The 42,671-nt window shown below is 67.9% G+C and carries 42 protein-coding genes and 3 pseudogenes; 10 read left to right on the top strand and 35 right to left on the bottom strand.

Annotated features, from left to right (window positions below; genetic code table 11):
* The 3 genes and pseudogenes from AB0J95_RS40220 to dxr form a co-directional block, all read right to left on the bottom strand.
* Nucleotides 1-127 (bottom strand): annotated as a pseudogene (locus AB0J95_RS40220) (4-hydroxy-3-methylbut-2-en-1-yl diphosphate synthase); the annotation flags it as partial.
* A gap of 18 nt (nucleotides 128-145) precedes the next feature.
* Nucleotides 146-1,357: a site-2 protease family protein gene (locus AB0J95_RS40215; protein WP_364770188.1), complete on the bottom strand. Its 1,212-nt coding sequence runs from the start codon at nucleotides 1,355-1,357 to the stop codon at nucleotides 146-148.
* A gap of 3 nt (nucleotides 1,358-1,360) precedes the next feature.
* A complete protein-coding gene (gene dxr, locus AB0J95_RS40210; protein ID WP_364770186.1) occupies nucleotides 1,361-2,506 on the bottom strand; it encodes a 1-deoxy-D-xylulose-5-phosphate reductoisomerase in 1,146 nt (381 codons plus the stop codon).
* A gap of 89 nt (nucleotides 2,507-2,595) precedes the next feature.
* Between dxr and AB0J95_RS40205 the strand changes: the two genes are divergently transcribed.
* A complete protein-coding gene (locus AB0J95_RS40205; protein WP_364770184.1) occupies nucleotides 2,596-2,853 on the top strand; it encodes a DUF2631 domain-containing protein in 258 nt (85 codons plus the stop codon).
* A gap of 4 nt (nucleotides 2,854-2,857) precedes the next feature.
* Here AB0J95_RS40205 and AB0J95_RS40200 read toward each other — a convergent pair whose 3' ends face one another.
* The 3 genes from AB0J95_RS40200 to AB0J95_RS40190 are packed head-to-tail and all read right to left on the bottom strand — an operon-like array spanning nucleotide 2,858 to nucleotide 5,820.
* A complete protein-coding gene (locus tag AB0J95_RS40200; protein ID WP_364770182.1) occupies nucleotides 2,858-3,496 on the bottom strand; it encodes a nucleotidyl transferase AbiEii/AbiGii toxin family protein in 639 nt (212 codons plus the stop codon).
* Complete coding sequence (locus tag AB0J95_RS40195) at nucleotides 3,474-4,016, bottom strand: helix-turn-helix transcriptional regulator (RefSeq protein ID WP_364770180.1); 543 nt, start codon at nucleotides 4,014-4,016, stop codon at nucleotides 3,474-3,476. Before AB0J95_RS40195 ends, AB0J95_RS40200 begins: the two co-directional genes overlap by 23 nt.
* Before the next feature lie 49 nt (nucleotides 4,017-4,065).
* On the bottom strand, nucleotides 4,066-5,820 hold the full coding sequence (locus AB0J95_RS40190) for a hypothetical protein (RefSeq protein WP_364770178.1): 1,755 nt from the start codon (nucleotides 5,818-5,820) through the stop codon (nucleotides 4,066-4,068).
* A gap of 144 nt (nucleotides 5,821-5,964) precedes the next feature.
* Here AB0J95_RS40190 and AB0J95_RS40185 point away from each other — a divergent pair, with 144 nt between their 5' ends.
* The gene (locus tag AB0J95_RS40185) at nucleotides 5,965-6,453 is read left to right on the top strand and encodes a carbonic anhydrase (RefSeq protein WP_364770177.1); all 489 of its coding nucleotides are present in this window, start codon (nucleotides 5,965-5,967) and stop codon (nucleotides 6,451-6,453) included.
* 42 nt (nucleotides 6,454-6,495) lie between these two features.
* On the opposite strand, the gene rlmN is transcribed toward AB0J95_RS40185, so the two are convergent.
* Nucleotides 6,496-7,602: a 23S rRNA (adenine(2503)-C(2))-methyltransferase RlmN gene (gene rlmN, locus AB0J95_RS40180; protein WP_364770175.1), complete on the bottom strand. Its 1,107-nt coding sequence runs from the start codon at nucleotides 7,600-7,602 to the stop codon at nucleotides 6,496-6,498.
* A 100-nt stretch (nucleotides 7,603-7,702) separates the two neighbouring features.
* Here rlmN and AB0J95_RS40175 point away from each other — a divergent pair.
* A pseudogene (locus tag AB0J95_RS40175) lies at nucleotides 7,703-7,874 on the top strand (glyoxalase); the annotation flags it as partial.
* 150 nt (nucleotides 7,875-8,024) lie between these two features.
* On the top strand, nucleotides 8,025-8,660 hold the full coding sequence (locus AB0J95_RS40170; RefSeq protein ID WP_364770220.1) for a peptidylprolyl isomerase: 636 nt from the start codon (nucleotides 8,025-8,027) through the stop codon (nucleotides 8,658-8,660).
* A gap of 38 nt (nucleotides 8,661-8,698) precedes the next feature.
* On the opposite strand, the gene AB0J95_RS40165 is transcribed toward AB0J95_RS40170, so the two are convergent.
* From AB0J95_RS40165 to AB0J95_RS40145, 5 genes are all read right to left on the bottom strand, one after another.
* Entirely contained in the window at nucleotides 8,699-10,081 is a 1,383-nt protein-coding gene (locus AB0J95_RS40165) for a S28 family serine protease (RefSeq protein ID WP_364770173.1), read from the bottom strand.
* Nucleotides 10,082-10,165: 84 nt separating this feature from the next.
* On the bottom strand, nucleotides 10,166-11,368 hold the full coding sequence (locus AB0J95_RS40160; protein WP_364770171.1) for an ABC transporter permease: 1,203 nt from the start codon (nucleotides 11,366-11,368) through the stop codon (nucleotides 10,166-10,168).
* Nucleotides 11,369-11,998: 630 nt separating this feature from the next.
* Nucleotides 11,999-12,664: an ABC transporter ATP-binding protein gene (locus tag AB0J95_RS40155; RefSeq protein ID WP_364770169.1), complete on the bottom strand. Its 666-nt coding sequence runs from the start codon at nucleotides 12,662-12,664 to the stop codon at nucleotides 11,999-12,001.
* Nucleotides 12,661-13,722 carry a peptidoglycan-binding domain-containing protein gene (locus tag AB0J95_RS40150; RefSeq protein WP_364770167.1) on the bottom strand — a complete coding sequence of 354 codons (1,062 nt, stop codon included), beginning with the start codon at nucleotides 13,720-13,722 and terminating at the stop codon, nucleotides 12,661-12,663. Before AB0J95_RS40150 ends, AB0J95_RS40155 begins: the two co-directional genes overlap by 4 nt.
* Nucleotides 13,719-14,222 carry a hypothetical protein gene (locus AB0J95_RS40145; RefSeq protein ID WP_364770165.1) on the bottom strand — a complete coding sequence of 168 codons (504 nt, stop codon included), beginning with the start codon at nucleotides 14,220-14,222 and terminating at the stop codon, nucleotides 13,719-13,721. Before AB0J95_RS40145 ends, AB0J95_RS40150 begins: the two co-directional genes overlap by 4 nt.
* A gap of 88 nt (nucleotides 14,223-14,310) precedes the next feature.
* Here AB0J95_RS40145 and AB0J95_RS40140 point away from each other — a divergent pair, with 88 nt between their 5' ends.
* The 3 genes from AB0J95_RS40140 (at nucleotide 14,311) to AB0J95_RS40130 (ending at nucleotide 16,789) form a co-directional block, all read left to right on the top strand.
* Nucleotides 14,311-14,967 carry a response regulator transcription factor gene (locus tag AB0J95_RS40140; protein ID WP_364770163.1) on the top strand — a complete coding sequence of 219 codons (657 nt, stop codon included), beginning with the start codon at nucleotides 14,311-14,313 and terminating at the stop codon, nucleotides 14,965-14,967.
* Nucleotides 14,964-16,154, top strand: coding sequence for an ATP-binding protein (locus AB0J95_RS40135; RefSeq protein ID WP_364770161.1), 1,191 nt, complete (start codon nucleotides 14,964-14,966; stop codon nucleotides 16,152-16,154). Before AB0J95_RS40140 ends, AB0J95_RS40135 begins: the two co-directional genes overlap by 4 nt.
* A gap of 65 nt (nucleotides 16,155-16,219) precedes the next feature.
* The gene (locus AB0J95_RS40130; protein WP_364770159.1) at nucleotides 16,220-16,789 is read left to right on the top strand and encodes a PadR family transcriptional regulator; all 570 of its coding nucleotides are present in this window, start codon (nucleotides 16,220-16,222) and stop codon (nucleotides 16,787-16,789) included.
* A 351-nt stretch (nucleotides 16,790-17,140) separates the two neighbouring features.
* On the opposite strand, the gene AB0J95_RS40125 is transcribed toward AB0J95_RS40130, so the two are convergent.
* The 3 genes from AB0J95_RS40125 to AB0J95_RS40115 form a co-directional block, all read right to left on the bottom strand.
* Nucleotides 17,141-18,202, bottom strand: coding sequence for a 3-deoxy-7-phosphoheptulonate synthase (locus AB0J95_RS40125; RefSeq protein ID WP_364770157.1), 1,062 nt, complete (start codon nucleotides 18,200-18,202; stop codon nucleotides 17,141-17,143).
* Between the two features lie 168 nt (nucleotides 18,203-18,370).
* Nucleotides 18,371-19,429, bottom strand: coding sequence for a beta-eliminating lyase-related protein (locus AB0J95_RS40120; RefSeq protein ID WP_364770155.1), 1,059 nt, complete (start codon nucleotides 19,427-19,429; stop codon nucleotides 18,371-18,373).
* Nucleotides 19,430-19,438: 9 nt separating this feature from the next.
* Complete coding sequence (locus AB0J95_RS40115; RefSeq protein ID WP_364770218.1) at nucleotides 19,439-20,143, bottom strand: class I SAM-dependent methyltransferase; 705 nt, start codon at nucleotides 20,141-20,143, stop codon at nucleotides 19,439-19,441.
* Between the two features lie 157 nt (nucleotides 20,144-20,300).
* Between AB0J95_RS40115 and AB0J95_RS40110 the strand changes: the two genes are divergently transcribed.
* Complete coding sequence (locus tag AB0J95_RS40110; protein ID WP_364770153.1) at nucleotides 20,301-21,122, top strand: VOC family protein; 822 nt, start codon at nucleotides 20,301-20,303, stop codon at nucleotides 21,120-21,122.
* Between the two features lie 4 nt (nucleotides 21,123-21,126).
* On the opposite strand, the gene AB0J95_RS40105 is transcribed toward AB0J95_RS40110, so the two are convergent.
* From AB0J95_RS40105 to rpsB, 5 genes are all read right to left on the bottom strand, one after another.
* The gene (locus AB0J95_RS40105) at nucleotides 21,127-21,981 is read right to left on the bottom strand and encodes a phosphatidate cytidylyltransferase (RefSeq protein WP_364770152.1); all 855 of its coding nucleotides are present in this window, start codon (nucleotides 21,979-21,981) and stop codon (nucleotides 21,127-21,129) included.
* A 147-nt stretch (nucleotides 21,982-22,128) separates the two neighbouring features.
* A complete protein-coding gene (gene frr / locus AB0J95_RS40100) occupies nucleotides 22,129-22,686 on the bottom strand; it encodes a ribosome recycling factor (protein ID WP_364770151.1) in 558 nt (185 codons plus the stop codon).
* A gap of 54 nt (nucleotides 22,687-22,740) precedes the next feature.
* Nucleotides 22,741-23,487, bottom strand: coding sequence for a UMP kinase (gene pyrH / locus AB0J95_RS40095; protein ID WP_364770150.1), 747 nt, complete (start codon nucleotides 23,485-23,487; stop codon nucleotides 22,741-22,743).
* A gap of 103 nt (nucleotides 23,488-23,590) precedes the next feature.
* The gene (gene tsf, locus AB0J95_RS40090) at nucleotides 23,591-24,406 is read right to left on the bottom strand and encodes a translation elongation factor Ts (RefSeq protein ID WP_364770148.1); all 816 of its coding nucleotides are present in this window, start codon (nucleotides 24,404-24,406) and stop codon (nucleotides 23,591-23,593) included.
* An 82-nt stretch (nucleotides 24,407-24,488) separates the two neighbouring features.
* Complete coding sequence (rpsB, locus tag AB0J95_RS40085) at nucleotides 24,489-25,316, bottom strand: 30S ribosomal protein S2 (protein ID WP_364770146.1); 828 nt, start codon at nucleotides 25,314-25,316, stop codon at nucleotides 24,489-24,491.
* On the opposite strand from rpsB, the gene AB0J95_RS40080 reads away from it, so the two are divergent.
* Nucleotides 25,204-26,394 carry a M23 family metallopeptidase gene (locus AB0J95_RS40080; protein ID WP_364770144.1) on the top strand — a complete coding sequence of 397 codons (1,191 nt, stop codon included), beginning with the start codon at nucleotides 25,204-25,206 and terminating at the stop codon, nucleotides 26,392-26,394. The two genes, rpsB and AB0J95_RS40080, sit on opposite strands and share 113 nt — an antisense overlap.
* Before the next feature lie 751 nt (nucleotides 26,395-27,145).
* On the opposite strand, the gene AB0J95_RS40075 is transcribed toward AB0J95_RS40080, so the two are convergent.
* From AB0J95_RS40075 to AB0J95_RS40045, 7 genes and pseudogenes are all read right to left on the bottom strand, one after another.
* Entirely contained in the window at nucleotides 27,146-27,937 is a 792-nt protein-coding gene (locus tag AB0J95_RS40075) for a FliA/WhiG family RNA polymerase sigma factor (protein ID WP_364770143.1), read from the bottom strand.
* A gap of 253 nt (nucleotides 27,938-28,190) precedes the next feature.
* Nucleotides 28,191-29,171 carry a tyrosine recombinase XerC gene (locus tag AB0J95_RS40070; RefSeq protein WP_364770141.1) on the bottom strand — a complete coding sequence of 327 codons (981 nt, stop codon included), beginning with the start codon at nucleotides 29,169-29,171 and terminating at the stop codon, nucleotides 28,191-28,193.
* Between the two features lie 364 nt (nucleotides 29,172-29,535).
* Nucleotides 29,536-30,357, bottom strand: a pseudogene (locus AB0J95_RS40065) (IS3 family transposase); the annotation flags it as partial.
* 98 nt (nucleotides 30,358-30,455) lie between these two features.
* A complete protein-coding gene (locus AB0J95_RS40060; RefSeq protein WP_364770139.1) occupies nucleotides 30,456-30,767 on the bottom strand; it encodes a transposase in 312 nt (103 codons plus the stop codon).
* A 508-nt stretch (nucleotides 30,768-31,275) separates the two neighbouring features.
* Entirely contained in the window at nucleotides 31,276-32,412 is a 1,137-nt protein-coding gene (gene dprA / locus AB0J95_RS40055) for a DNA-processing protein DprA (RefSeq protein WP_364770137.1), read from the bottom strand.
* Nucleotides 32,413-34,055: 1,643 nt separating this feature from the next.
* Nucleotides 34,056-35,567 (bottom strand): YifB family Mg chelatase-like AAA ATPase, encoded by a 1,512-nt coding sequence (locus tag AB0J95_RS40050; RefSeq protein WP_364770135.1) that lies wholly within the window; start codon nucleotides 35,565-35,567, stop codon nucleotides 34,056-34,058.
* A complete protein-coding gene (locus AB0J95_RS40045) occupies nucleotides 35,568-35,942 on the bottom strand; it encodes a YraN family protein (protein ID WP_364770133.1) in 375 nt (124 codons plus the stop codon). It lies immediately after the preceding gene.
* A gap of 208 nt (nucleotides 35,943-36,150) precedes the next feature.
* On the opposite strand from AB0J95_RS40045, the gene pcaD reads away from it, so the two are divergent.
* Nucleotides 36,151-36,927 carry a 3-oxoadipate enol-lactonase gene (gene pcaD, locus AB0J95_RS40040; protein ID WP_364770131.1) on the top strand — a complete coding sequence of 259 codons (777 nt, stop codon included), beginning with the start codon at nucleotides 36,151-36,153 and terminating at the stop codon, nucleotides 36,925-36,927.
* Nucleotides 36,928-36,974: 47 nt separating this feature from the next.
* On the opposite strand, the gene AB0J95_RS40035 is transcribed toward pcaD, so the two are convergent.
* From AB0J95_RS40035 to rpsP, 8 genes are all read right to left on the bottom strand, one after another.
* Nucleotides 36,975-37,289 carry a DUF2469 domain-containing protein gene (locus tag AB0J95_RS40035; RefSeq protein ID WP_132120614.1) on the bottom strand — a complete coding sequence of 105 codons (315 nt, stop codon included), beginning with the start codon at nucleotides 37,287-37,289 and terminating at the stop codon, nucleotides 36,975-36,977.
* Nucleotides 37,286-38,056, bottom strand: coding sequence for a ribonuclease HII (locus tag AB0J95_RS40030; RefSeq protein WP_364770216.1), 771 nt, complete (start codon nucleotides 38,054-38,056; stop codon nucleotides 37,286-37,288). Before AB0J95_RS40030 ends, AB0J95_RS40035 begins: the two co-directional genes overlap by 4 nt.
* 14 nt (nucleotides 38,057-38,070) lie before the next feature.
* On the bottom strand, nucleotides 38,071-39,051 hold the full coding sequence (gene lepB / locus AB0J95_RS40025) for a signal peptidase I (RefSeq protein ID WP_364770129.1): 981 nt from the start codon (nucleotides 39,049-39,051) through the stop codon (nucleotides 38,071-38,073).
* Nucleotides 39,052-39,084: 33 nt separating this feature from the next.
* Nucleotides 39,085-39,444, bottom strand: coding sequence for a 50S ribosomal protein L19 (gene rplS / locus AB0J95_RS40020; protein ID WP_364770214.1), 360 nt, complete (start codon nucleotides 39,442-39,444; stop codon nucleotides 39,085-39,087).
* A 145-nt stretch (nucleotides 39,445-39,589) separates the two neighbouring features.
* Nucleotides 39,590-40,351: a tRNA (guanosine(37)-N1)-methyltransferase TrmD gene (gene trmD / locus AB0J95_RS40015; protein ID WP_364770127.1), complete on the bottom strand. Its 762-nt coding sequence runs from the start codon at nucleotides 40,349-40,351 to the stop codon at nucleotides 39,590-39,592.
* 2 nt (nucleotides 40,352-40,353) lie between these two features.
* Nucleotides 40,354-40,863 carry a ribosome maturation factor RimM gene (gene rimM / locus AB0J95_RS40010; RefSeq protein WP_364770125.1) on the bottom strand — a complete coding sequence of 170 codons (510 nt, stop codon included), beginning with the start codon at nucleotides 40,861-40,863 and terminating at the stop codon, nucleotides 40,354-40,356.
* 4 nt (nucleotides 40,864-40,867) lie between these two features.
* Nucleotides 40,868-41,107 carry an RNA-binding protein gene (locus AB0J95_RS40005; protein WP_033391510.1) on the bottom strand — a complete coding sequence of 80 codons (240 nt, stop codon included), beginning with the start codon at nucleotides 41,105-41,107 and terminating at the stop codon, nucleotides 40,868-40,870.
* Nucleotides 41,104-41,544: a 30S ribosomal protein S16 gene (gene rpsP / locus AB0J95_RS40000; RefSeq protein WP_364770123.1), complete on the bottom strand. Its 441-nt coding sequence runs from the start codon at nucleotides 41,542-41,544 to the stop codon at nucleotides 41,104-41,106. The genes AB0J95_RS40005 and rpsP overlap by 4 nt, the downstream gene beginning before the upstream one ends.
* Between the last annotated feature and the right edge of the window lie 1,127 nt (nucleotides 41,545-42,671).

Genomic DNA, 42,671 nt, shown 5'->3' with positions numbered 1-42,671 from the left:
GCACCGAGACCGGGAACTCACTGCCCACACCAACCGAGCCCACCATGAGCTGACGGGTCTTTCGCCGCTCGGACAGGACGGGCGGCGGAAGCGACGGCATGCCGAGCAGCACTTCGCCGCTGGTCATGAGATCTCCTCTTGCGTTCTAGTTCAGCCTGATCGGGTTCACGATGTCGGCGGTGATCGTGAGCAACATCACCGCGCCGCCGATGAAGACGACCACCATCGTCACGGTCATCAGCTTCGAGTAGTCCACTGGGCCACCCGCGGGCTGACCACGCAGCCTGCGGATCGCGTTGCGGATCTTCTCGTAGACGATCACCGCTATGTGGCCCCCGTCCAACGGCAACAGGGGCAGCAGGTTGAACACGCCGATGAAGAAGTTCAGGCTGGCCAGCAGCAGCAGAACCACGTCCCACAGGCCACGTTCGACCGCGTCACCGCCGAGGATACTCGCGCCCACGACGCTCACCGGCGTGTCGGGGTCCCGTTGGCCGCCGCCTATGGCCTTGATAACAGCGGGGATCCGCTCCGGGAAGCGCAGCAGCCCCTCCCAGGTCTTGGCGAACATGTCGCCGGTGAACGAGGCCGCGCCGCCGATCCCGGAGACCGCGTTGTACTCGAACGTCTGTTGCTTGAGGACACCGATCGCGCCGAGGTCCTTCATCGTCGTCGTGCCGTCGGCGTTGCGCACCTTGCGCTGCACCTTCGGAATGTCCACCGTGACCGTCTGCTCGGCACCGTTACGGTCGATGGTGATCCGTTGTGGACCTTCCAGCTGCTGCACGGCCTTCACCAGGTCGGTCCATGTGGGCGTCGCCACACCGTTGACCGCGATCAGCCGGTCACCGGCCTGCAGCCCGGCGTTCCTGGCCGGCGCGGGGTCGTTCGGGCCGCACTTCGGGTTCGTGGTGTCCACATTGTCCCCGTCGTTGACCACGCACTGCTGGACGCTGTTGACGATCGGCTTGTCCAGCAGGTTCGGCAGGCCCATGGTGACGGCCATGATGTAGAGGATCAGGAAGCCCAGCAGGAAGTGCGTGATGGACCCGGCGGACATCACGATGACCCGCTTCCACGCGGGGTACTTCCACATCGCCCGGGGCTCTTCCTCCGGGGTGATCTCGTCCAGCGCGGTCATCCCGGCGATGTCGCAGAAGCCACCGCCCGGGATCGCCTTGAGGCCGTACTCGGTCTCGCCGCGCCTGAACGAGAAGATCTTCGGGCCGAAGCCGATGAAGTAGCGGCGCACCTTCATGCCGAACCACTTGGCGGTGAACATGTGCCCGGCCTCGTGCAGCGCGACCGACAGGCCGATGCCGAGGGCGAACAGCACGACCCCAACGATGAAGATCACGCTCTAGTTCCTTCCCAGACGCTCACGGGCACGCACACGGGCCCAGTCCTCGGCGGCGAGGACCTCCGCGACACTGCCCGGGGCCGCCCGCCATTGGTCCGCCTCGGCCAGTACTTGCTGCACAGTCTCCACGATGGACGTGAACTTCACGTTCGCCTCGATGAACGCGGCCACCGCCTCCTCGTTCGCGGCGTTGTAGATCGCCGGGTGGCAGCCACCCGTCTCACCGGCCTGCATGGCCAGCCGGACCGCGGGGAAGGTGTCGTTGTCCAGGGGTTCGAAGGTCCATGCGGCGGGCTCATCGAACTTCACCGGGGCCGCCGAGCCGGGCAGCCGGTCCGGCCAGCCCAGTGCCAGCGAGATGGGCAGCCGCATGTCCGGCGGGCTGGCCTGGGCCAGCGTCGAGCCGTCGGTGAAGGTCACCATCGAGTGAATGACCGACTGCGGGTGCACCACCACGTCGATCCGGCTGTAGGGGACGCCGAACAGCAGGTGCGCCTCGATGACCTCCAGGCCCTTGTTGACCAGGGTGGCGGAGTTGATCGTGATGACCGGGCCCATCTGCCAGGTCGGGTGCGCGAACGCCTGCTCGGGGGTGACATCCGCGAGGTCCTGCTTCCTGCGGCCGCGGAACGGGCCACCCGAGGCGGTGACCACGAGTTTCGCGACCTCGTCGGCTCGGCCGCCTCTGAGACACTGGGCCAGCGCGGAGTGCTCGGAGTCGACCGGGACGATCTGGCCGGGCTTGGCGGCCCGCAGCACCAGGGAGCCACCCGCGATCAGCGACTCCTTGTTGGCCAGCGCCAGCCGCGCACCCGTGTCCAGCGCCTTCAGCGTCGGTTCCAGGCCGCGGGAGCCGGTGATGCCGTTGAGGACCACGTCCGCGGGCACGGCCTCGATGAGGTCCAGCACCGCCCGGGGGCCGTCGAACACCCGGACGCCGTCGTCCAGGTCGATCCCACCAGGCACCGCGACGGCCCGGACGTCGTGGTCGCGGGCTTGCTTCTTCAGCGCCGCCGGGTCGGAGCCACCGGCGGCCAGGCCCACCACCTGGAACTTGTCCGGGTTGGCGGCGATGACGTCGAGGGCTTGCGTGCCGATCGACCCGGTAGAGCCGAGCAGCAGGACGGTGCGAGTGTGTTCAGGCATCAGCGCCATTGTCCCGGACCTCACAGGTGCGCGCGGTGGGGGTATGGGACGATTGCGGTGGAAGATCGCAGTGACGAGGAGGACCCACCGTGGCTAAGGCGGACAAGGCACCGGCGCGGGCGGCTGTCGACCCCCACGACGAGCCGTCGGCCGAGTGGGGCTGGCACGGCAGCTTCCCCAAGGGCACCCGCATCGCCGGCTGGTTCACCGCCGCCGCGATGTTCTTCATGCTGATCGGCAACCACCACGGCCGCACCGAGGACGTGTGGCTGATCGGCATCGGCGCCGGCCTGATCCTCCTGCTCGTCATCGACCAGATCCGCCGCCGCACCTCCTGGCGCCGCTAGGCCGCTAGGCCCCACCGGTCAGCTCCTCGGCCCACGCGGCGAAGAACGCCCGCACCCGTGGGACTTCGGTGTCCGCGATCGGCAGCTGGTCATCTCGGTACCGGTGCAGCGTCCTCAGCATCTGGCCCAGAACCGAGCTGTCGAATCCCAGGTCGACTTCGGCCGCGCGAGCGAGCAGGAGCTCCTTGCTGTAGCGCTGCGCCAGTTCGTACACATCAGTGAAGTCGCGCGCCCTGGCCCGGTCGAACAACGCGAGCATCTTCCGGCCGGCCAGCTCCTCCAGATCGAATGTCGGTCCGATGAAGCTGGCCACCGGCGGCCGGCTCGGCGGCGTGTCGAGCGCCAGATCGACGGTGAGGGCATCCGGCCCGGACACGGCGAGCCTGCAGAAGGACCGCCCATCACGCAGGCGTTCCACGGTCCAGCCGCGGCCTTTCGCCGCGTCCTCGAAACCGTCCCGCGCCGCCGCCACCTCCACTTGGTCCGGCCCGGCGAAGAAGTCCAGGTCCTCCGTGGACCGGTGGGTCAACGCCTGGGCGACCAGCGCAGCGCCGCCGACCAGGAGAAACCCCTTGCTGGTCGGCAGGCTGAAGAAGAGCCTGGCGACCTCGATCTGGAAGTCAGTGAGATGCGACTCCGGCATGAGATGGTCCCGCTCGGTCGGCTTCGATGATGGGGGTCCAGGCTTCCCGAATACCTCGGGGCAGGACTAAGTCCGGCCACAGGTCCACCAGCAGCGCACCGTCCACATAGGTCTGGATGTCGTCCGCCACGCCCTCGGACAGGACGATCTCGTAGACAAGCGCACGGTCCCCGCGGTCGGCCAGGTCGAATCGCTGGTCAGGGTCGGACCAGTTGAGGTGCGGCGGAAGCGTCACCGTGGCGAAGGCCACGTCGAGCGGCAGCCGGGGCAGGTGGCTCAACGTCGTGAACGGCCGCCCCCGCGGCGTGACGTGCTCGACCGCGTCGATCCGGTGCCGGTAGGTCAGGACGAGGTCGATCTCGCCGAGCAGCCGCGACGCCGTGTCGATGGTGGGCGACTTCCGGCCGTGTTCGTACGCCGACAGAGTCGTCCTGGACGTGCCCGCGCGCCGGGCGAGCTCGTCCTGGCTGATCCCGGCGGCGCGCCGGGCCTCGGCGAGCAGGTCGGCGGTCTCGCTCATCATCCCTCCAAGGTATCCGATCGGATACCTTACCCCATGACAAGGCGGTTCACCGCCGAGGGGTGAGCTGGTAGAGGATGCGGGTGCCGAACGGGGAGAGCAGCAGGTCCTGCCCGACGGCACTCATGGCCGCGACCGGATACCCGGTGGCGAACAAGCGAGTGGCGTTCGCGGCGGTGCCGTAGCCGTTGGCGAACCGGGCGCCGTCGATGTCGCTGGCGGGGTCGCGCGGGCCGGGATAGCCGCTGACGAACAGGGTGCGCTGGGCGCCGTTGCGGGTGTCGACGCGGACGACGGCGGACGCGGAGACCTGGCTGGACATGGCGTTGACCAGGAGGTCGTCGCCAGCCGCGGCGAGCTGGCGGCGGCCGAGCTCGAGCGGGGCCTCGCCGACGCCGTCGATGGTCGCCGCGACGGACCGGATCTCCATGGCGACCTTGCCACGTGAGTCGATAATGGACAGTCCGCCCTGCGGCGTGCTGGCGGCGAACCGGCCCCCGCTCAGCCCGGCCGGGCCGCTGCCCGCGGCGAGCTGCGTCGCGACCGGGAACACCGTCGCGTCAACGATTTTGCCGTCCCGGACGTTGTCGATCCGCCACACCTGCGAGTGCGCGCTGTCCATCAGGACGGGGGTCGGGCCGTCGAAGGTCAACGCGGTGAACCTGGCCGCGTTGAACGCGGCGACCGGGTCGAGCGGGCGCCCGGCGGAGTCCTTGACATGCGTGGAGTCCACATCGGACTGTGTCTTGAACACCCGCAGATCCACCGCGCGGCCGCCGTTCATCTGCACGACCCGGATCGGGCGGGCCGGACCGTCCGGTTTGGACGCGGTGGCGGGCAGCAGCCACGCCTGGTCCCCGTTCATCACGAGCGTGCCGATCGCGCCGACGGTGTCCGCGCCCTGCAGCCGTTGTTTCTCGGAGATGTCGCCGGCGACCGGGCTGTCGTTGGTGGAGAACGGCGCCAGATTGGGGTCCCAGGCCACTTCGGTGAACCCGTCGGCGCGGATCCGCACGAGCCGCAATGTCTTGCCCCACGGTTCGGCGGTGTCCTCCGCAGTGCGCGGGTTGACATCGAACGGGTACTTGCGCGCCACGAAGTACACCGTGCCGTCGTCGAGCGCGGTCATCGCCTCGATGTGCCCGACACTGCCCGACGGGCCGGGAACGGCGGCACCCGGCAGTTCGAGGGCACCGTTCCCGGCCAGCATCCGCACGGTCCCCCGTTGCTCCTCGGGCAGCGGCGGCGCCATCTTGGGCGTGCACTTGTTGTGCTCGCCGTACTTCGTCCCCACGACGCTGGCGAGCGCGGCGAGGTCCTCGTCGACGGCCTTGCGGCGGATGTCGTACGCGGTCACGTCCAGCCCGATCTGCACCTGCCGGGAGCCGCACAGGATCGCGAGCGAGACCGAGGGCGCGTTGTCGATGCCGGTCCGCAGCGGGTTGGGCAAGGGATCGCGCGCGGAGCGTTCCTTCGCGATCTGGATGGCCGCGTTCACCCGGCCGACCGCAGCGGCCTGGTCCACATCGATGCGCAACGAGGTCACGGTCTGCTTACCAGCGGAGTCGGTGGCGACGACCTCGCATTGACCACGGTCCGTGTTCAGGTCGCCGATCGGGCTGAGGTTCTCCGGAAGTGTCGCGGTCAGGTGAGCGACCGCCTCCCGCGGCAGCAGGGAGCAGATTTCCGTGCCCTGGGCCGAAACGGGGTCATTGTTGAGCGGCTGCCTGCCACTGGGTGCGGCATCAGTGCAGGACACAAGCCCCAAAAGCGCCAATCCACAGATCCCCACCCGTTTGCGCACGTCAAAATGGTGCCGTTCGACCCTCTGCGCGGCACTCGATATGTGCGCGGTGCAAGTCCCATCATCCGGACGTCATTGCGCCCGATGACCGAGGACGAATGAACTAGGGCACATACCGTGACCAATGACAGGGAGTTGACCCAGATGTCAGTCACAGACGAACTGCTCGCCAACAATGCCCGCTACGCGGAGTCATTCACCGGCCCGCTCCCCCTTCCACCCGCAAAGCACGTAGCCGTTGTCGCGTGCATGGACGCACGGATCAACGTCTACGGCGTTCTCGGCCTGAAGGAAGGCGAAGCGCACGTCATCCGCAACGCGGGCGGCGTTATCACCGAAGACGAGATCCGTTCCCTCGCGATCAGCCAGCGCCTGCTGGGAACCACGGAAATCATCCTGATCCACCACACCGACTGCGGAATGCTGACCTTCACCGACGACGAGTTCAAGAAGTCCATCCAGGCCGACACCGGCATCAAACCCGCCTGGGCCGCCGAGTCGTTCCCGGACCTCGACGAGGACGTCCGCCAGTCCATCGCCCGCATCCGCAACAGCCCCTTCATCCCGCACAAGGACTCCGTCCGCGGCTTCATCTTCGACGTCGCCACCGGCAAACTCACCGAGGTCGCTTAGCGTCCACAGAGGACGGCGCGCGGAGCCTGCGCGGCTCCGCGCTCAACCCTCGGCGGCGAGCTGACCGCAGGCGGCGGCGATCTCCCGGCCGCGGGTGTCGCGGACGGTGCAGGCGACGCCGGCGGCGTTGACCCGGCGGACGAACTCCTGCTCAACGGGCTTGGGCGAGGCGTCCCATTCCGAGCCGGGGGTGGGGTTCAGCGGGATGACGTTGACGTGCGCGAATTGACCCAGGGCGCGGTGCAGCAATTTGCCGAGAAGGTCGGCGCGCCACGGTTGGTCGTTCACGTCCCGGATCAACGCGTATTCGATGGAGACGCGGCGGCCGGTCTTTTCCGCGTACCCGCGTGCGGCGTCGAGAACCTCGGCGACCTTCCACCGCGTATTCACCGGCACGAGGGTGTCCCGCAGTTCGTCATCGGGGGTGTGCAACGAGACCGCGAGGCGAACCTGCAGGCCTTCCTCGGTGAGCTTGCGGATCGCGGGAACCAGCCCGACGGTGGAAACCGTGACCGAACGCTGGGAAATACCCAGTCCGCCCGGAGCGGGATCGCAGATCCGGTGAATCGCCTTGACCACGCGGGCGTAGTTCGCCAGCGGCTCGCCCATTCCCATGAACACGATGTTCGACAGCCGGCCGGGACCGCCGGGCAATTCGCCGTCCCGCATCGCCGCGGCGCCGTGCCGGACCTGGTCGACGATTTCCGCGGTCGACATGTTCCGCTGCAGGCCGCCCTGCCCGGTCGCGCAGAACGGGCACGCCATGCCGCAGCCCGCCTGGCTCGACACACACAATGTGGTGCGGTCGGGGTAGCGCATCAGGACGCTTTCGAACAATGTGCCGTCGTGCGCGCGCCACAGCGTCTTGCGGGTCGAGCCGTCATCGCACTGGACATGCCGCACGACGCTCAGTAGCGGCGGCAACAGCTCGTCGGCCAGCCGCCGGCGGGTCTCCGCCGGGATGTCGGTCATCGCCGAGGGGTCGGCGGTCAGCCTGGCGAAGTAGTGGTTGGACAACTGGTTGGCGCGGAACGGCTTCTCCCCGAGGGAGGCCACCGCCTCGCGGCGTTCGTCCACCGACAGATCGGCGAGATGGCGCGGCGGCAGGCCGCGCTTGGGCGCGTCGAAAACAAGCGGAAGGGAGGTCATGGCCTTACCAGTGTGACACGAACGCGAACGGGACGGCGCCACAGCCGAAACATCACATCAACCCACAGCTTGGCCGCCGTGTAAAGACGCCGGGATGTCGGTGCATACCCTCACGCCTTACCTCGCCGTGCGGGGTGCCCGCGCCGCCATGGGACTTCTACCTTGGGGTCTTCCACGTCACCCACAGTTCGGAGCCAATCGTGATGGCCGACGGCCGGACCGGACACGCCGAGCTGCTGATCGGCGACTCCGTGCTGATGGTCGCCGAGCAGTCCAGTCCTCAGTAGGTTGCGACAGCCTCTGACAAGGTGTTGTGTGGGCCGGTCACTGACTTTCCGGGAGGACGAACAGTGCTCAGACTGGTTCGCTTAGCCGTCGTGACCGGCCTGGCCGCGGGGACCGTGCTCGTCGGCGGCACCGCGATGGCCGACACACCACCCAAGACCACGCACGGCCCGTGCAAGTACACCTCGACGCCGGACGACCCGGCCGTGCGCCCGGTCGGCCTGCCGCCCGACCCGCGGCACACCCCGGATCGGGGCACGGTCCGCGTCGACGTCCGCACCAACCAGGGCAAGATCCCGCTCACCCTGGACCGGGCCAAGGCGCCCTGCACCGTGCAGAGCTTCATCCACCTGGCCCAGCACGGGTTCTACGACAGGACGATCTGCCACCGGCTGACCACGTACCCGACGCTGAAGGTGCTGCAGTGCGGCGACCCGAGCGGCACCGGCGAGGGCGGTCCCGGCTACAAGTACAAGGACGAGCTGCCGGTCGGCCTGCCGCCCGCGCCCACCGACCCGACGGGTGAGCGCAAGGTCTACGCCCGCGGCGTGCTGGCGATGGCCAATGCGGGCCCGGACACCAACGGCAGCCAGTTCTTCCTGGTGTACTCGAACTCGGCGCTGCGGCCGAACTACACGATCTTCGGCACGGTCGGCGATGTCGGCCTGTCCACACTGGACAAGGTCGCGGCCGGTGGGGTCGCTCCCCCGGGCACCACCGACGGCATGCCCGCTCTGCCGGTGGACATCAAGAAGGTCAAAGCACACTGCTGAAAGAAGTGGGGGCGCCGCCCAAGGCGCCCCCACTCTTGTCACAGGGGACGGCGTTCGAGCGGCTCGTCCGGCAACGAGGTCAACGCGGCCTTCGCCGCGGTGGCAGGCGCGGTCACGTTGGCCCACCGGCGAAGGGCCGCGGTGGCCGCGTCACGATCCGCGGGCACGAGCGCGGCGATGTTCGCGCCGTGGTTGGCGCCGGGCGCGATGTACTTGTACGAGTCATGCCGGCTCGGGAAGAACGGCTCAGCGCCCCACGGGTCGTCCGAGCCGTAGACGAACAGCATCTGGCTCGACTGGGTCCGCACCCAGAAGTCCACGTCCAGCATGGGCAACGGGTTGTGCCGCGACCGCAGCTCCGGCGGCAGGTTGGAGTTGGGCGCGTAGAACTTCGCCGTCGGGTAGTGCGTCAGCCCCTTCAGGTGGTCGAACCGCGGCGACGGCCAGCCCAGCTGGGTCGCGGCCTGGTAGTAGTACGGCACGTACGGCGTCACGCCCTGGTCGGTGTAGAAGCTCCAGTCGGTGATGTTGTTGATGAAGTCGTAGATCGCCTGCGTGGACGCCGTTTTCGCGGGTACGGACGGGCAGTCGGCGAGCTTGTTGTACTGCCAGAAGGCCCATTCGGTGTCCAGCACGGTCATCTCGAACGCGCGGTCCACGTTGCCCAGGACCTGGTTGAAGGTCCGGTTCTCCTTGGTGGCCCAAGCGGAGTACATCGCCACCAGCTCGGGCCGCCTGCGCAACGCCTCCGCCTGCAGATCCTCTAATGCCTTGCGGCACTCCGGAGTGCCGACGGTGTCGAAGAACCGGTCGTAGGCGCGGTCGGAGTCGTTGACCGGGTCGTTCGGGGCCACATACGCGACCACACCGTCGACGTCGTGCGGGTAGAACCGGCGGTGGTAGACCGAGGTCATGCCGCCCTTGCTGGCTCCCGTGGAGATCCATTTGCCCTGGTAGATCCTCTTCAGCGCCTGCACGATCCGGTGGTGGTCGGTGGCCGCCTGCCAGATGTTCAGGTCGTCCCAGTCGGGGTTCGCGGGCCGCGACGGGGTGAAGAACCGCTGTTCGGTGGAGATCTGGTTGCCGTCGATGAGCGTGGTCGGCTCGGCGCGGAACGGGGTGGTCCGCATGTTGTACCCGCTGGTGTGCAACACCATGGGCCGGTCGGTGGACTTGTGCAGCAACTGGAACCGCTGCTCGAACGTGCCCGCCGACGGGTGCCGGTGGTCGACGTCCTGCTTGAAGCTCAGGATGAAGAACCGGTAGCCCGCCGGGGGTGTCGCCGACTCGGAGACGACCGTCAGCCCGGGGACCGCCTTGAGCTGGTCCAGAATGTCCCCCTGGGCCGGCGCCGCGCCGGCGACACCCGCCAACCCGACCGTCAACGCGCTGGTCAGACCGGCCACCAGGGCCCGTCTCATACCGCTGAACACACCGACTCTCCTTACGCTCGGAAGACCGCGAGTCTGGCGTATTCGTGCCACGGGCCGGTAGCTACGGAAGTGCTAAGGCGTGGCGAGCGCCTCCGTGGGTGAGAGCCTGCTGGCCCGGATCGCCGGATACAGACCGGCCACCACCCCGATCACCATCGTCGCCACGACCGCACCGCCAGATGCCCACACGGGTACCACGGAGGGCCAGTTCTGGTACGCCGCATAGGACGCGGTGACCACGACGCCGAGCACCATCCCGCCGAGCCCGCCCAACGCGGACAGCAGCAGGGACTCCGCGAGGAACTGCACGCGGACCTGGCCCCGGGTCGCGCCGAGCGACCGCCGCAGGCCGATCTCGGCACGGCGTTCCAGCACCGAGATGACCATGGTGTTGGCCACCCCGACCCCGCCGACGAGCAACGCCACCGCGCCGAGCCCGAGCAGCAGGCCGTTCAGCGTCTGGTCGGTGGCCTGCTTGGCGGCCAACGCATCCGACGGCCGGGACACCGAGACCTCGTTGGGGTGCTCGGGGTTCGCGGTCGCCGCCAGCACGTTCTGCACTGCCTCAACCGAATCCTCGCGGGCACGCGTGTACACCGTTGTGGCGTAACCGTCGAAGCCCATCTCCTTGGCCATCGGCCAGCCGACGAGGGCAGCGGTGTCCAGTTCGGACGCGAGCGGAACCTCGTCGAGCACACCCACCACCGTGAACGACTGCCCGCCCAGATAGACGCTCTGCTCCGGTCCCGCCCCACCGACACCCAGCCGTTCGGCGGCCTTGTGCCCGAGAACGACCGCCGGGTAGCGGGCATTCGCCTCGTTGAGGAACGCCCCGCTGGCAACGCTCGCGCCGACCGTGCCCATCAGGTCGGTTCTCGTTGCCAGCACGGCGATCCCACCCGATTCGGCGGTGGGGATCTTGTCGTTCCGGTAGACGTGCGCGCCGACGACCTTGCCGGTGGCCGTGGTCGACTGCACCGGGCCGATCCGGCCGATCATCGCGATGGCCTCGTCCGGCAGGTGGCTCTGCTCGCCGAACAGCGACTGCCCAGGGCCGACCGTGAGCAGGTTCGTGCCCAGCGCGGCCAGCTGACGGTCGAGGTTCTCCCGGCTGGACGTGGAAATCCCCACCACACCCACCATCGCCGCGATCCCGATCGCGATCCCCAGCGCCGACAGGAAAACCCGCAACGGCCGAGCCCGCAACCCCGCCCCACCCACCCGGACGACATCCCGGACCCGCAACCGAGCAGGCCGCAACCGCCGCCCGTTCACGACAGCCACCACCCGTCCGGCACCAGCCCCGCCTCCGCAGCGCTGAACTCAAGACCCAGCCATGGGCAAGCGGAAAGCTGATCGCCACCGCTGGCGCGAGACATCCGCACCAGCCATCGCCCAGTCTCAACCCGCCCACCAGACACAGGCCCCCGCCATCGCACGCCACACCGCGCCGCTGAGCTGGCAGCCCGGGCCTGAGCTCCGCGACGACGGCCGCGCACCCGGGAGGCACCGCCGACCCCGGCAGTCATCCCACCGATCCCGGCCATCACGCCACCAGTGTCGGCCGTCGTCACGCCGATCCCGGCCATCACCCCACTGATCCCGGCCGCCCTCCCATCAGCATCGGCCGTCGCCCCGCCGACACCCGCTGTAACTCCACCGGTCCCAGCCATCGCCCCACTGATCCCAGCCGCCGTCCCGCCGATGTCGACCGTCGCCCCACAGCCATCAGCACCAGACGCACGCCCCAGCCAATGCGCGCCACACCGCGGCCCCGCCTCGGAAACCCCGGCCTGAACTCCCCGTCGGCAGCCGCACACCCAGGACCCGCCTCCGGGCCCGGCCGTCACCCCGCGGATCCCAACCGTCGTCCCGTCACGGCGGAGCGTTCCACGCTGTGTCGAGTCAGGCATGGCTCACCTGACCGTCTCGCATGGAGACCTGCCGGGGCAGGCTCGTGGCGATGTCACGGTCGTGGGTAATGATCACGACGGTTGTTCCGGAGGTGTGCAGGGTACGAAGGAGGTTCAGGACGCCCGCGCCGGAGGTTGTGTCAAGGTTGCCGGTGGGCTCGTCAGCGAGGAGCAGGGTGGGGTTGCCGACCACTGCTCGTGCGATCGCGACGCGCTGCCTTTCACCTCCTGACATCTGATGCGGCCGGTGGTCCAGCCGGTGTTGTAGTCCAACGCGTTCCAGCGCTTCGACCGCGCGCCTTCGACGCTCCTTCAGTCCCGCGCCCGTGTACAGCAGTCCGTCCGCCACGTTGTCCACAGCGGACACCCCACCCGCCAGATGGAACTGCTGGAACACGAACCCGAGCACTGTAGCGCGCAGGGCCGACAATTCCTTGTCCGTCAGGGTGTGCACGTCGTACCCGTCGACGAACACGGTGCCCTCGCTCGGGCGGTCCAGCGTGCCGATCATGTTGAGCATGGTCGACTTGCCGGACCCCGACGGGCCAACGATCCCCACCAGCTCACCGGGTTCGATGGTCAGCGAGACATCCCGCAACGCATGCACGCCACCGGGATAGCTCTTGCTGACGCCGCGCAGCTCGACCACCGCGTTCACCGCGGCACCCCCACCACGGTGCCCTCGGCGATCCCCGCCCCACTGATCTCCACCATACCCCCGGCGAACATGCCGGTCGAAACGGGGACGTACTTCGTGCCGTTCTCCGAGACGACCTGCACACCGTAGCCACCTTCGGCGAGCGCGACCAACGCGCCGACCGGAACCGCGAACACGTTGTCCCGCTTACTGGATACCAACGTCACGTCAACCGGTGCTGCGTCGAGCTTCCCGGCCGCGTTCTGATCGGCCAGTGCGACAACGACTTGGATGGTGCTCGTCGGCGATTGCCCTTGCTGCTGGGCTGGTTTCGATGTCGCCACCGAGCCGACGGAGGTCACCGCCCCAGCCACCGCCTTACCATCGGGCAACGTCACGGTTGCCGGGATCCCTTGACTGACAAGGTGTTGCTTAGCGACGTCCAGGTCCACGGTCACCGTCCGGGTCGTGCCGGTGAACGTGAAGACCGGACCGCCCGCAGCACCACCAACCTGTCCCTTCACCTCAGAAACCCGCACATCCCCTGGCACAACAGCGATATCAGTCGGCGCGACCGAACCGGTCTCCTCACGCCCCTGCGCCTTCTGCCACTTCTTCACAGCGGTGGCAGTCGACGAGGTGAAGTCGTCATCGACGGTAAACCCGCTGTATCCCAACGCTTTCAGGTTCTCCTCAAGCTGCCGAACATCGTTACCGGACGTGCCCGACTTCAGCACACGATAGGGTGGAATCGTGCCGTACAAAGCGGGCACTGGTTTGTCGTCGACCGAGTACGCGGTCTTGCCGCGCGTGACAATGTCCCCGGCCGAAGGTAACCAAGTGAGTGTTCCCTGACCGGATCGAGTGAGTGTGCTGGGCGTGCCGTAGCCGAGCGTGCCGGAGACTTTCTCCGTACTGGTCAACGTGGTCTTCGCGACCTTGGCCGTCCCGGGTGGCCGGCCGGTGGCCGGTGGCGGCGCCGGGTCGCTCCCGCCGAACCCGAACGCCGCCACACCCCCAGCGCCGACCACGACGACCGCCGCCCCGACACCGATCGCCAGGCGGGTAGCTCGTTTCATTTGCCCGGCCGCCCTGGCACCTTGTCCTTGCAGGCCTCCATCGCCTTCTGCACGGCCGGGCTGCCGCGGTCGAGGTCCGCCATCGCGCCCAGGCCCAGCATCGGGCTGCTGGGATCCGGGTCAGGCACGTTCACCCCGTTGTCCCGCATGCACTTCGTGAACTCCCGCAGCTGGTCGACCAGCTTCGGGTCCAGTTTGGACAGATCGCCGCCGCCGGGCAGGTGCTGCTTGCAGGCGTCCATCGCCTTCTGGAACGCCGGGCTGTTGCGGTCGATCGAGTCCGCGCCGGCGCCGGGCCCGCCGTCCGGGTCGGGGTCCGGCATGTTCACGCCGTTCTCACGCATGCATTTGGCGAACGAGGCCATGTCCCCCTGAGCAGCGGCCGACGACGGTGCCGCCGAACCAGAGCTTCCGTTCGCGGAGGCCACGCCGTCCGCGGGTTTGCCGGTTCCGCAACCGGCCAGCGCCAGCACGACGCTGAGAGCCAACAGGATTCGCATGGGACACAGTCGAGCAGGAGCGCGATAACCTCCCCATAACCTCGGTTGTTTACGAGCGCGTTATGGCCTCGTCCTTGATGATGGTGACGTGCGAGTACTTGTGGTCGAGGACGAGCCGATCCTCGCGGACGCGATCGCGGAGTGGCTGCGCCGGGAGGCGTTCGCCGTCGACGTGGCGCTGGACGGCGACTCAGCGCTGGAACGGTTGGCAGTCAACGACTACGACGTCCTCGTGCTGGACCGGGACATCCCGGTGGTGCACGGTGACGAGGTGTGCCGTTCGGTCGTGGCCTCCGGAGCGGCGACGCGGATCCTGATGCTGACGGCCGCCGCGGCGGTCCGCGACCGGGTCGCGGGACTCGGCCTGGGCGCCGATGACTACCTGCCCAAACCGTTCGCGTTCGTCGAACTGTCCGCGCGCGTGCACGCGTTGCTGCGGCGGACCCGGCCGGCCGCGCCGCCAGTGCTGGAACGCGCCGGCCTGCGGATCGACCCGGCGCGCCGCGAGGTCAGCCGGGACGGGCAGGCGATCGCGTTGGCCAACAAGGAGTTCGCGGTGCTGACCGAACTTGTCCGGGCGGAGGGCGCGGTGGTGTCGAGCGAGCAGCTGCTGGAGAAGGTGTGGGACGAGAACATCGACCCGTTCACCAACGTCGTGCGGGTGACCATGATGAAGCTGCGCCGCAAGCTCGGCGACCCGCCGCTGGTCGAGACGGTCTCCGGCGTGGGGTACCGGATCCCATGAACCGCCTGCTGCCCCGCAACTGGACCACCCGCGGCCGGCTGACGGCGATCTATGGCGGGCTGTTCTTCCTGGCCGGCGCGATCCTGGTGGCGGTCACGTACCTGCTGGTCTGGCAGATCCTCAACCGCAACGCGCCCAAGATCCCGGACTCCGAGGCGCTGCAGGTGATGCTCAGCCGGTTGCAGATCTCGATCAGCGGGCGGCAGACCGACCTGAACCAGCTCGCCGACGTCATCCGCAACGTGCAGGAGCAGCAGCGATCCGACGTGCTCAACTCGTTGCTGCTGCAGGGCGTGATCGCCGTGGTCGCGGTCGGGATGATCGCCACCTTCCTCGGCTGGGTGCTGGCCGGGCGGGCGCTGCGGCAGGTCCAGCGGATCACCGAGACCGCCAAGCGGATCGCCGGATCGGGTCGTGGCCTGCACGAACGGATCGACGTGTCCGGACCGCACGACGAGATGACCGAGCTGGCGACGACGTTCAACGCCATGCTGGAACGGCTGGACAGCTCGTTCGACAGCCAGACGCGGTTCATCGCCAACGCCTCGCACGAGTTGCGGACGCCGCTCGCGGTGAAGCGGGCGCTGATCGAGATCACCGTGAGCCGGCCAGGAACCTCGCAGGACGCCCGTGACCTGGGCGATTCACTCCTCGAGGTGAACGCCCGGCACGAGCGGCTGATCGACGGGCTGCTGACGTTGGCCGACAGCGAGAACGCCCTGACCGAGCGGAGTCCGGTTGACCTGGCCGAGGTCGCGGCCGCGGTGTGTGAGCAGCTGTCCGCGCCCGGGGTGACGTTGCGGGACGCGGTTCTGGAGCCCGCGCCGGTCGTCGGCGATCCCGTGTTGCTCGAGCGGCTGACGCAGAACCTGCTGGAGAACGCACTCCGGCACAACGTCGCGGGTGGGTGGGCCTCGGTGTCGACATGTATCTCAAATGGTCACAGCTTGCTCACGGTGAGTAATACCGGACCGGTCGTGCGGCCGTACGAGATCGAGGTGCTGTTCCAGCCGTTCCGGCGGCTGGACCGGGAGCGAGTGGCCGGGGAAAGGGGCTTCGGCCTGGGACTTTCCATCGCCAGGGCGGTCAGCAGGGCGCATGGCGGGGACGTCACCGCGGTGCCCCGGGAGGGCGGCGGGCTGGATGTCACCGTACGGTTGCCGAATATCGGAGTTGCATCGCGATAGTTTCCGATATATCGTCGAAGCATCGGATCGAGACACGGTCCGAGTTCCGACGAAGGAGAAACCTCATGTACGACCAGAGATGGGGCCGTGAAGGGCGCCGCGAGCGCCGAGGCCCGTTCCCAGGTGGATTCGACGAGTGGTCAGGCGGGCGCGGCATGGGCCGCGGACGTGGTGGCCGGGGTCATCGCGGACGCCGCGGTGACGTGCGGGCGGCGATCCTCGCCCTGCTCGCGGAGCGGCCGATGCACGGCTACGAGATCATCCAGGAGATCAGCGAGCGCAGCGGCGGGCTGTGGCGGCCGAGCCCCGGCTCGGTCTACCCGACCCTGCAGCTGTTGAGCGACGAAGGCCTGGTCGCCTCGACCGGTTCGGGCGCCGGCAGCCGCCGCGCGTTCGAGTTGACCGAAGAAGGCCGAGCCGAAGCCGCCAAGCAGGAGACACCCCCCTGGGAAGAGGTGGCCGGCCAGGTCGACCCCCAGGACGTCGAGCTGCGCACCGCCATGGCCCAGCTGGCCTCCGCCGTGGTCCAGGTCGCCCAGGCCGCGACCCCCGCCCAGAAGACGAAGTCGGTCGACACCCTCAACGAGACCAGGCGGGCGATCTACGCCATCCTCGGCTCGACCGACGACGAGTGATCACCCCTCACACCAGACACGAACCCAACGCCCCGGTGTGAAGACCCACGGGCGCCTATCCGCTCGCTCCGGGCGCCCTGCTCAGAGCATGCTCTCGTAGCGCCTTCTCGGGGCGGCCTCACCCCCGAGTGGGCGACGCACGCCGGTAGCGGGCGAGCGCTCGCTTCTATGCGAGCCGCCGCTTCCAGCGGTGAACCCCAGACCTCGCAGCGGACGACGGAGGCCGGGCACGCAAAGAACCAGCCCGGTAAGGGATCCGAAGGCTGGGAAGGCACCCGGCGAGACCCGGTTCGCAGCGAGCGCGAACCAGGTCACCCGCGTCATTTCGCTCTGTACAACCGCTTCCCGCTGTCAGCCGCGGCGCGCGCGGACGGCGGCGGCGAGCTCGTCGAGCATCGTGGCCGTTGTGTCCCAGTCCATGCAGGCGTCGGTGATCGACTGGCCGCGGGTCATGGCGGGGCCGAGGTCCTGACGGCCGGCGACCAGGAAGCTCTCCAGCATCACGCCGGCCACGCCACGTTCCCCGGCGGCGATCCGGGCGGCAACGTCCCGAACCACAGCGGGCTGGCGAGTGTGGTCCTTGCCGCTGTTGCCGTGGCTGGCGTCGATGATCACGCGCTCGGGCAAACCCGCGCTGCCAAGCCGTTCCAGCGCCGCGACGACATCCGCGGCGCTGTAGTTCGGGCCGGTGGAGCCGCCGCGGAGGATCAGGTGGCAGTCGGCGTTGCCGGAGGTCGACACCAGGGCGGCGAGACCGTCGGCGTTGATCCCCATGAACACGTGGGGCGCTGCGGCGGCACGGATCCCGTCCACGGCATCGGAAATGTCCCCGGAGGTGGAATTCTTGATCCCGATCGGCATGGAAAGACCGCTGCACAGCTGGCGATGTGTCTGGCTGGCGGCGGTCCGGGCACCGATCGACCCCCACGACACGAGGTCCGCGAGGAACTGCGGGGTGATCGGGTCGAGGAACTCGCACCCCACCGGCAGTCCCAGGGCGAGGACGTCCAGCAGCAGCCTGCGGGCCAGCCGCAGGCCGGTGTTCACGTCGAAGCTGCCATCCAGGTGAGGGTCGTTGATCAACCCCTTCCAGCCGACCGTCGTGCGCGGTTTCTCGAAGTACGCGCGCATGACGACCCGCAGGTCCCCGGACAACTCCTCGGACACGCGAGCGAGCCGCTGCGCGTACTCCAGTGCGGCGTCCGGGTCGTGAATGGAGCATGGGCCGACGATCACCAGCAGGCGGTCGTCTCGGCCGTCCAGCACGTCCACGGCCTCGGTTCTGGCCTGGGCGACCGTGGACACCGCGGTATCACCGGTGGGTAGCTCGTAGCGCAGCAACGCCGGGGACAGCAGCGGGCTGAACCGGCTGACGCGTTGGTTGTCCTGCGTGGGCGTCATGGTGACCGACATCGGGTGAAGTCCTCTCGTGGCGGAGCCGCCCCGAGGTTCCCCGCCGAGCCGGCTCGAATCCGGCTCGGGGTTGGTTGGTCAGCGCAGCGGATCGCCCGCCGACCCATCCCGGGCCGGGCGACCAAACCAATACTGGCGCTGCATGGCGACAACCCTAGCAGAGCGCGATCAGCCGGCCGCGAGCATCAGCTCGCCGACGAAGTCGCGGATCTCGGTGTCCGTGACGTCGTCCAGCTGTTCGGTGACCGAGATCTCGAAGCTGCACGTGAGCGGGTTGGCGGTGCGCCGGATCATGCCGAACAGGCGGATGCCGGTCCGTTCAGCCAGCAGCCGGGCATGGTCCAGTACACGATCGGGTGAAGCTGACAAGTGCACGTGGAACAGCGGGGTCTGCGGCGGTTCGGGAACCACCTGCACGCCGGGGATCCCGCCCAGCACACCAGCCAGCGCACGGGCCCGCAGCAGGAACTCGGGCATGCGCGGCAACAGGTCGTCCAGCCCGCGTTCCCCGGCGAGCGCCATCGGCCACGCCGAATGGACAGTCCCGCCGAGCCGGTCCCGCCAGACCCGGGCGTGCTCGATGAACTCGGTGTCCCCGGCCAGCACCGCGCCCGAGATGCCGAGCAGTCCTTTGTAGAGGGACACGTACACGCTGTCGAACAGCGCGGCGATCTCCGCATGCGTCCGCCGGTAGTACGGCTGCGCCTCCCATAGCCGGGCACCGTCCATATGGGACGCCACGCCGTGCTCGCGGGTCCAGTCGACCTGCGCGACCAGATCCTCCCACTCCGGCAGCTGCCCGCCGATGTCCCGCTGCGGCAGCTCCAGCAGCAACGCGGCCACCGGTTCGCGGACCGCTTCCAGATCCGCGAGCTGGATCAGGGAGTACCGGTCTCCCACCGGCAGCCCGGCCAGCCCGTGCACGATCATGTATCCCTTGTGCTCGTGCACCTCGAGGTGGCACTGCGGGTGGAACGCGATCGTGCGGATCCCACGCCGGTCGGCGTGGATGCGCATGGCGACCTGCTGGGCCATCGTCCCGCTCGGGAACATCGCCGCGTCGGGCTTGCCGAGCAGGTCGGCGATCCGGCGTTCCAGTCTCGGCACGGCGTCGAACCGGGACTCCTCGGCCCGGACCCGTTCGCTGAGCTGCTCGAGCACTCTGGCCGGCCGGTGCAACCGGGAAGCGGCAAGGGATACCGAACGAGGTGCGTCGTCGATCGCCATGGCCAGACCCTACCGGTCGCTTTGGACTAGACCACTTGGTTTACGACGGGTGCGCACCCGGTAGCCGACCGGAAAGCTCAGGCCGGCCACCTGAGCGATCGCCCTGCGCGCGACCGGCGCGGAGAACTCGATCCGCAGCACGGATTCCATGCTCTTGCGGTCGGCGAACCGCCAGGTGGTCGTGACCTGGGTGGACGTGAAACCCGCGTGGGCAAAGAACTCCTCGATCTTGGCCGGCTCGTAGCGTGGCAGGTCCGCGCACAGCCAAGGCCCGTACGGCTCGCTGCGGCCGTCGAGGTCCACGATCGCGAGCACACCGCCCGGCCGCAGCACCCGGTCCACCTCCTGCAGCCCGGGTTCGCAGCCAGGACCGAAGAAGTAGGCCGTGCGCGCGTGCACCACATCGACCGACGCGTCCGGAACCGGCAGCCGCTGCGCCGATCCGGGCAGGACTTGCACATCTGGCAGTTCCGCCAGACGTGCCCTGGCACGCTTGACGAGTGGCTGATGCGGCTCGACCCCGATGACCGATCGGGCGGACTCGGCGAAGCGCGGCAGGTGGAACCCGTCCCCACAGCCGACGTCCAGCACGTCCGATCCCGCCCAGTCACAGCGTTCCCGCAGGACACGCCAGATCTCACCGGTGACGTCCTGGGCGTGGTTCTCCACCTCGTACACATCCGGCCAGTGCCAGATGTTCGGGCTGGGCACCACGTCGCCCGGACGCACCGCGGACAGCAACGCCTCCCTGGCACGGGAGACGATTCCGGGCAGCCACGTCAACGACACGTCAAAGAGCAAACCACAACCAGCAGTTCAGGCGTATCGTCCGCCTGTGGGCTTTGTCTGCCCGCATTCCTAGGAGGTCGCCATGCAGTTCGGCACACCCTGTTGGATCGATCTCGCCACCACCGACCCGAAGACCAGCAGGGACTTCTACGGCGGCCTCTTCGGCTGGCAGTACCGGCCGAACGCCACGGGTGAGTACATCGTCGCGTTGGCCGATGGCGTTCCGGTGGCGGGAATCTACCGTACGGAGACCGAGATCAACCCGCCGTGGACGCTGTACCTCACCGTCCCGGACAGCCACCTGACCGCGTCGCGTGTGGTCAAGCTGGGCGGCAAGATCCTGATGCCACCACAGGAGTTCGACGGGCAGGGCAGCCTGCTCGTGGCCACCGACCCGACCGGAGCCGCGATCGGCTTCTGGCAGCCGGAGCGGCAGTGGCGGTTCGCCACCCAGACCAAGGGCGAGTTCCGGTGGGCCGAACTGAACACGTGGGACGGTGACGCGGCGGACAAGTTCTACGTGGACCTGTTCGGTTTCCAGCTGGAACAGATCGGCGACGGCATCGACTTCGACTACACGACCTGGACGTTGCCGCGCGAGACCGAACCGGTGCTGGGGCGGATGCAGTTCGGCGCGGACTTCCCGCCGGAGAGCCGTCCGCACTGGATGCTGTACTTCGAGGTCGGGGCCGAATTAGGCACTGACGAGGCCACCGTGCTGGCCGTCCGGCTCGGTGGGCACCTGCTGTCCGAACCAGCCGACTCACCGTTCGGGCGGCTGTCCGTGGTGACCGACCCGGCGGGCGCGCCGTTCACGTTGATCGACACGTCGAACCGGACCATCCCGCACGCGCCGGACGAGGACGAGCTCGGCGCGGCCAACGACGACCCGTACGACGACTGAGGTTCTAGGCGGGCACGAAAAGGCGCAGCAGCAACCAGGACACGACGGCCGAGGGCAGCAGCGAGTCCATCCGGTCCATCAGGCCGCCGTGTCCCGGCAGCAGGTTGCCCATGTCCTTGATGCCAAGGTCGCGTTTGATCAGTGACTCGACCAGGTCGCCGACGGTGGACACGACCACGATGGCGGCGCCGAACAACGCGCCCTGCCACCACTGCGCGCTGAGCATGAGCGTGAGCGACAGCCAGCCGCCGACCACACCGGCGACCATCGACCCGGAGAAACCCTCCCAGGACTTCTTCGGGCTGATCGTCGGCGCCATCGGGTGTTTGCCGAACAGCACACCGGCCGCGTAGCCGCCGGTGTCCGAAGCGACGACCGCGATCAGGAAGCACAGCACCCGCGCCACACCGTCGTGCGGGACGACGAGCATGGCCGCGAACGAGGCGAACATCGGCACGTACGCGGCGGTGAAGAAGGACGCTGAGATGTCCCGCAGGTAGCCCTCGGTGCCGCCACGGAACCGCCACAGCAGGCTCGCCAGCACGGTGACGACAAAAGCCGACAGCACGCCGTTGCGCTCGAACGGCCAGGCCAGCCACACCATCGCCTGGCCGCCGATGAGCACCGGCCAGAACGCCACCTGGATGCCGTCGGCCCGCTTGAGCGCACCGGACAGCTCGTAGGTCGCGACGGCGACGGCCAGCGCGACGATGCCGATGAAGATCTCCTTGACCGTCACCAGCGAGACGATCACAGCGGCGCCCAGCAGCAGCCCCACCGCGATCGCGGCGGGGAGGTTGCGGCCGGCGCGGGACTTCTTGCCGTCGGCCGGCTCGCCGGTCGTGGCTCCGGTGCCCATGTCGGTACTCAACTGGCGCCTTCCGCTGGAAGTGTCACTGTGTGGTCTTCAAGGTCGCTTCCAGCAAGGGCATACGACGGTGCTCCGTGCCGGAAGTCCGGTGCACTGCGGGTACTGGGCAGTGCACCAGGCTTCCGTCGCGGCCCACTAGACCTCGAGAAGCTCGGCTTCCTTGTGCTTGACCAGCTCGTCGACCTGTGCGACATAACGGTCGGTCAGGTGCTGCAGTTCCTTCTCCGCGCGCGCCACGTCGTCCTCACCGGCCTCGCCGTCCTTGGCGATCCGGTGCAGTTCCTCGTTGGCCTTGCGGCGGATGTTGCGGATGGAGATCTTGGCGTCCTCGCCCTTGCCCTTGGCGGTCTTCACCATCTCCCGGCGCCGCTCCTCCGACAGCTGCGGGATCAGCACCCGGATGATCGAACCGTCGTTGGTCGGGTTCACCCCCAGGTCGGAGTCCCGGATCGCCTTCTCGATCGAGTTCAGCTGGCTGACGTCGTACGGCTTCACCACGGCCATCCGGGCCTCCGGGATGGTGATCCCGGCCAGCTGGTTCAACGGCGTCGGCGAACCGTAGTAGTCCACCACGATGCGGTTGAACATGTTCGGAGTCGCTCGCCCGGTGCGTACGGCGGCCAAGTCGTCCTTGGCGACATGCACCGCCTTTTCCATCTTCTCCTCGGCGTCGAGGAGTGTCTCGTCGATCACGGCTGCTCCTTGCTGCGGGCGTTCGCGGGCTTGCGTTGCGGATGATCCCAGCGTCTAGACGACCGTACTCGCGGGGGTACTCACCAGCGTGCCGATCCTCTCACCACGCACGGCCCTCGCGATGTTGCCCTCGGTCAGCAGGTTGAACACGACGATCGGCATGTTGTTGTCCATGCAGAGGCTGAACGCGGTCGTGTCGGCCACCTTCAGGTCCTTCTCCAGCGCCTCGCGGTGGGTGATGTGCTCGAACATCGTCGCGGTCGGGTCCTTCTTCGGGTCGGCCGTGTACACGCCGTCGACCGCCTTGGCCATCAGCACGACCTCACAGCCGATCTCCAGCGCCCGTTGGGCGGCGGTGGTGTCGGTGGAGAAGTAGGGCATGCCGGTGCCGGCGCCGAAGATCACCACGCGGCCCTTCTCGAGGTGCCGGATGGCGCGCCGCGGGATGTAGGCCTCGGCGACCTGGCTCATGGTGATCGCGGTCTGCACCCGGGTCTCGATGCCCTGCTGCTGCTCCAGGAAGTCCTGCAGCGCCAGGCAGTTCATCACCGTGCCCAGCATGGCCATGTAGTCCGCGCGGGCCCGGTCCATGCCGCGCTGCTGCAGCTCCGCGCCGCGGAAGAAGTTGCCGCCGCCGATCACGACCGCCGTCTGGGTCCCCGCCCGCACGACCTCGGCGATCTGCCGGGCCACCGTCTGCACAACGTCGGGGTCGACCCCAACAGCGCCGCCGCCGAACATCTCACCGCCGAGCTTCAACAGCACTCTGCGGAACGGTTTGGGGAAGTTGGCTTCGGTCACATCTCCTCCTGGCGGCCTGGTACGAGCAAAGGCGGGGTCGCGGGCGTCTGTCTGACGCCCGCGACCCCGCCTGGAAGTGACATCGCTGAACTACCCGATCGGGTCAGGCCTGGCCGACCTCGAAACGAGCGAACCGGGTGACTGTCACCCCGGCCTCGTCCAGCTGGGCCTTCACGGTCTTCTTGGAGTCGGTGACCGACGGCTGGTCGAGCAGCACGACGTCCTTGAAGAAGCCGTTGACCCGGCCCTCGACGATCTTGGGCAGCGCGGCCTCCGGCTTGCCCTCCTCGCGAGCGGTCTCCTCGGCGATCCGGCGCTCGTTGTCGACCAGGTCGGAGGGGACCTCGTCGCGGGTGACCCACTTGGCCTTCAGCGCGGCGACCTGCATCGCGGCGCCGCGGGCGGCCTCGGCGTTCTCACCGTTGTACTCGACGAGCACGCCCACCGACGGCGGCAGGTCGGCCGAGCGGCGGTGCAGGTAGGTCGCGACCGGGCCGTCGAGCACGACGACCTTGGCCAGCTCGAGCTTCTCGCCGATCTTGGCCGACAGCGCCTGCACGGCGGCCTCGACGGTCTGGCCGTCCAGGTCGGCGGTCTTGAGGGTCTCGACGTCGGCGGGCTTGAGCGCCTTGGCGACCTCGAGGATGCGGTTGGCCAGCTCCTGGAACTCGGTGTTCTTGGCGACGAAGTCGGTCTCGCAGCGCAGCTCGACCATCACGCCGCCGTCCGCGGCCACCAGGCCGTTCGCGGTGGCGCGCTCGGCGCGCTTGCCGACGTCCTTCGCACCCTTGATGCGCAGGAACTCGACGGCCTTGTCGAAGTCGCCGGACGACTCCTCCAGTGCCTTCTTGCAGTCCATCATTCCGGAGCCGGTGAGCTTACGCAGCCGCGCGACGTCCGCGGCGGTGTAGTTCGCCATCGTGCGTTTTTCCGTCCTTGTTCGGGTTGCGGCCGGTGCCCGCCCCTCGCCGGGGCGGGCACCGAAAGTGTTCGGTCGGGTCTCAGGCCTCGGGCTTGGCCGGGGCGTCGCCGGCGTCCGCGGAGGCGCTGACCAGCAGGTCGCGCTCCCACTCCGGCAGCGGCTCCTCGGCGGCACCCGGCTCCGGCTTGTCCTCGCCCTCGACGGCCGAGCCGTTGCGGCCGGACCGGGCGATCAGACCCGCGGCAGCGGCCTCGGCGACGACCTTGGTCAGCAGCGCGGCCGAGCGGATGGCGTCGTCGTTGCCCGGGATCGGGTAGTCGACCTCGTCCGGGTCGCAGTTGGTGTCCAGGATCGCCACGACCGGGATGTTCAGCTTGCGCGCCTCGCCGACGGCGATGTGCTCCTTCTTGGTGTCCACGATCCAGATGGCGCTGGGCACCTTGGACATGTCGCGGATACCGCCGAGGGTGCGCTCGAGCTTGTCCTTCTCCCGGGTGAGCATGAGGATCTCCTTCTTGGTGAGACCCTGGAAGCCGCCGGTCTGCTCCATCGACTCGAGCTCCTTGAGCCGCTGGAGACGCTTGTGCACGGTGGAGAAGTTGGTGAGCATGCCACCCAGCCAGCGCTGGTTGACGAACGGCATGCCGACCCGCAGGGCCTCGTTGGCGATGGCCTCCTGCGCCTGCTTCTTGGTGCCGACGAACAGGATCGACCCGCCGTGGGCGACGGTCTCCTTGACGAACTCGTAGGCCCGGTCGATGTAGGTCAGCGTCTGCTGCAGGTCGATGATGTAGATGCCGTTGCGCTCGGTGAAGATGAAGCGCTTCATCTTCGGGTTCCAGCGGCGGGTCTGGTGCCCGAAGTGCACGCCGGAGTCGAGCAACTGCCTCATGGTGACGACGGCCATGGCCGGATTCGCACCTCTTCTGCTCTGGCATGCCGGCCGGCTGACCGGCACGCGGATCGGTTTGCCGCGGTGGCCGGGTGGTCCACCGCCCTGGTGGCAGTACCGGCGCCCGAACCCACACCGAGCTGACGTGGGACCGGCGGGCGTCGTCACCGGCCAAGGGCCGGTCGTACTGGCACGCGAAGTCGTCCCGCGAATCCACGGGCCGCGTGAGCAGTGTACGCCGCCCCACGGACAAACCCCGAATCGCATTACCCCCTCAAGGCCCAGTTGTCCACACCCACCCAACCTGTCCACAGTTCGGAAGCAGGACCTGCCGCCCAGGAGAAGAACCGGAGAAGCTGGATCCATGCACCGAATCCCGCAGCTCACCGCCCTGGCGCTGGCGATATGGCTGGCAACAGGCACGCCGTCACCGGCGGGTGGGCGCAGGTACCCACAGGTGCAGAGGTTCACGTGGCCATTGCCGGCACCCCACCCGGTGGTGCGCCCATTCCTGGCCCCGGCCACGCCATATGGACCGGGCCACCGAGGAGTGGACCTGGGCGGGAGGGAGGGCGAGGTGGTGGTCGCGGCGGCCGCGGGAGCGGTGGTGTTCGCAGGGCCGGTGGGCGGGATAGGAGTGGTGTCGATCGAGCACGAAGGAGGCCTCCGAACAACCTACGAGCCGGTAACCCCAGCCGTGCACAAAGGCCAGAAAGTCGAACGCGGCTCCCCCATCGGCACGCTCACAAGCGGCGGCCACGAACCCTGCACATCCGCCTGCCTCCACTGGGGCGCAAAGAGAGGAGACACCTACCTGAACCCCCTCCGCCTCCTGACCCACCCCCACATCCGCCTCCTCCCCACCACCTCAACAAATCCACCCAACCCAATCCCTCACCCACCACCAATCAGCCCAACCGCGGGCCTATCAATCCGGCCCACTCCCACCACGCCGCCCTCTTTCCGCCTACCCACCAAACCGACACCATTCGCAATCCGAACGCCAATCCGATCCGCCTATCCGCCGCTTCGCCAAGGCGACCTCATTTTCAACTGCCCGACATCCCGACCAATTCCCAACCCGTCACCCTGACCACTTCCACCAATTTTCAAACCCAAAGGCCTTCATCCCGACCCATTCCTCACAAGCCCACCACTCCAACCTTTCCAACTCACCACGCGACCATCTCGACCCACTCCCCAACCGCATGGCCTTCATCCCAACAACCGTCCCCGCCGCCCAACCACCCTCAAATGCAAACATTTCCGCCGTCCTTCGCTCACCACCGCCATCCCCTGTTAGCGTCCCATCAATCAATCCCGCGCTCCCGCAAACCGGCCGCTCACCAATGACACACTGCCCAACCAAGCCGACAGTCTCACTGCCGCCCCCTCACGGAGCCAGCCCGCATCCAACTCACTGCGCACTGCCCAACGACACCACATACGTTCACGTCTGCCGCCTCACTCAGGCTCCACATCCCTCATTTTCAGCTCCACCAAGTCACATTTCCCACCCCGCACCATCACGCCCGCCGCCTCAATGCTCTCGTCCGCCGTCCGAGAATCCACTCCCAGCCACCACCAGCCCACACCCTTACGTCAACCCCCGCTGACCGTCAGCACCCTTCGTCCACACCACTCGTGACCCATCATTCGTCATCCCACCGAATTAGCCCTCGCTCGCCAACCACACCGTCCCACGTCCCACCTGGAGGCGTTCACCCGAAGTCATATACTGCCAATCCAGGCCTTCAGCAAGCTTCTGGCACCCGTGCTGGTATTCCTCCGGCGCGCGTTTGTCCCCCGGACAAGGTGCTGTCCGGGGTCGCCGTTGATTGGGTTCAGGCGTCGGATTGTTCGACGAGTTTGGCGCGGAGGCGGAGGACCGCGCGGGTGTGGAGCTGGCACACGCGGGACTCGGTGACGCCGAGGACCTTGCCGATCTCGGCGAGGGTCAGGTTCTCGAAGTAGTACAGGGTCACGACGATCCGGTCGCGTTCGGCGAGCTGCTCGATGGCGCCGGCCAGCTGGCGGCGGTTGTCGAGGTCGACCAGGGTGGCCACCGGGTCTTCGGCGCCTTCGTCGGGGAGGGTCTCCGCGAGGGAGGCGGTGCCGCGGCCGGCGGCGACCAGTTCGTCGAGGGCGACGACGCTGGTCAGCTGGAGCTGGGCGTAGAGGTCGTGCAGGTCGTCGAGGGTGAGATCGAGTTCGGCGGCGAGCTCGCGGTCGCTGGGCTGGCGTTGCAGGCGGGCGCCGAGGCGTTCGAGGGCGCGTTCGACCTCGCGGGCCCGGCCGCGCACCGATCGCGGCACCCAGTCCTGCGAGCGCAGGTCATCGAGGATGGCGCCGCGGATGCGCTGCATCGCGTACGTCTCGAACTTCAGGCCACGCTCGGGCTCGAACTTCTCGATCGCGTCGACCAGGCCGAAGATGCCGGACTGGACCAGGTCGCCGACGTCGACGTGCGCGGGCAGCCCGGTGCCGACGCGACCGGCGACGTACTTGACCAGTGGGGCGTAGTGCAGCACCAGCCGGTCGCGCAGCCGCTGCTCACGTTCCTTGCCGAACTCGGTCCACAGCGCGACGATGCCGGCCTCGACGTCGTCGGCGGTCCGATGATCACCCGGCAACACTCCGTTAGGTTGGCCGGCGCCGTAGGGAGCGGCACGCCCGTTCGTGGACGGCTCTTCGGGCTCGGGTACGGCCACAGTGCGAGAACCTCTCCCTACATCATCCGATCTCGTTGGATCGGGGGTCACCTGATCCAGCCTGGAGCCGCGCGACATGCCGTCCAGCTTAGGAGCTTTCCGTGTTCATCTCGCCCCCTAGTGCTGTCAAATTGTCACGGCGAGTCGCGCCGTGCCGCTCTTCGGTACACGTTTACCGCTACGACCTGGGATGGGCCTGATCGTGAACGGCACGAAGTCGCTCGACTGTCACGTGGGTATAAAGCTGTGTCGTGGCGAGAGTGGCGTGCCCGAGCAGCTCCTGGACGGTACGCAGGTCCGCGCCTCCCTCCAGCAGATGGGTCGCGGCGGTGTGCCGAAGCCCGTGCGGACCCAGGTCCGGCGCGCCTGGCACGGCGGCGAGCGCCTCGTGCACGATCCGCCGGACGCTGCTCGGCTGCAGACGGCCGCCACGGGCACCGAGAAGCAGGGCGGGCGGCGACTTGTCAACGACGAGGGCCGGACGGCCGTCCTTGAGCCAGTCCTGCACGGCGCGCTGGGCGGGCACGCCGAACGGAACGGTTCTTTCCTTGTCGCCCTTGCCGATCACCCTCGCCACCCGACGGTCGGTGTCCACATCGTCAACATCCAGTCCACAAAGCTCCGAAACCCGGATCCCTGTGGCATATAGCAGTTCGACGATCACCTGATCCCGCATTGCTACGGGATTCCGCTCAGCGGCGCCGGATTTCGAGGCCTGCATGAGCTCACCGGCCTGATCCTGGCGCAGCACAGCGGGAAGTTTGCGCTGCGGTCGAGGCGATGCGAGGCGGATGCCTGGATCTGAGTCCAGATGGCCACGCCGATGGGCCCACGCGGTGAATGTCCGCGCAGCAGCCGACCGTCGCGCCAACGTCGTGCGCCCGGTTCCGGCCGACCGTTGCCCGGCGAGCCACGCTCGCAGGCCCGCGAGGTCAACGGCCCCACGGGCCGGCACCGGGCCGGTTCCCAGGACATCAAGACCATGCACATACCCGAGGAGAGACACCGCGTCGCCCACGTACGCCCGCACGGTGTGCGGGGACAGACCCCGCTCTGCGCGCAGGTGACGTTCGTACGCGTCGACAACATCCGCGGCGGCCGGAGGCAACGCCGCCCGCACCTGCAGCAGGTCGACCCGACGGCGGGAAGTTGAGGACACAAGTACAACGCTGCGCGACCACCCGAACGTGGTCAAGCACCGCCACACCGCAAGTTCGCGAACAACCGCACCCCGACCCACAAGGCCAGCCTCAACCCAACCCGTTACCAGCTCAAAGGGGGAAAAATAGATCCAAAACCCACCCAAGAAGAACCAACACACAACCCCCAACCCCCGTCAAACACCAACCACCTCCAGCGTCCATATTCGACACGCCACCACCGCAGAAAAAACACCGTCACACTTGGAAGTAACCCGCCCGAACCCGGTCTCCTCCCTCAGCACCCGACCGACGACGCCCACCGTCCACATCAGCCTCTGCGGAGGCTGTTGAGGTTCCCCCGCTTTGCCGGAGACTTGGTTATCAGGATTCGCCCGGCTCGTCCGGGAGCGTAGCCGGTCCGTTCTGTTGGTGGATGCGCCATGCCTCTTCGTATTCGTCGGGGGACAGTCCGCCGAGTCGTTCCTGGATGCGGCGGGGGTTGTACCAGCCGTCGACGTAGCGAAAGATCGCCGCGTCGGCCTCGGCGCGAGTGATGAAGGTGTTGCCGGGCCAGTAGATCAGCTCGGTCTTGAGGGTCGACCACAGGTTCTCGGCGAGCGCGTTGTCGTAGCTGTCACCGACGCTGCCGGTCGAGGGCGCCACGCCGGCGTCGGCCAGACGCTGCGTGAATCGCAGAGCCGTGTATTGACAGCCTTTGTCGCTGTGATGAATCAACTGTCCATCGTGGATGTCGCGGGAGCGCAGGGCGTAGTCCAGCGCTGTGAGCACCAGGCTGGTGTCGGCGCGGGCGGCGGTGGCCCAGCCAACGACCCTGTTGGAGAAGGCATCCCGCATTGAGGCCAGCCACAACACGCCTTCACCGGTCATGATCCGGGTCAGGTCGGCCACCCAGAGTCGGTTCGGGGCATCGGCGGCGAACTGCCGGTTGACCAGATCCGGTGCGGCGGTATGGCGCGGATTCTGTTTGGTGGAGCCACCTTTCCAGCCCTTACGCAGGAACGCGCCTTGCAAGCCGTGCTCGCGCATGATCCGCTCGACGCGCTTACGGCCGACCCGGATCCCCTGGCGGCGCAGCTCCAGCCACACCCGCGGCGACCCGTAGGTGGCGGCGAACTCGTGCGCGCAGCGGATCTTGACGATCATCTCCAGCAGTTGCGCGTCCTGCAGCTGACGGCGGCTGGGCGAGGCCTGCCGGGCCCGCTAGTCGTAGTAGGTCGACGGTGGGATGCCCAGGACCCGCAGTACGAGATCGACCGAGAACGTGTGGGCGTCGATGAAGCTCATGACGTCCTCCGGGCCGGGGCGATCTCGGCCGCGAAATAAACGCTGGCCGCCCGCAGCACCTCGTTGACCCGCTTGAGTTCGGCGTTCTCCCGCTTGAGCCTGCGGTTCTCCTCGATCATGTCGGTGGTCGGGCGATCAGCGCGCCGGCCGTTGTCGGCCTCGTCCTGGCGGATCCAGTTCCGCAGGGCCTCGGGGTGGACGCCCAACTGCTCGGCCAGCCGACGGATCACCGGCTTGGGATCGGACTCCCGGTACAGGCGCACCGCCCGTTCCCGCAGTTCGTCCGGGTACTTCTTGGGAGCAGCCACAATGACTTCCTTCCTCGGTTCACAAGATCAAACCTGGTTTGGAAGTCTCCGGGCAACCGGGGGAACCTCATGTAGCTGACGTTGGCTTGCCGGGAGCGCCCGTGGACCGTGAACCACTGTGGCAGAACCGGATCACCGAGCTGCCTTGTATGAGCACAATCCCATCCAGCGACTTGAACCCTAACGCCGCCGTGCCAGAAGACCGGCCGATGCCACAGCGGGCGGCCGATGGCATCTGCGGCCAACGGCCACAACGGCTACGGCTACGGCTACGGCGCTACGGCGCTACGGCGCTACGGCGCTACGGCGCTACGGCGCTACGGCGCTACGGCGCTACGGCGCTACGGCGCTACGGCGCTACGGCGGGAGACTACGTCGTGGGCGGCCATCGCCTACCTAGGGGCGGCTTGAAGGCTGGGGCGAATCTGGGTCTCTGCGGTGTGTGTGTTGGCACGGGTCCGGGGTGTGCGATGCGGCGGGTCGCCTGGCTGATGAGTGGGTCGGTGGGCTATTTGGACGTGGCGGAGTGCCAGCCGGTGGGGGCGCGGGTGGCGAGGTCGGAGAGTTCGAGGGCGGGGAGGATGGCGCGGACTTTGGCGAGTGGGATGCCGGAGGCTTCGGCGATTTGTTCGGCGGATTGGCCCTCGCGGAAGGTGAGTGCCTCGTGGACGCGGAGGGCGTCGGCTTCAAGGCCGTCGGTGGGGCGGGATACAGAGGCGCGGTTGGGGGCGAGGTCGTCGCCGAAAAGGCCGACGGTCTCGGCGACGTCGTCGTGTGAGCAAACCAGCGTGGCGAGACCGTCGCGGATGAGTTCGTGGCATCCGATGGACATCGCGGAGGTGACCGGGCCCGGGATGGCCATCAGCACACGACCTAGTGCGGCGGCCGATGCCGCGGTGTTGCGAGCACCGCTGCGACGTCCGGCCTCGACGACGACCGTGCCCGCTCCCATCGCGGCGATGAGCCGGTTGCGGACCAGGAACCGGTGTTTGGCCGGTGTTGTCCGCGGCGGATATTCGGTGATCACGAGTCCCTGCTTGGTGATCCTTTCAAGGAGTTGTGCATGCGCGACGGGATAGTTCTTGTCGATCCCGCACGCAAGGATGGCGATCGTGCGCCCTTCGGCACCCAGCGCACCGCGATGCGCCGCACCGTCGATCCCATACGCCGCCCCGGAAACGACAGTCATTCCCCGCGTTCCCAAGCCATAGCCTAGATCCGCCGCGACCTGATCGCCGTACCCCGTCGCAGACCTCGCCCCGACAACGGAGACGGCCCGCTCCAACGAGTCCGTGAGCGATGCGGCACCCCGAACCCACAAACCAAGCGGCGGGCAGGCCCACCGCAACCCCCGAGCAAACGCGTTGTCCAGCGGCAAAAGCGCCCACGCAGGCCAGTCTTCATCCTCGGGAATCAGCAACCGAGCACCGGCCTTGGCCCCCTCGGCGAGGTCCTGGGCCGGATTGTCGATATGCCGCCGAGCCGAAGTCTCGTTCAGCACAGCATCGGGGACAGTCCCAGCACGCACCAACTTCGCCGCATCAACAGGACCATGCTGGGCGACGAACAACGTCAATGCCGTCGCAGGCGGCTCAGCCACCCGAAGCAAATAAGCCCGAGCCAGCCGAACCTCATCCTCAGTCACGCCGCACACCACCCTCGCCCAGCAGACACCCATTCAGCCCTGGGATAGGCGGGCCCGTCAGGCAACGATTGCGGGTTCCGGCAGCAGTCAGCCAGGCAAGTTCTGTTGCACGGCAAGGCGAAGCCGCAACTGAGCGTGGCCCGAGGAGTCGAAGGTGAGACTGGCACCTGGTCTGCTTGCAAACATTGGTCGTGGCATGCCGGATAGGTGTGGGCCGGACTGGCTCGGAGGCAACGGCCCAGGTCTTGGCCGATGGCCCCAGGGCGGTCCGATGGGCGCGGTGCGGGGACCGACGGGGACGGTTTTGGTTTGAACATGGGAATCACGGGGTCTGTGGTGTTGCTGGGTGGAAGTGGGTTTGTCATGTCTGCAGGGTCGAGTTCGAGGGCGGGTGAAGCCAGTGATGTTGGGGACGGTTTGGTGGCGTGGAGGGGATGCATGAAAACCGGACGGTCTCTCTGGGTTGGATACACCCCATGGGCCGGATGAGGTTCTAGGCCGGTGCGGGTTGTGGGTGCGGGTTCGGATACGGCGTGATTCATGGGTGTCCGTTTCGGATCTGGTGACGTGAATGCGATGAGTTGACGAGGGTCTGCCGGACAGGAGGGCCGGACTCACGGCACGTGCCAGACGGGCTGGAACAGTGACGATTCTTGATTGGGCGAGAACAACTGGAGCCGATCCCACATGGACATGAACCGTGCAGAGGGGATCGATTGAGTGGGGGTTTGGCGAGGTGGGCGCGACGGGCCCCGTGGCTTAGGTGCGAGTGGTTGGGCAGGCGGCGATTGGTTTGAGTGACTGGAGTTGGTGGGGGATCTGTGGGCGAGCCGAGGCAGGACGAGTACTTGAGGCGGACTGCTAGCGCAGCAGCGGTTGGCTGAGCGAGCGAGGGTTTGTGCGTGGTGGGGATTGGGTGGGCCGGGGTGCGTGTGGAACAGAGTGGGTTAGGTGCGGTGGAACAGAGCGGGTTCGGTGTGGCGGAACTGAGCGGGTTCGGTGTGGCGGAACAGAGAGCGAGTTGGGTGCAGGTGGGGACACAAGCAGGTCAGGCGCGGATGGGACAGAGCAGGTTCGGCTGTGGGTCGGAGAGGGCTGGTCGGTGTGTGGTTGGGAGAGAGGGCTGGTGGCTGCGTGAGTGAAAAGCCCGTCGGGTGTGCCGGTGAGCGCGGGGCGGGTGTCAGGGAGGACAAGGCGGGACGGTTGTCCGGGTGAGTGTCTATTGGTGAGTGGGTGGAATTAGCCCCGCCGGGTGTGGGTGGGATAGGGCCCGCCGGGTGCGTGGGTGTGAGTGAGGGCTGGTTGAGGTGTGTGGGTGGAAGAGCCCGTCGGGTGTGCCGGTGAGCACGAGGCGGATGTCAGGGAGAAGGCGGGATGGTTGTCCGGGTGAGGTCTCTATTGGTGGTGTGGGTGGAACTAGCCCCGCCGGGTGTGGGTGCGATAGGGCCGCCGGGTGTGTGGGTGGAACAAGGCGCGTCGGGGATGTGGGCGAGGAAAGGACGGAGCTGGCGTAGGCAAAGGCGAGGTCGGCGTGTAGATGGAGGCGAGGTCGCCGTGTGGGCGGGACAGGGGGCGGGGTGGGGTGCGTGGGCAGGACAGGGGGCGGGTGGGGTGTGTGGGCGGGACAGGACGGCGTGGGTGGGTTAGGTGGGGCGGCGGTCGCGGAATTCGAGGGCGGCGGAGACTTGGTCGGCTTGGGGACGGTCGAGGTCCTCGAGGTCGGAGAGGGTCCAGGCAACGCGAAGGCAGCGGTCGGCGCCGCGGCCGGTGAGAGAGCCCTTCTCAAGACTGCGGTCGAGCAGGTGGGTGGCGGAGCGGGGAAGAGCGAACTCGCGTCTGAGCACGGGACCGGGAACTTCGGCGTTGGTGGCCCAGCCGTAGTCGGCCCAGCGTTGACGGGCGCGGTCGCGTGCCTTGAGGACACGGTCGCGTACGACGGAGGTCGGTTCTGGTGTGATGTCCACTATGGACATAGCGGTCAGTGGGCGCATCTGGATGCGGAGGTCGACGCGGTCCAGCAAAGGACCGGACAGCCGGGCCAGGTAGCGGCGGCGGACATGGGGCAGGCAGGAACAATCGACATCGCGTGGTGGAGCACATGGGCATGGGTTTGTCGCGAGCACGAGCTGAAATCTCGCCGGGTAACAGACGACGCCATCCCGGCGGCCCAGCCGGATCTCGCCTTCCTCCAAGGCGGTTCGCAGTGAGTCCAAGCGGTCCGAACTGAACTCGCAGGCCTCGTCAAGGAAAACAACTCCTCGATGAGCTCGGCTGATGCCGCCCGGCTTCGCCAGTCCGACGCCGCCGCCGACCAGGGCCGCCACCGAGGTGGAGTGGTGCGGAGAGACGAATGGGGGTGTGGTGATCAACGGAGCCTCGGGTTTCAGCGTTCCGGAAATGGAATGGATGGCCGTGACCTCCAGTGCCTGTTCCTCCGTCAGAGGCGGCAACAGGCCGGGAAGGCGGCGGGCGAGCATCGTCTTGCCGGTGCCCGGCGGACCGACGAGCAGGAGATGGTGACCACCGGCGGCGGCGACCTCCAGCGCCCATCGCGCCTCTGGCTGGCCGACGACATCAGCCAGGTCCGGCGATTTCTCCATGGCCGCATACGTCGGCGGCGGAGGCCTTTCGAGAGCATCGTCCGCTCCTCTCAACCAATGCAGGACGTTCCGCAGCTCCGCGGCGCCCCGCACCTCGATGTCATGCACCAAGGCCGCTTCGGGCAAACAACTCACCGGCACGACAGCGCTCTTCAGCCCGGCCCGTCTCGCCGCGACGAGACACGGAAGCACCCCGCGCACATCACGGACCCGGCCGTCCAAAGCCAGTTCGCCGATCAGCACGGTCGTCCGGAGACGTTCTCCTGGAACGACATCGGCCGCTGCCAGCACAACGCAGGCCATGGCGAGGTCGTACCCCGAGCCACGCTTCGGAATTGCCGCCGGCGACAACGCGATCATGATCTGCTGTTTCGGCCACGCCTCGCCGCTGTTGCGCACGGCCGCACGCACCCTGTCCTTGGCTTCGTTCAGTGCGGCGTCCGGCAACCCGACCACGATGGTCCGGGGTATCCCGGCGCCGATGTCGGCCTCGATCTCCACCATTCGTCCGTCCACACCGAACAGTGCGACGGACCACGCATGGGCGAGCGCCATTCAGAACACATCCTCGAGGTGCTCGATCCGGGGTCTGCCCTCGGCGGGCCAGAGAATGGACACGACGTCATATCTCGTCTGCACCCAGCCGGGAATGCGAAACGTCGACAGGAACAGGTTGCCGGCGGCTCTCACCCGTCTGGCCTTGGCGTCGTCTATGGCCTCCACGGGCATACCGAAGTCGGCGTCCGTGCGCGTTTTCACCTCGACGATCACCAGCTGCGTGCCGTCGGTCAGCACCAAGTCCAGCTCGCCCGCGCGGCAACTCCAGTTGCGGCACAGCAGAACCAGGCCGTGCTTCTCCACCATGTACCTCACCGCGAGATCCTCGCCGCGTTTACCCAGCTCCTGTGCCTCGGTCAGTTGTGCCTGCATGTCTTTTCCTCCCCCGTCGGTGCGGTCGTATTTCGAGCTTGCCGGGGGCGGGTGGCGCGGGCCAGTGGTCTGGTTTCAGCTGTGGATAACTGGTTCCCGTGTGGACAAGTCCGCGATGATGATCTTGTCGTTCGCGGAATTGTCGGTCGCTTGTGCTATGGGTGGGGGTTGGGGAGGCACTAGTGTGCTTAGGACTGAAGGGAGCGATGTGAAGCCCGTTGAGGTGCACTACACGGTCGAAGGCCCGCAAGACGCCCCCGCGCTCATCTTGTCCGGATCGGTCGGCAGCTCCGTGGAAATGTGGCTGCCGCAGCGCGAGGCGCTGTCCGACGAGTACCGGGTGATCAGCTACGACCACCGCGGACACGGCAAGTCGCCGGTGCCGCAAGGGCCGTACAGCGTCGAAGAGCTGGCCGGCGACGTGCTGGCACTGCTCGACCGGCTGAACATCGAGAAGGCCCACTTCTGCGGGCTGTCCCTGGGCGGCGCGGTCGGCATGTGGCTCGGCCGGTACCAACCGCACCGTTTGGACCAGCTCGTCCTCGCGTGCACTTCCGCGTCCTTCGGATCGCCTGAAGCGTGGGCGGAACGCATTGAGCTGGCGCGCAAGGAGGGCATGGAGTGGATCGCCGACTTCAGCCTGCCGCGCTGGCTCACCAAGGAGTTCATCACTGAGAACCCGGAAACCGCCGAACGCATCCGGACGATGCTCGCGCAGACTCCCGCCGAGGGATACACCAGCGCGTGCGCGGCGCTGGGCGCTTGGGACTTCGCCAAGGAACTCCCCGCCCTGCCGACCCCGACACTGGTGATCGCGGGCGCTGAAGACCCCGCCACGCCCCCGGATCACGCCCGGGAGATCGCCGCGTGTGTGCCACGGTCACGAGTGGTGGTGCTCGACGGCGCGGCTCACCTGGCGAACGTGGAGCGACCGGTCGAGTTCAACGATCTGCTCCGCGCACACATGCTCGGCTCGGCGGGCTAGACAGTTTCAGGTGTCCCTGGTCCGAATCGGGACGCCTGAAACAGGGCTTACAGCCCGTCTTCGGGCAGCCGCAACTCCGGCTTGTCCAGCTCCTCGACGTTGACGTCCTTGAAGGTGATCACCCGGACGTTCTTGACGAAGCGGGCGGGCCGGTACATGTCCCACACCCACGCGTCGGACATCCGCACCTCGAAGTAGACCTCACCGTCGGCGTCCCTGATCTGGACGTCGACGGAGTTGGCCAGGTAGAACCGCCGTTCCGTCTCCACCACATAGGAGAACTGGCCGACGATGTCGCGGTACTCCCGGTAGAGCTGCAGCTCCATCTCGGTCTCGTACTTCTCGAGATCCTCCGCACTCATCCGACCCGCGCTCCTCCTCGCTCCGCTTCCGCCCCGTGCCGAGGGGAGCCCCCATTGTGAACCACGTCGGCCGCCGCCACACTCAGCGCCACCCGGCGCGGCGGGCGCAGACCGTGCTTGAGGCCCGCGGACGCCACGTTCGAGTACGACCACCGGTGCACCGCACTCGGGCCGTGCTCACCGAGCGCGGCGTGGTGCCGGCCGGTGATGTAGCCCTTGTGCTCGTCGAACCCGTAGACCGGCAGCTCGTTGTGCAGCTCGCTCATTATCCGGTCCCTGGTCACCTTCGCCAGCACGGACGCGGCCGCGATGCACGCCACGGCCAGGTCGCCCTTGATGACGGCCATCGTCGGCGAGGTGAACCCCGGGATGCGGAATCCATCGGTGAGCACGTAACCGGGGTGCACGTCGAGGCGGGCGATGGCCCGCCGCATGCCCTCCAGGTTCGCATAGCCCACCCCTCGAGAATCCACCTCATCGGGTGGAATCACGACCACCGCGTGATCCACGGCACGCGCCAGCACGATGTCGTACATCCGCTCGCGCGCCGCCGGGGTCATCAGCTTCGAGTCCGTGAGGTCCTCGAACTTGGCGGCATCGTTGGGCTTCAGCATGCACGAGGCCACGACGAGGGGCCCGGCGCAGGCGCCACGGCCTGCCTCGTCGACACCGGCGACGGGACCGAGCCCGCGCCGCTCCAACGCACCCTGCATCGCCCAGGTCCCGCCGTCACGCCGAATGGGAACGCGCGGCGGGCGCAGGCTCATGGTGACCGGCACGGTTACTTCCGATCGGATCCCTTGACCAGCCGACCTCGCACCACCCGGCCGACCCGGCGGCTCGTCCACAGCACCGGCCAGGCCAGCAACACGCCACCGGCCAACGGGACCGCCGACTGCCACACGGGGGCACCCAGCGCCTGTGGGTTGGGGTCGGTGATACCGCCCCAGCGGCCCGGCGGCAGCACAATGACCTGGGCCTTGCCGATGACGTTGTCGATCGGCACGACACCGCTCAGACCACCGCCACCCTGCACGCGGGAGTCCGACGAGTTGTTGCGGTTGTCACCCATCACCCACAGCGAGCCGGGCGGCACCGTCACCGGATCGAACTGCTGGCGGTCGTTGGGCAGACCGCCTTCCCAGTACACGTACGGCTCGTTGAGCGGCTTGTCGTTGACGTAGACCTTGCCGTCCGCGTCGCCGCGAACCGTCTGTCCCGGGGTGGCGATGACCCGCTTGACGAAGTCCTTCTCGTCCGGCGGCGCCAGGCCGATCACCGAGCCGAGCTGCTCGAAGAAACGGACAAATGCGTTATCCGAGCGATCACCGGTGAATTCGTTCTGCACCCACGGATCCGGGCCCTTGAAGACGACGACGTCGCCGGGCTCCGGATCGGTGAAGTAATAGGTGACCTTTTCCACCAGGATCCGGTCGCCATTGCAGCCAGGACACCCGTGCAGCGTCTGCTCCATCGACCCGGACGGGATGACGTACACCCGCGCCAGGAACTGCTGGATCAGGAACACCAGGACCAGCGCGACCCCGATGAGGATCGGCAGTTCCTTCCAGAAGGACATCTTCTTCTTTTTGGGCTTCGCCGAATCCGAGGTCTCGGACTCGTCCGGTGTCCTGCCGCGCCGCGACTCGTAAATGCCGGGTTCGCGCTGCGGTTCGGACTTTCCGGATTCCAGCGGAGAAGTCACTTCTTCCGGACGCTCCGAATCGTCCCCGGGTGCGTTGGGGGGCACGGGTTTAACCACGTCGCCAGGTTACGGTAGAAGCGGGTGCTCGTGTCAGGCGCCCGACGGCGTTTCGCGCTTCTCCTTGATCTTGGCGGCCTTGCCGCGGAGTTCGCGCAGGTAGTAGAGCTTGGCCCGGCGCACGTCACCGCGCTTGGCGACCTCGATCTTGGCGATGTTCGGGGAGTGCACCGGGAAGGTGCGCTCGACGCCGACGCCGTACGAGATCTTGCGGACGGTGAAGGTCTCCCGGATGCCGCCGCCCTGGCGGCGGATGACGACCCCGAGGAACTCCTGGACACGGGAGCGCGAGCCCTCGATGACCCGGACGTGGACCTTCAGGGTGTCGCCCGGCCGGAAGTCCGGGATGTCGGAACGCAGTGACTGGGCGTCCAGCGCATCCAGGGTGTTCATCGGTGTGTCCGTCCTCGTCATCGGGAATGCTTGCGGGGTCTCCCAGCAGGCACGGCGACAATCCGGAGCCAACCTGGGAGGGGGCTTTGCGGCGCGCGTCGAGAACCATGCCCGACGGCAGCAACCGAACAAGTATGACAGGTGCTCAGGGCGGAGGCGAAATCGCCCCCGCGCGCAGCTCGTCCAGCAGCGCCCGGTCGTGCTTGTCCAGCGCCTGCCCAGGCAGGCGTTCCAGCAGGTCGGGGCGGCGTTCGAAGGTGCGCTCGAGTGCCCGGTCCCGGCGCCAGCGGTCGATCGCGCCGTGGTTGCCCGAGCGGAGCACATCCGGCACCGGCAGCTCCCGCCAGACCTCCGGGCGGGTGTAGCTGGGGCCCTCCAACAGGCCGTCGGAGAACGAGTCCTGCTGCGCTGAGGCGGGGTTGCCGAGCACGCCGGGCAGCAACCGGGCCACGGCCTCGACGATGACCATTACCGCGACCTCGCCGCCGACCAGGACGTAGTCACCGATGGAGACTTCGTCGACCGGCATCCGGCGCGCGGCGTCATCGATCACCCGCTGGTCAATGCCCTCATAGCGGCCACACGCGAAGACCAGCCACGGTTCGGCCGCGTACTGGTGGGCCATCTCCTGGGTGAACGGCCGGCCGGCCGGCGTGGGCACGACCAGGCGCGGCGTGCCTTCGGCGCACACCTCGTCCAGGGCCTCGCCCCAGACCTGGGGCTTCATGACCATGCCCGGGCCGCCGCCGTACGGGCTGTCGTCGACGGCTTTGTGCACGTCATGGGTCCACTTGCGCAGGTCGTGGACATCGACGCCGAGCAGGCCGCGGTCGATGGCCTTGCCGAGCAGCGCGGCACGCAGCGGCGTGAGGTACTCCGGGAAAATGGTGACGACGTCGATCTTCATGATCAGTCCAGCAGGCCCTCGGGCGGGTCGAGCACGACACGGCCGCCCTTGATGTCCACCTCGGGCACGATCTCGCGCACGAACGGCACGAGCACCTCGTCCTTGGCTCGTTGAATGGCCAGCAACTCGCCCGCGGGGCCGTGCACGACCTCGTTGACCACACCGACCTCGGTGCCGTCGGTCAGCACGGCCTTGAGGCCCTCGAGTTCGTGGTCATAGAACTCGTCCGGATCGCCGGTCGGCGGCAGGCTGTCGGTGTCCGCGACCAGCAGCGCACCCCTCAGCAGCTCCGCGGCCGTACGGTCGGGAACCTCATCGAACCGGACGATCAGGCGCTCACCATGCGGGCGTGCCGCGGTGAGCGTCAGCGGCCGGGAAGTGCCGTCGCGCAGCCGCGCGGCCACGACCGCCCCAGGGGCGAAGCGCTCCTCCGGAGAGTCCGTGCGCACGTCCACGGCGAGCTCGCCGCGAATTCCGTGCGCCTTGGCCACGCGGCCGACGACGACATCCATGGGCTCAGTGGTCGGTATCCACCACGTCCACGCGCACGCCACGCCCGCCGATCCCCGCCATGACCGTGCGCAGAGCGGTCGCCGTGCGTCCGCCGCGGCCGATCACCTTGCCCAGGTCGTCGGGGTGGACGTGCACCTCGAGGGTGCGGCCCCGGCGCGTGGTCACCAGCTCCACCCGGACCTCGTCCGGGTGGTCGACGATGCCGCGCACCAGGTGCTCCAGCGAGTCCGCGAGGAAGCTCACGCGTCTTCCTTGGCGCCCTCGGCCTCATCGGCCTTGGCGTCGGCCTTCTTGGCGCTCTTCTTCTTCGGCGTGGTGGCCTCGGTGACCGGCTCGTCGCCGGCGGCGGCCAGCGCGGCGGCGAACAGCTCCGCCTTGTCCGGCTTCGGCTCCTTGACCTTCAGGGTGCCCTCGGTGCCCGGCAGGCCCTTGAACTTCTGCCAGTCGCCGGTGACCTCGAGCAGGTGCTGCACCGGCTCGGTCGGCTGGGCGCCCACACCCAGCCAGTACTGGGCGCGCTCGGAGTCGACCTCGATCAGGCTCGGCTCCTCCTTCGGGTGGTAGCGGCCGATGGTCTCGATGGCCTTGCCACTCCGGCGGGTGCGCGAGTCGGCGACGATGATGCGGTAGTACGGCGCACGGATCTTTCCGAGACGCTGCAGCTTGATCTTGACTGCCACGGGTAGTGGTACTCCTCGACGTTCTGGTGCTACGGGTGGAACTCGCGACTCCCGCGTGGGGCACGGGGGCGAGGCCCGAATGGCAGCCATGGCGTGGTGAGAGGGTCCAGCCACAGCGGACAGCCATTGATTGTGCCAGACGGACCTGGGTGGGTCGAAATTGGGCCGGTCTCCGGCCGAAGTCACTCGCCATGGAGGCCGTCCGGGGGCCGAAATCGGGGATCGCCGCCCGTCTTGCGGCCTCTGACCAGGCGAAATGCGGGCAGTTTGTGGAAATGGGCCCCTCGAAATCCAAGGTACCGGGTGGGGGTGACAGGGGCGGGGTTTGAAGATCGACTTCGGGGAGGTTGTCCACAGGGGGCAAGGTTGTCCACAGGGCGGTTCGGGGTGGTTGTGGTCGTGGGTGGGCTGGGCTTGGCTTGAAGTGCACCCGGCGCGGGCTTGGGCCGGTGGTGTGACCAGGAGGCGGGATTGAGGCGCATACGTAGAAAGGAGTTGTTGCAAGTGACTTGAGGGGGCGTTGACGCTGCGCGGCGGCCGGACGAGGTCGGGTTGGATGAGCACAAGCCGGGCGTCGGCGGCGGCGAGGTGCCCGCGGGACTCGTTGTGGGCATCGGACCCAGCAGACATCGGGACCTTGAGCGCAAAGGCTCCAGATGCGGGCCGGGCAAGTACGGGAGACGTGTACAGCAGAGGCGGGACGAGTCCGGGAGACGTGCCGCGCACGCATCGCGGGCCACGCAGCTTCGGCCTGTCGGGCTGGGCGGGTCGGCGCTGCTGCGGGTTCTCCCCGGGGCGCCGGTACGGCTGTCGCAGTGCAGAAGTCGCGCGGATCGGGCAGCGCGGGTGGCGGGACTCGCGTTGCAACAGGACTGTCGGATGCAGTGAGACTTGCCTTGCCCCTGGACCTCGGGTTGCCCTGAGGCCCCCGTCGCCGTGAGACGCGAGACGGCGCGTGTTTCCCGTGGGGCATGGCTAGAGAGCGAAAGGATGACGGATTTGATCATCGGGTGAACGCGGTCACTTAAGCCGCGGTAGGCCTACGGATGCACAGGTGTCATTGACGCCAAGCCTGTGACGGATGCCTTAGTTGACCTTCCGCGCAGGACATCAGCGGGCGAAGTCTG

Origin of the sequence: Actinocrispum sp. NPDC049592, assembly GCF_040675465.1 — a bacterium.
Lineage (GTDB): Bacteria > Actinomycetota > Actinomycetes > Mycobacteriales > Pseudonocardiaceae > Kibdelosporangium.
This window is presented reverse-complemented; position numbering and strand designations above follow the sequence as displayed.

What these genes read in the sequence shown, in the direction of transcription:
- AB0J95_RS40165 (WP_364770173.1), bottom strand. Translation starts at nt 10,081, where the DNA reads ATGAGACGGGCCCTGGTGGCCGGTCTGACCAGCGCGTTGACGGTCGGG.
- AB0J95_RS40125 (WP_364770157.1), bottom strand. Translation starts at nt 18,202, where the DNA reads ATGTCGGTCACCATGACGCCCACGCAGGACAACCAACGCGTCAGCCGG.
- AB0J95_RS40035 (WP_132120614.1), bottom strand. Translation starts at nt 37,289, where the DNA reads ATGAGTGCGGAGGATCTCGAGAAGTACGAGACCGAGATGGAGCTGCAG.
- tsf (WP_364770148.1), bottom strand. Translation starts at nt 24,406, where the DNA reads ATGGCGAACTACACCGCCGCGGACGTCGCGCGGCTGCGTAAGCTCACC.
- AB0J95_RS40120 (WP_364770155.1), bottom strand. Translation starts at nt 19,429, where the DNA reads ATGGCGATCGACGACGCACCTCGTTCGGTATCCCTTGCCGCTTCCCGG.
- AB0J95_RS40050 (WP_364770135.1), bottom strand. Translation starts at nt 35,567, where the DNA reads ATGGCGCTCGCCCATGCGTGGTCCGTCGCACTGTTCGGTGTGGACGGA.
- AB0J95_RS40030 (WP_364770216.1), bottom strand. Translation starts at nt 38,056, where the DNA reads ATGAGCCTGCGCCCGCCGCGCGTTCCCATTCGGCGTGACGGCGGGACC.
- AB0J95_RS40170 (WP_364770220.1), top strand. Translation starts at nt 8,025, where the DNA reads ATGGCCGACACACCACCCAAGACCACGCACGGCCCGTGCAAGTACACC.
- AB0J95_RS40185 (WP_364770177.1), top strand. Translation starts at nt 5,965, where the DNA reads ATGTCAGTCACAGACGAACTGCTCGCCAACAATGCCCGCTACGCGGAG.
- rimM (WP_364770125.1), bottom strand. Translation starts at nt 40,863, where the DNA reads ATGGATGTCGTCGTCGGCCGCGTGGCCAAGGCGCACGGAATTCGCGGC.
- AB0J95_RS40105 (WP_364770152.1), bottom strand. Translation starts at nt 21,981, where the DNA reads ATGGGCACCGGAGCCACGACCGGCGAGCCGGCCGACGGCAAGAAGTCC.
- rpsB (WP_364770146.1), bottom strand. Translation starts at nt 25,316, where the DNA reads ATGGCCGTCGTCACCATGAGGCAGTTGCTCGACTCCGGCGTGCACTTC.
- AB0J95_RS40045 (WP_364770133.1), bottom strand. Translation starts at nt 35,942, where the DNA reads ATGCAGGCACAACTGACCGAGGCACAGGAGCTGGGTAAACGCGGCGAG.
- AB0J95_RS40080 (WP_364770144.1), top strand. Translation starts at nt 25,204, where the DNA reads ATGCCGTTGCGCTCGGTGAAGATGAAGCGCTTCATCTTCGGGTTCCAG.
- dxr (WP_364770186.1), bottom strand. Translation starts at nt 2,506, where the DNA reads ATGCCTGAACACACTCGCACCGTCCTGCTGCTCGGCTCTACCGGGTCG.
- AB0J95_RS40130 (WP_364770159.1), top strand. Translation starts at nt 16,220, where the DNA reads ATGTACGACCAGAGATGGGGCCGTGAAGGGCGCCGCGAGCGCCGAGGC.
- AB0J95_RS40145 (WP_364770165.1), bottom strand. Translation starts at nt 14,222, where the DNA reads ATGCGAATCCTGTTGGCTCTCAGCGTCGTGCTGGCGCTGGCCGGTTGC.
- AB0J95_RS40150 (WP_364770167.1), bottom strand. Translation starts at nt 13,722, where the DNA reads ATGAAACGAGCTACCCGCCTGGCGATCGGTGTCGGGGCGGCGGTCGTC.
- AB0J95_RS40135 (WP_364770161.1), top strand. Translation starts at nt 14,964, where the DNA reads ATGAACCGCCTGCTGCCCCGCAACTGGACCACCCGCGGCCGGCTGACG.
- AB0J95_RS40200 (WP_364770182.1), bottom strand. Translation starts at nt 3,496, where the DNA reads ATGCCGGAGTCGCATCTCACTGACTTCCAGATCGAGGTCGCCAGGCTC.
- trmD (WP_364770127.1), bottom strand. Translation starts at nt 40,351, where the DNA reads ATGAAGATCGACGTCGTCACCATTTTCCCGGAGTACCTCACGCCGCTG.
- AB0J95_RS40195 (WP_364770180.1), bottom strand. Translation starts at nt 4,016, where the DNA reads ATGAGCGAGACCGCCGACCTGCTCGCCGAGGCCCGGCGCGCCGCCGGG.
- rlmN (WP_364770175.1), bottom strand. Translation starts at nt 7,602, where the DNA reads ATGACCTCCCTTCCGCTTGTTTTCGACGCGCCCAAGCGCGGCCTGCCG.
- AB0J95_RS40110 (WP_364770153.1), top strand. Translation starts at nt 20,301, where the DNA reads ATGCAGTTCGGCACACCCTGTTGGATCGATCTCGCCACCACCGACCCG.
- rplS (WP_364770214.1), bottom strand. Translation starts at nt 39,444, where the DNA reads ATGAACACCCTGGATGCGCTGGACGCCCAGTCACTGCGTTCCGACATC.